Source organism: Alkalihalophilus marmarensis DSM 21297, assembly GCF_000474275.2.
GTDB classification, from domain to species: Bacteria; Bacillota; Bacilli; order Bacillales; family Bacillaceae_D; genus Alkalihalophilus; species Alkalihalophilus marmarensis.
In genome coordinates, this window is the sequence record NZ_ATAE01000003.1 from 55,745 (window position 1) to 113,415 (window position 57,671).

Sequence of the window (57,671 nt, forward strand, 5' to 3'; positions counted from 1 at the left end):
ATATATACATATCAGCATGTTCGTGAAGATCTTATTCGTTTATTTGGGTTTGAATCCAAATCTGAGCGTGCTCTGTTTGAAAAATTGTTGAACGTATCTGGAATTGGCCCAAAAGGTGCATTAGCAATCCTTGCATCAGGACAGCCAGAACATGTAGTAAGGGCTATTGAAGAGGAAGATGAAGCGTTTCTCGTTAAATTTCCTGGAGTGGGCAAAAAGACAGCAAGACAAATCATTCTTGATCTTAAAGGGAAGCTTGATGAATTTGCTCCTAATTTATTTAATGAATCAACCGGTCTTGTATCAGAGAAAATGACGAAGGTGAATAAAGAAAATACTGAGCTGGAAGAAGCCCTTGAAGCCTTGCGTGCACTTGGATATGTAGAAAAAGAACTTAAGAAAGTACGTCCTAAGCTTGAACAAGAGGATATGGCCACGGACGCTTATATTAAAAAAGCACTTCAGTTAATGTTGAAATTTTAATGCTGAAATTCTAGGGACTTACTCATTATGAAGGAGGTGGGGAAAATGGAAGAACGTATGGTTTCTGCTGAAGCGCAAGGATTAGAAGACTCCATTGATCAATCGATCAGGCCAATGGATTTAAATCAATACATTGGCCAAGAAAAAGTGAAGCAGAACTTGAAAATCTTTATAGAAGCTGCCAAAATGCGTGAAGAATGTCTTGATCATGTTCTTTTATATGGCCCTCCTGGACTTGGAAAAACGACTCTATCTGGTATTATTGCTTCTGAAATGGGAGTTGAGATGCGAACAACGTCTGGTCCGGCTATTGAAAGGCCAGGTGACTTAGCCGCCATTTTAACAGCACTTGAACCTGGTGATGTCTTGTTTATTGATGAAATTCATCGGCTTAATCGAATGGTAGAGGAAGTTCTTTATCCGGCAATGGAAGATTTTTGTTTAGATATCGTAATTGGAAAGGGGCCGACAGCACGTTCTGTGAGGCTCGATCTGCCTCCTTTTACATTGGTGGGCGCAACAACTAGAGCAGGCATGCTCTCTGCTCCCCTAAGAGATCGGTTCGGGGTAATGGCGCGTCTGGAATATTACACGGAAGCGGAATTAGCCTTTATCGTTAAACGAACGGCATCTATTTTTGAGACAGAGTTAGATGATGAAGCTGCTCTAGAAATCGCAAGACGATCACGCGGTACACCACGTATTGCCAATAGGCTGTTAAGACGAGTCCGGGATTTTGCTCAAGTCAAAGGTGATGGGACTATTTCTGTCGAACTTGCTGAAGATGCTCTTGAGAAATTACAAGTTGACCGTCTAGGACTTGATCATATTGACCATAAATTATTAATAGGAATGATCGAAAAATTCCGGGGTGGTCCGGTTGGTCTTGAAACAATCTCTGCCACTATTGGAGAAGAATCAGAAACAATCGAGGATGTGTATGAACCGTATTTATTGCAAATTGGTTTCCTGCAAAGAACACCTCGTGGAAGAATGGTTACACCGCTTTGTTATCAACATTTTAATCTGGAGGAGCCAAGTAGATGAGTACAGCGTCTAAAGTGTTAATTGCCATTGGAGTTCTCTGTATTATTATTGGTATTCTATGGCCGATTATTTCGAAAACACCGATTGGCCGGCTGCCTGGAGATATTTTAATTAAACGGGAGAATTCTACGTTTTACTTTCCAATTATGACTTCCATTGTGATTAGCATTGTTCTGTCATTAATTCTATTTCTTTTTGGGCGCTTTAGATAATTCTTGCTTAATAAATAAAGGTTCGGTATTCTAGAAAAGATGCTTTTTATTGCTGTTTTAAATTAATTAGTGAATTTTAGTACTAAAATACAATATTCAAATACAAAGTTTATTCGTATGAAAAAGGTGAACCAACATGGATGTACGTGATTTTGATTTTTACTTACCTGATGAATTGATCGCACAGACGCCGCTCCTAGACCGAACGGCGTCTCGTTTGCTTGTTTTAGATAAAGATAATGGGGCAATTAAAGACGATGTATTTTCTTCGATAACGAATTATTTAAAGTCTGGTGATTGCTTGGTTTTAAACGACACGAGAGTTCTTCCAGCTCGTTTATATGGTGTGAAGAAAGATACCGGTGCTAAAATTGAACTGCTTTTATTAAAACAATTAGAAGGCGATAAATGGGAGACGTTAGCAAAGCCCGCAAAACGTGTGAAAAAAGGAACAACCATCACGTTTGGTGAGGGGCTGTTAACAGCTACTTGTATTGAAGAAACTGACCAGGGCGGCCGTGTAGTGGAGTTGGCATATGAAGGGATTCTTCATGAGGTGCTTGATCAATTAGGCGAAATGCCGCTGCCTCCATACATTAAAGAACAGCTTGATGACCAAGAGCGTTATCAAACGGTATTTGCGAAAAACCGCGGTTCAGCAGCAGCACCTACAGCCGGTCTGCATTTTACAGAAGACCTTTTGCAAACTCTTCAAGATAAAGGAGTACACTTGGCATTCATTACGCTGCACGTTGGACTTGGGACCTTTAGGCCGGTAAGTGTAGAAGATGTGGAATCACATGAAATGCATGCTGAGTATTATCAGATGAGTGAAGGAACTGCACGGTTATTAAACGAGGTCAAAGAAAATGGCGGTAAGGTAGTAGCGGTCGGTACCACCTCTGCTAGAACGCTTGAAACCATCATGAATGAGAACGGCACATACTGCGAAGCATCTGGATGGACATCGATTTTTATTTATCCAGGTTATAAATTTAAAGGAATTGACGGATTACTGACGAATTTTCATTTACCAAAGTCTACACTTGTAATGCTTGTAAGTGCGCTTGCTGGTAGAGAACATATTCTACAGGCATATAACCATGCTGTTAAAGAGCGTTATCGTTTCTTCAGCTTTGGTGATGCTATGTTTATTCGTTAAGTTAAACCGATAAGGAGGATGGGACGCTATGGCAGCAGTCACTTATGAGTTAATTAAAACATGTAAACAATCAGGTGCAAGACTTGGGCGTGTGCATACACCACACGGTACATTTGAAACACCCATTTTTATGCCTGTAGGAACATTAGCTACAGTCAAAACGATGAGCCCTGAAGATTTGTATGATATGAATGCACAGATTATTTTAAGCAACACGTACCACCTTTGGCTGCGTCCGGGACATGATATTGTCAAAGAAGCAGGCGGTCTGCACAAGTTTATGAACTGGGATCGTCCGATTTTAACAGATTCTGGCGGATTTCAAGTATTTAGTTTAAGCGACTTGCGTAAGATTGAAGAAGAGGGTGTACACTTCCGCAATCACTTAAGCGGTGAAAAGCTTTTCTTAAGCCCTGAAGGAGCAATGGACATTCAAAATGCACTTGGCTCTGACATTATGATGGCATTCGATGAGTGTCCGCCATATCCTGCGGAATACAGCTATATGAAAGATTCAGTAGAACGTACGAGCCGCTGGGCAGAGCGGTGTATTGAAGCGCACAAGCGTCCAGAAGATCAAGGACTGTTTGGAATTGTTCAAGGCGGAGAGTATGAAGAGCTTAGAAAGCAAAGTGCAAAAGATCTAGTATCAATGGATTTCCCTGGTTATGCCATTGGGGGATTATCGGTAGGAGAACCAAAGGATGTTATGAATCGTGTCCTTGAGTTCACTACTCCTTGGCTTCCTGATAACAAACCTCGTTATTTAATGGGAGTTGGATCTCCAGACTCACTTATTGATGGGGCCATTCGTGGGATTGATATGTTTGACTGTGTGCTGCCTACTCGTATTGCACGAAATGGGACATGTATGACAAGCGAGGGACGTTTAGTTGTTCGTAATGCAAAGTTTGCACGAGACTTCCGCCCTCTTGATGAGAACTGTGATTGTCATGTGTGTCAAAATTATTCTAGAGCGTATATCAGACACCTTATTAAATGTGAAGAAACGTTCGGATTTAGGCTTACGACTTATCATAACCTTTATTTCCTGTTAAACTTAATGGAGCAGGTAAGACAGGCAATTCGCGATGATCGTCTGCTTGACTTTAGAGAAGAGTTTTTTGAACAATACGGTTTCAATAAACCGAACGCAAAGAACTTCTAATCATAAGCTTGTACAGTAAAGTATGGAAAGGGGGGAATTTTGAATGGAAATTATCGGTACATTATTACCATTAATCCTTATGTTTGCGATTTTTTATTTCTTGCTTATCCGTCCACAACAAAAGCGTCAGAAATCAATTCGTGACATGCATGCTAACCTTCAGCGTGGTGATAAGATCATCACAATTGGAGGGATGCACGGGGTAATCGATGCAATTGATGAGGATGTTATTATCATCCTTGTAAATGAGAACCGCAAGCTGACATTTGACCGCGCAGCAGTCCGCGAAGTAGTAAACCCAGATTGATAAAAGAAAGGCGAAGGCGACTGGACTGTCATGCGGTAAAATAAGGGGGAGCAATTCGAAGCCGCTTTTTGGCTTCAATTGATAACCCATTTTTACCCGCAGGACAAGGAGCCGCAGCTGGACAAAGAAAGGCGTAATGATTCGTTTAGATATGAGGGGGCTGGAGGTTTGACAAAAAGAAGCGTTTTTTGCTTCGTTTGGCAAAGTGAAGGCACAGAATATTTGAATCATGAAGCTGGACAACTAAAGACTGCACATACATAAGAAGCACAGCCATTAGGCTGTGCTTCTTTCTTTAGTAGTTAGATGAAGAATTGCTTGAAAGATTTACTCCGATAATGCCTCCGAGTGCAGCTAGGAGCAGATATCCTCCGTGAAATGCATATTGACTTGTGGTAAACAACTCATTGTAGCCTAAAAATTGAATTAAAAATGTGAGCATTGAAAACAGGAGGGCGGTAAGCGCACCTGCCATTAACCCTTTTGCCTTCGCTTTGGCACCAGACATAAAACCTCCGATAAACATAGAAAGAAATGCTACCCCCATAATCAACCAGCTGATCGAGTCCTCTGTATAGGAGGTAAAGGTTAAAAACAACGATGCGAGCAGGCTAAAGGATAAAGCTATGACTAATATTGCACATAATCCCCATAGGACAGCTGGGAAGAAACTTCTAGAAGCCACTTTTTACACACTCCCCTTCATTAAAGTTTAATCTCTTTCTACAGCTTATTCGGGCTTGTATAAAATAGACATAAAACATTCAGACAGAAGATTAAAGGACATGTTTAAATCAAGCTTGTCATAGGATGGTAGAAATGTGGACGAGAGGAGTACAAACATGGCGGTAACCTTTGCGTTAATCATTTTTATCATCAGCTATTTCTTTATTATGACTGAAAAACTAAACCGAGCAGTTATTGCGTGTCTTGGGGGCGTGTTAATGCTTGTGTTTGGTATTTATGAAATAGAAGCTGCTTTTTTGCAGCATATCGACTGGCACACAATCACATTGTTACTCGCAATGATGATTTTAGTCTCCATAACAAGCCAAAGTGGTTTCTTTGAATATGTAGCTGTTTCAATGGCAAAATGGGTAGAAGGGAGACCGATCCCCCTATTAATTGTCATTTCCACACTGACGGCTTTTGGGTCAGCTTTTTTAAATAATGTCACGACGGTTCTTTTAATTGTCCCGATTATTTTCACTTTAACCTCGCTTCTTAAGTTAAATGCAGTGCCGTTCTTATTATCGATTGTTATGGCTTCAAATATAGGAGGGACAGCAACATTAATAGGTGATCCTCCTAACTTAATGATTGGGCAGGCAGTAGGTCATTTAAATTTTAATGATTTTCTGATTCATCTAAGTCCGGTAGTTATTGTTATTTTTATCATCGTTATGGCGGGACTTGTGTTTTATTATCGAAAGCAGCTTTCAGTAAGGACAGAACATCAGATGAAGCTCAAAATGCTTAATCCGAGAGATTTTATTAAAGATAAAATTCTTCTATTTAAATCAGTAACGGTTCTTTTTGCCACCACATTTGCATTTATTATTCAACCAATGCTTCATATTGAGCTGACAAGTATTGCTATGGTTGGAGCCTTATTATTAATGTTAATCACTCAGGAAGAACTGGATGTAGAAGAGGTGTTTAAATCTGTTGAATGGGTAACGTTGTTCTTTTTTGTTGGTCTCTTTATGCTTGTTGGAGGATTAAAAGAAGTTGGATTAATTGATGAGTTTGCTAAAGCCATTATTTACTATACTGATGGTGATTTACCAAAAACGGCTATGTTTATCTTATGGGGCTCAGGCATACTATCAGGGTTTGTGGATAATATTCCATTTGTAGCCGCTATGATCCCAGTTATTTTAGAGTTTCAAGAATATGGTATGGCGAATCTTGATCCACTGTGGTGGGCGCTTGCATTAGGAGCTTGTTTAGGAGGAAATGCCACTATTATCGGAGCCACGGCGAATGTGATTGTGGCAGGAATGGCTCTAAAAGCAAAACAGCCGTTCAGTTATTGGGAGTTTTTAAAAGTTGGAGCGCCTATTGCGATTCTTTCGTTTGTGATATCAAGTATCTATATTTACTTACGCTATCTTATCCATTTTCAATAAACGTATTTGATTAAATAAAGCTAAATCAGACTTACCAAAAGCTTCAATTCATCACCATTTAAAGATTGCACATACTATTTGCAGAGACTTGTTTGGTGATGAAAGGAGCGTTGACGATGGATTTTGTGACAATCATTCTGCGGACATTTTTGGTGTATGTCATTATTCTCCTCGTCTTACGCTTGATGGGTAAGCGAGAGATTGGCCAATTATCCGTTCTTGATTTTGTTGTCTCTATCATGATTGCTGAACTAGCCGTTATTTCAATCGATAATTTTAGTTCACCAATGATTCATTCATTAATCCCTATCTTTGTCTTATCCATTATTCAAATCACCTTTGCAGTTATTTCTTTAAAAAGTGAGAAGCTGCGTGATTTCTTGGATGGGGAGCCTTCTGTCTTGATTAAAGAAGGAAAAATTGATGAACATGAAATGAGAAAACAGCGATATAACTTTGATGATTTACTGGTTCAGCTGAGGCAAAACAAAGTGGCAAAGCTTTCAGATGTGGAGTTTGCTATTCTAGAGCCATCCGGTAAGCTTTCTGTTATAGAAAAGTCAAAACAAAATGAGAATAGCGGTCCAAATATGCCATTACCGCTTATTTTAGATGGGAAAGTACAAGAAGAACATTTAGATAAGATTAATAAAACACCTCTATGGTTGAGGCAGGAAATGCGAAAGATCGGTTATCGTGATATTAAGAAAATTTCTTATTGTGCATTAAGGGATGATCAATCTTTTTTTGTAGATGTGAAGGACGAACAATAATCGTTTGTTGTATGTAGCAAATTTGCAGCAAAATGGTTAGAAGTGGAGACAGGCTTTTTTGTTTGTTCATATGATAGATATGAACGACAAAGGAGGTTTCTGTGTGTCTAATTATTATGAACTAGCCAAAGAACATCAAGGTCAAAGAGTGACGATTACAGATCGGTCTGGTGCCGTGTATACTGGTAGATTAATGAATGTTGATACTGAACATGTATACCTTGAGGTAGAGCAAGACGCAAAAGAAATGTATGAGCAGGATTCGTATGATCGGAGCGGAGGCTATGGCTATTATCAGCCGCTATATCCAGCACCTTACCCGCCGCCATGTCCAAAAAACGATGTCATTCCGATTGCTCTTGCGGCTATAGGCGGTTTTGCTTTAGCTAGTGCGTTCTTCTGGTGGTAAGAACCTCAATTTATTAAGCTAATCTTAATAATGGGATTAGCTTTTTATTATGGAATAATAACTTACTATTCTGAATATAACGTGAATACTTGTTTTATTGAAATAGATATGTAAAATAGCATTATACATTTGTTCTTCTACAGGAGACAATCTTTAGGAGACATAACGGGGGTAGAGAGATGAAACTTTTAGGGAAACTGCTCATTGGTATTATTTTAGGTATCATTATCGGTTTGGCAGCACCAGAATGGGTCGTTAGAGTCTTAGTCACTTTTAAAACGCTTTTCGGCAGCTTTATTACATTCATCGTGCCATTTATTATTTTATTCTTTATTGCAAGCGGCGTAGCAGGACTTGGAAAACGAAGCGGAAAGCTGGTTGGAAGTACAGTAGGTCTTGCGTATGTTTCAACTGTTCTTGCCGGCCTTTTAGCTTTCACAGTGGCCTCATTCATCATTCCAATGCTGACAACACCTAGTGAAGCGGTGGAGGAAGCAGGGGGACTTGAGCCGTTTTTAAGTTTTGAGATTGAACCATTAATGGGGATTGTAACAGCATTAGTCATGGCCTTTGTCTTTGGTATCGGGGTTTCTAAAACAGGAAGCGAAAAGATTAAAGCTTTCTTTGATGAAGGCCGTGATATTATTGAACTCGTTATTGCAGCAATCATTATCCCGCTATTACCATTCTATATCGCAGGGATCTTCTCAGAGCTTGCTTATGAAGGAACTGTGTTTGAAACATTGAGCTTATTTGCTGTTGTATTAATTTTAGCGATTTCTCTTCATTTAGTTTGGCTTGTTATCCAATATTCAACTGCAGGAGCTCTTCGTAAACAAAATCCATTTAAGCTTCTAGCAAATATGGCTCCGGCCTATGCAACGGCGATCGGAACAATGAGTAGTGCAGCAACGATTCCGGTAACATTACAATCAGTTAAAAAGAATAACGTAAAAGAAAATATTGCAAACTTCGGAGTGCCGCTCTGTGCGACGATTCATTTATCAGGTAGTGTCATCACCATTGTGACTTGTGCGATGGCCGTGATGATGATCACGCCAGAGTTAGCAGCACCGACTCTTGCAAATATGCTTCCGGTTATCTTTATGCTTGGGCTGATTATGGTTGCAGCACCTGGCGTACCAGGAGGAGCAATTATGGCTGCACTAGGAGTATTAACGTCTATGCTTGGATTCAGCGAAGCAGCTATTGGTTTAATGATTGCTCTTTACATGGCTCAAGACAGCTTTGGTACTGCTACAAACGTAACCGGAGACGGAGCGATTAATTTAATCATTGATAAGTTTTCTAAATCATAATTAGGAAGAGCTTCAGCAGATATGCTGAAGCTCTTTTTAGTTATCCTTTTGGTACTAATTTTGCTACATGGCGGCCGACTACAGGTATACGATTAAGTTCCTCTTTTTTAATAAGCCCGAGAAAAATCATTAAGATGCTGTAGAAAAGAGTGGTTATAGAGATGCTGAGTAATGTTTTTGTGACTAGTGACTGGTCAAGGAATGCATGATTTAAGCAAAGGAAGCCAATCCAGGTAGATGAGCCGATCAGCAATATAACTTTAACGACTAGTTTGATATCGATTGTGAAGCTTACTGTTTTGACAACCGTTGCAAAATGAAGCAGAGTGACTAATATGAAGCCAATGACAATCGCCAGGGCTGCACCCATAATGCCGAGTTCTGGTCTAGTGGCTAATGCAAAGATCGCACCTATTTTAACAACGGCTCCAAATAAACTGTTCATCATCGCAGCTTTGGCTAAATCTAATGCCTGAAGTGTTGCTTGAAGCGGACCTTGAAAGTATAAGAAGATACTAAACGGCGCCATTACTTTCACATATGTTGCAACGGACGGAGCATTATACATAAGCTCCATAATTGGTTCTGCGTAGACGTAAAGAACGACAACTGATACGCCGCCAGAGATAAGGGCGAGTCTTAGTGCCTGACCTAAGCGATGGTGGATCGTTTTGAATTGTTTTTTAGCGGCAGCTTCACTGATTGCCGGAACCAGTGAGACGGATAAAGAGTACGTAATAAAAGTAGGAAGCAAGATAAGCGGAATAACAAAACCAGCTAATTCACCATATTGTCTTGTCGCCATGACTGTCGCAACCCCTGCAAGCGCTAAACTTTGAGCGACAACAATCGGTTCAAAAAACAAGGATATTGAACCAATGAGACGGCTCCCAGTCGTAGGAAGCGCAATTCGCATGAGGTCATTGAATGTATGTCTTCCTTCCTTCACATAGCTAAAGAAGCCAGAGCGGATCTTAAATCGTTTGTTTGATTTGAACATATAAATCATATAAAGAAGGGATGCGAGCTCTCCGAATACCACTGAGATCATAGCTCCTGCTGCGGCATATTCTACACCCATTGGCAAAAAGGCACTTGTCATCACTGCAACTAATGTAATTCTTACGACCTGTTCAATAACTTGTGAGTAGGCAGTAGGCTTCATGTTTTGGCGCCCTTGGAAATATCCACGCATGACAGAAGAGAGAGCAACAATTGGGACAATCGGAGCAATTGCAATCAGTGGGTAATAAGCCCGTGCATCTGTAAGCATTGTCTTTGATATAATGGGAGCAAAGAGAATCATGGCTGCAGTAAAAATAATACTCAACGTACCGGTTATAGCTAACGATACGACTAAGATTTTCTTTATTCTGCTTCGGTCGCCTTTTGCTTCTGCTTCAGCAACAAGCTTTGAAATGGCGACAGGAAGGCCAAGCTGGGTGATGGTTATAACAAGAAGTAAGGTAGGAACAGCCATCATGTAAAGCCCGACGCCTTCAGCTCCCATAATACGTGCGACAACGATTTTATTAACAAAGCCTAGAAAGCGCGTGATGAGTCCTGCTATGATGAGGATCAACGTCCCTTTTATAAAGGTCTGTTTTGACATGTGCAGCCCTACTTTCATAAAAAAATATGGATATTTTCCGCTATTATTTATATGCTTAGTAGTGGGGCAAGCATGACAAGTTGTTTAAAAGTCGTTGGTATGGGATTAGAGAATAGAGAGGAAGAGTATTGAGTGAAACACACGATTGAGGAATTTTTAATTAACACATTTGGTTTTCTGCCGCCGGAATTATTAGTTATTGTTATTTCAGCTATGCCGATCTTAGAGCTTAGGGGAGGCATTCCACTTGCGCATCAGCTTGGATTTTCATTTGGAGAGGCACTGTTTTATGGCATCTTAGGGAATTTGCTGCCGATCATTCCGATCTTATTATTATTTCGTCCGGTAAGTAAGTGGATGCTGAGATTCTCTATGTACAAACGATTTTATGATTGGTTATATAACCGCACAATGAAAAAAAGCAATAATGTTGAAAAGTTCGGTGCACTGGGATTAATTTTATTTACGGCCGTGCCGCTTCCGACCACAGGAGCCTATTCAGCAAGTCTTGCAGCCATTTTATTCTTCATTCCGCTAAAATCGGCTTTTCTAGCGATTGCAACTGGTGTTGTTATTGCAGGAGTAGGAATTGCAGGCGTTATGTATATGGTTTTTTAAGGAAGCTTGCACAACAATTGAAGGGAGCATGATAGGATGGATAAACAACAGTTTGAGAGTTGGAGATATGACGTACAGCCTGCTTTATCTTCTAAAGTAGATGAGTTTCATTTTTTAGGGTATGAACGAGTAACAGAAGATCAAGTATGGGCTTGTTTAATGTATCGTCTGCGAAAACAAAAAGAGTTTATTCATCTTCATGCCTTTGTTCAGGCGATTTTATCGTTAAAGGTCCAAGATTACATGACTTGGGTTACAAAAGAAAGCTACCGTGAAAAGAACGATTGGTTTGCAAAAGAAACACTCGTATAGGTAGTTTTTACATAAACATGACTAAAGAATGAGAATATTCTAGATGAAATTGACAGGAATTTTCATTAAAAGCTATAATAAGACTATTGTGTAAATGCTTGTCTCCTAGTAGACAAGCATTAGTGCGTTAATAGGAGGAGGCATTAGAGCAACATGGTGAAAAAAGGCCGAATTATCGCTTTTTTTCTCATCGTACTCATCTTCGGAGGGCTGATCAGCCAGACGGTTTTGGGAATTACGAAGGAAATCAAGCTTGGACTAGACCTTCAAGGCGGATTTGAAATTTTATATCAAGTCAATCCTGCTAATGAAGGAGATGTGATTGATCAACAAGCACTTAGTGCAACGGTAGGTGCGTTGAACCAGCGTGTCAATGTACTCGGTGTATCAGAGCCGAACATTCAAATTGAAGGTGATGATCGTATTCGTGTTCAGTTAGCGGGTGTTGATGACCAGCAAACGGCACGTGATCTTTTATCTACAGAAGCAAATTTAACATTTCGTGATGTAAATGATGAAGTGCTTTTAGACGGAAGTGATTTGCAGCAAAACGGGGCAAGCTCTTCATTTAAAGACCAGACGAATGAGCCGATTGTCACGCTCACATTACGTGATGCGCGATTATTTGAAGACATAACAAGGGAGATTTCAAGCAGGCCTCCTGGTGAAAATTTATTAGTGATCTGGCTTGATTTTGAAGAAGGGGTAGACTCTTACGAAGCAGAAATGATGAGTGAGGATCCGAAATTCTTATCTGCTGCCTCTGTTCGTCAAGTCATTCCTTCAAGAGATGTTATGATCGAAGGGAATTTTACAGTTGAGGAAACTCGCTTTATTGCTGAAGTATTAAATGCAGGATCTCTTCCTGTTCAGCTAGAAGAGATGTATTCGAATTCAGTAGGGGCTTCTCTTGGGGAACAGGCAATGGAGAAGACGATCTATGCCGGATTTATTGGGATTGCGTTAATCTTCTTATACATGCTTTTCTATTATCGTTTTATGGGTGTGATCGCTGTGATTACCCTAAGCATGTACATTTATCTAGTACTTCTTGTGTTTAACTGGATGAATGCGATTTTAACACTTCCTGGGATTGCTGCGTTAATTTTAGGTGTTGGTATGGCTGTTGATGCAAATATCATCACTTACGAGCGTATTAAAGAAGAAATTCGCTCAGGTAAATCGATTATGTCGGCATTCAAAGCAGGCAGCCGTCGTTCGTTATCGACGATTCTCGATGCCAATATTACGACGATTCTTGCAGCAGGTGTTCTATTTGCATATGGGACAAGCTCGGTTCAAGGGTTTGCAGTAATGTTAATTGTAAGTATTTTAACAAGCTTTATTACAGCAGTATTCGGTTCGCGTTTATTGCTTGGATTATGGGTAAACAGTCGCGCGTTGAACAAGAAGCCGCGCATGTTCGGTGTGAAAGAAGGTGAAATCGATGAGCTTTAATTTTCAAAACCGCGAGATAGATTTTGTTCAGCATCGTAAAAAGTTCTTCACGTTCTCGCTTGCTGCTATGCTCATTGGTGTCATCCTTTTGCTGACGATGGGGTTGAATTTAGGAATCGACTTTGAAAGTGGATCTCAAGTGGAGATTCTTGCTGAAGAGCCGCTTACAGCAGAGCAGGTGGAAGCAGAATTTGCTCAAATTGGTTCAGGATATACGCCTGATGACATTACATTAGGCGGAGATCGTAATGAAATGGCTACAGCACGCTTTATCGGTGTGCTTGATGCAGGAGAGATAGCAGAAATTCAATCGTATTTTTCCGAGAATTTCGGGGCTGAGCCTAATATTGGCACAGTATCTCCTACAGTAGGGCAAGAGCTTGCTCGTAATGCGTTAATTTCTGTATTAATTGCTTCTGTCGGGATTATCATCTATGTAACGATTCGATTTGAATTTTTATATGGGGTTGCTGCGATTGTGGCACTGTTGCATGATGCATTCTTTATTATTGCGGTATTCAGTTTACTGCAGATTCAAGTAAATGTTCCCTTTATAGCAGCCGTATTAACGATTGTCGGTTATTCCATTAATGATACAATTGTTACCTTTGACCGGATTCGTGAGAACATGAAGCTAACAAAACGAGTGAAGGATTTTAATGATCTTGCAGCCGTTGTAAACAAAAGCCTCGTGCAGACACTTGCCCGTTCAATTAACACCGTATTAACAGTCGTATTTGCAGCTGCTGCCTTATTTATATTTGGCGGGGAAGCGATTCGATCATTTGCGCTTGCTTTATTAATCGGGCTTGTAGCTGGGACCTACTCATCTATGTTCCTCGCTTCACAGTTATGGTTGATCTGGAAGTCAAAACAGCTTAAAAAACAAAAGTTTAAGAGTAAACCTCAGCCAGAAGAAGAGCCGACTGTTTAGTAAATGAACAGGTGCAAAGCAAGAGACATAATATGAGATCATGGTGCATACCATGATCTTTTTTTTGGTACAATAACGTGGAGTGGTGGCAGGTTTTGGTATACTATCTATGTGAGGTGAGCATATGGAAGAAGCAGATATTCGGTACCGTAAAGTACGCTTTGCTGCTTGGGTAGGGATTATAGGGAATATTATACTTGCGATTATTAAAGCGGTTATTGGATTTATGGCTAACAGCCGAGCGCTCATTGCTGATGCTGCACATTCTGCATCCGATGTTGTGGGGTCTGTGGTCGTTTTAATTGGCGTCCGCGCAGCAAAACTACCGCCGGATGAAGATCATCCATATGGTCATGGGAAAGCGGAATCTGTAGCAGCCATTATAGTGGCGGTTCTTTTATTTATCGTGAGTTTTGAAATTGCGCTTAGTGCAATAAAGTCCTTCTTTGAGCCCGTTGTTGTACCGAAGATGATTGCGATCTATGCGGTGCTGTTTTCGATCGTTACAAAAGAAATTATGTTTCGATATAAGTATCAGCTGGGTAAAAAGTATAAGAGTGAAGCTTTAATGACAGATGCCTGGCATCACCGGTCAGATGTATTCTCATCGCTGGCTGCTCTTATCGGGATTGGTGCTGCCATTTTAGGTGGTATGCTCAATATTTCTTGGCTTGTATACGGGGATGCGATAGCGAGTGCGTTTGTGGCCATCTTAATTGGGAAAATGGCTTACAGCTTGGGGAAACAATCGATTCATAATGCATTAGACCATGTTCTTCACGAAGAAGATACGATCGAAATGAAAAAAGCAGCAGCCGAAGTTCCAGGTGTATTAAATATTGATGAGTTTTATGCTCGTGAACACGGTCATTATGTCATTATCGATATAAAAATTGGTGTTAACCCGAACATAACTGTTGAAGAAGGCCATACGATAGGGAAAAATGTGAAGTTAAGATTATTAGAAGAGAAGCATGTGCAAGATGTTCTCGTTCATATTAATCCATATAGAGAAAAAGAATAAGTAGAAAAATACCATGAGGAGGGTTATGGGATGAGGGGACAATGGAATATTATCTTAGGTTTGTTAGTTGCTATTATTATCGCAATCTTTGCAGTCATTAATGTAGAAGGCGTAAGGGTGAATTATCTATTTGGTACAGCAGAATGGCCGTTAATTCTCGTTATTTTAGGTTCTGTATTTATGGGGGCCATTGTAGCAGGTGCACTTGGAATGGTTAAAATCTACCGTCTTCAAGCTGAGCTTAAAAAACTGAAGACGTTAAAGGGCCATCAAGAGTCCGCTGTTAAAACGGAATCTTCTATTGACAAAGTGGAAGAAGACGAGAATACCGTCATTAAAGACACAACCTTAGATCAAGATCCCAAATAAAGTAAACAATATAGACGCATTCAATTATTGTCACCCCTTGGCACCTCCTGTATAATAGGATGGTCAAGGGGTGAACTTATGTTAAGACCTAAGGCAAGATGGAAAATTCAAGAACAAGATGAACATAAAGCAGGCAGGCTTGTAAGCGAGCTGGGCGTTGATGAACTTGTTGCCCAATTATTAGTTAATCGCGGCATAGAGACACCAGAAGCCGCAAGAACTTTTTTATATACAAAGGAAATGACGTACCATGATCCCTATTTGTTAAAGGGTATGGACAAGGCTGTGGCACGAATTAAAGAAGCCATTGCAAACCAAGAGAAGATCTTAATATTTGGTGACTATGATGCGGACGGTGTAAGCAGCACCTCTGTTATGATTTACACATTAAATGAACTTGGTGCTGTGTTTGATTATTATATTCCTAATCGGTTCACAGAAGGCTACGGGCCTAATGAGCCGGCTTTGAGGCGTGCGAAAGAAGAAGGGTATTCCTTAGTCGTAACAGTAGATACAGGGATTTCTGCTGTTCACGAGGCGAATGTCGCAAAAGAAATTGATCTTGATTTTATTGTGACTGACCATCATGAGGCCCCTCCAGTTTTGCCAGAGGCATATGCTATCGTAAACCCGAAGCAGCCAGATTGTACGTATCCTTTTAAAGGATTAGCTGGTGTAGGTGTTGCGTTCAAAGTATCACAAGCACTCCTCGGCAGAATTCCTAAAGAGCTGCTTGATATTGTTGTTATCGGAACGATTGCTGATTTAGTACCGCTGATTGATGAGAATCGTTTAATGGCTAAAGAAGGACTGAAGGCTCTAGAGTCAACATCGAAGCCAGGGTTGCGTGCTTTGATGAAAGTGTGTGGAATCGGTCAGGATACTTTAACAGGCGATCATGTCGGCTTTGGAATGGGACCGCGGATCAATGCTGCAGGAAGACTTGATTCAGCTGATCCGGCAGTAGAGTTGATGATTACGAATGATTCAAGTGAAGCGGAACACCTAGCTGCTGAGATTGATTCTTTAAATAAACAACGTCAATCGATTGTTAATACGATTACTGAAGAAGCAGTCGAGATCGTAGAATCTAAGTATCCTCCAGATGAGAATGATGTGTTGATCATTGCAGGAGTCGGCTGGAATGCAGGTGTTATTGGAATTGTTGCCTCACGCCTTGTTGAGCGTTTCTATCGTCCGACAATCGTATTAAGCATTGACGAAGAAAAAGGGTTAGCCAAAGGTTCAGCAAGGAGTATTGAAGGCTTTGATATGTTTAAAGAATTATCGAAAAGCCGAGATATCCTGCCTCATTTTGGAGGACATCCAATGGCGGCTGGACTGACAATGAAAGAATCAGATCTTAATTTACTGCGTGAACGTTTAAATAATCAGGCGCAGGAAGTTCTAACTGAGGAAGACTTCAAGCCGCTTACGAAGATCGATTTATCCACAACGGTAGACCGCATCTCCTTAACGGTGATTAAGCAGTTAGAAGCTTTAGCTCCTTTTGGAGTGAATAATCCAACACCAAAAGTGATGCTTGAAGGAGTTCATATCGATCAGATGCGCCGTATTGGCAGTGAGTCTAATCATCTAAAAATGTCTTTTGTTCAAAACGGAGCGAGTCTAGATGGGATTGGCTTTCATTTAGGGCATTTACATGATGAAATCAGCCAGACGGCAAAGCTCTCTGCGATTGGAACTCTTTCTATCAATGAATGGAATGGACATGTAAAACCGCAGATGATGCTTGAAGATCTTGCAGTTAAGGAATGGCAGCTTTTTGACTGGCGCAGTATTAAACAAAAGAGGTTAGAAGATCGATTGATGGAAATTCCGATTGATGACCGTGTACTTATTTTCTTCAAAGAATCCACGAAAGAAGAGCTCGGACTCCAGCTGGATGACTTGAGAAAAGCGAGTGATCTGACGGAGATGAGCGGAGCCTTTGAAGGGAAGTATGTGGTATTATTAGATGTGCCTAATACTCGAGAAGAGCTTTCTCTTTTATTTAAAGAACAAGGAACACCTAGCAGGATTTATACTATTTTTCATCAACAGGACGATTCGTTTTTTACGACAAATCCAAATCGTGATCAATTTAAATGGTTCTATGCTTTTCTATTAAAGCGTAAAACATTCGATGTGAAAAAACATGGAACAGACCTTGCTAAGCATAAAGGCTGGTCTAGTCATACGATCGATTTTATGTCCCAGGTGTTTTTAGAGCTCGGTTTTGTTACAATAGACAATGGCGTTCTTTCTCTAAGTGATGCACCGGAGAAAAAAGCACTTGATGCGTCAATTACGTATCAACGAAAACAAGAGCAAGCACATATAGAAAATCAATTCGTTTATTCTTCTTATGAGGAATTAAAGCAATGGTTTAATCGCGTGATTCCCCGAAATGAAATAGATGAACGACAAATCAAGGAGACGGTGTAAAAATGGATTTTAAACAGTATATTACAATTGTAGAAAACTACCCTAAAGAAGGTATTCGCTTTAAAGATATTACGACTCTAATGCAAGATGGTGCAGCATACAAAGCGGCTATTGATGAAATGGCGGAATTTGCAAAAGATAAAGAAGTCGATCTTGTTGTTGGGCCTGAAGCTCGTGGCTTTGTTGTTGGTTGTCCAATTGCCTACTCTCTAGGAACTGGATTTGTTCCTGTACGTAAAGCAGGAAAGCTTCCGCGTGAAGTGATCTCAGTTGATTATGGTTTAGAGTATGGTAAAGACAGCTTGACGATCCACCGTGATTCTATTAAAAAAGGGCAGCGCGTACTGATTGCTGATGACTTGCTTGCTACAGGTGGTACCATTGAAGCGACAATTAAAATGGTTGAAGAACTAGGCGGGATTGTTGTTGGAATTGCGTTCATGATTGAACTTGATTACCTAGATGGCCGTCAGAAACTTGAAGGCCATGACATTTTCTCATTAATGACGTATAAATAAACAACTAGAAGATCAGAGTGCTCATAAGTGATGAGTGCTCTTTTCTGTTATCTAAATACAGAAAAGGGCAAAGTAGTAGTGATTACATACAAGCGGGTACAGGGGTGGAAATATTTTTCTATACTACCTCGACATTTTTCGCCTTTTTCCCTTTACATCCATTGAAAACTTAACGATAATAAGAAGAAATCGAATCGTGAATAGGTGATTCCATGACCATAGATCAAGTGTTAGAAAAAGCAAGTCAATATCTTAGTGAAGATGACATTGCTTTTTTACGTAAAGCATACGAGTATGCTGAGAAGTCTCATAGCGGGCAGTACAGGAAATCTGGCGAGCCCTACATTTTACACCCAATCCAAGTTGCAGGAATTATAGTGGAACTTGAATTAGACCCTAATACAGTAGCTGCTGCTTTCTTACATGATGTTGTAGAAGATACTGAGGTAACTGTAGAAGAGATTTCTGCAGAATTTAACGAGCAAGTTGCTATGCTTGTTGATGGGGTAACCAAGCTTAAAAAATTTAAGTATAAATCAAAAGAAGAACAGCAGGCGGAAAATCACCGTAAAATGCTTGTCGCTATGGCAAAAGACATTAGAGTGATTTTGATAAAACTTGCTGATCGTCTTCATAATATGCGAACTCTAAAATACATGCCGCCTGAAAAACAGCGAGTCACGTCAAATGAAACACTCGAAATCTTTGCGCCGCTGGCTCATAGACTAGGTATCTCAACAATTAAGTGGGAGCTTGAGGATACAGCCTTGCGTTACTTAGATCCGCAGCAGTATTACCGCATCGTTAACTTGATGAAGCGCAAGCGAGCTGAGCGTGAACAGTATTTATCACAAGTAATGGACACAATTAATGAACATTTAACTGATGTCAAAGTGAATGCGGAGTTATCCGGCCGACCGAAGCATATTTACAGCATTTATCGTAAAATGGTGCTGCAAAACAAGCAGTTTAATGAAATTTATGATCTCTTAGCTGTTCGTATCATCGTAAAGAATATTAAAGATTGCTATGCTGTGCTCGGTGTCATTCATACGTGCTGGAAACCGATGCCTGGGAGATTTAAAGATTATATCGCGATGCCTAAAGCCAATATGTATCAATCTTTGCATACAACCGTTGTTGGACCATTCGGTGATCCTCTTGAGGTTCAAATACGTACAGAAGAAATGCACCGCGTTGCTGAATTCGGGGTAGCGGCTCATTGGGCATATAAAGAAGGAAAATCTTCAGCTTCGTCTAAAGACTCTTTTGAGGACAAGCTTACTTGGTTCCGTGACATTATTGAATCGCAAAACGAAACAAACGATGCACAAGAATTTATGGAATGCCTAAAAATGGACTTATTTAGTGACATGGTCTTCGTGTTTACTCCAAAGGGAGATGTCCTTGACCTCCCGCGTGGGTCCGTGCCGCTTGATTTTGCGTATCGAATTCATAGTGAGATCGGAAACCGTTGTATTGGGGCCAAAGTAAATGGCAAAATGGTGCCGCTTGATCATGAATTGAAAACAGGAGATATCGTCGAAGTGATGACTTCTAAGCATTCATATGGCCCTAGCCAGGATTGGATAAAGATCACTCAATCTTCTCACGCGAAAAATAAAATTAAGCAATGGTTTAAAAAAGAACGCCGTGAAGAGAATATCGAAAAGGGACGCGAAATCGTTGAAAAGGAAATTCGTGCTCTCGATTTTGAACCAAAAGAGGTATTGACGGAAGAAAATATTCAACTTGTTGCCAATAAGTTCAGCTTTGCAGGCGAAGAAGACATGTTTGCAGCAGCTGGGTATGGCGGGATCAGTGCTAAACAAATTGTTAATCGAATGACCGAGAAATTACGTAAGCAGCTAGACCAAGAGCAAGAAGAGCAGTCTCTGCAAGAAGCTATATCAGAGATCCCATCTTTTACACCTAAGAAGAAAGCAAGCTCAGGCGTACGTGTAAAAGGTGTGGATAACCTGCTTATTCGTCTATCTCGCTGTTGTACACCTGTACCTGGTGATGACATCATCGGCTATATTACCAAAGGCCGGGGAGTCTCTATCCACCGAGCTGATTGTGCGAATGTGAACACAGAAGAAGCGAAAACTCGTCTTTTGCCTGTTGAGTGGGAAGGCGATCATCAGCAGTCCAAATCATACAATGTAGACATTGAAATTACTGGTTTTGACCGCAATGGTTTATTAAATGAGGTATTACAAGCTGTTACGGAATCAAGAACGATGATTAACGCGGTGTCAGGAAAGAGTGATCACCGCAATAAAGTGGCGACCATTAATATGACGATCTTAATTCAAAATATTGATCATCTCCATAAAGTAGTGGAAAAAATTAAACATTTACAAGATATCTATTCTGTACGCCGAATTATGCATTAATCTTTATCATTTGAGGTGTTAGTCGTGCGAGTCGTATTACAACGATCGAAGGAAGCTTCAGTTACAGTAGCGGATGAAGTAGTGGGTAAAATTAATTCTGGCTTAGTGTTGCTAGTCGGAATCACACATGAGGATACGAATGAAGATGTAGAATATGTAGCGGACAAAGTCGTTAACCTCCGGATTTTTGAGGATGAGAATGGGAAAATGAATCATTCTCTTAAAGACAAAGAAGGAGAGATTTTATCGATCTCTCAATTTACTCTTTACGGCGACTGTAAAAAAGGCCGTCGTCCAAACTTTATGGATGCGGCAAAGCCTGATATAGCAAAAGAGCGCTACGATTATTTCAACCAAGTTCTTCGTGATAAAGGGATCCATGTAGAAACAGGAACATTCGGAGCAATGATGGATGTTTCTCTAACCAATGATGGACCTGTCACTTTAATTGTGGAAAGTAAATAATCTTTTTAAGTAAATAATTATTTAAAGTAAATTATTTACGTTTGGCTGTAAGTTTTTTATTAATTGTGGTCATGCTAGAGGTATATTAATGGATGTATCAGAAAGGAAGATCCACTATATGCGCTCTAGTATGCGGCAGCAATCTATGCATCAAAGCACAGATCAAATGTTTCATGTAGACTTTCACAGCTTTGTGGAAAAAGAAAATACGAATACAAACTTGGAGCTTGCTTCAGAGTTTGGCTTATCCCTTAGAGATGTGAGGGCTCTAAAGCATAAGCTCGGACGAAATTAGCCTATTGACAGCTTGGGGTTTCATTCGTATAGTAGTAAACAAACCAATTACAAATTTGCATTATTCCGGCGAAGAGGCAGAGTAATTAAGGTAGCAGGTTGTAAAGAGAGGAGAGGCCGCGGCTGAGAGCCCTCCCAATTTGTCTTGATGAATGAACACCTCTGAGGATTTTCTCTGAACGTGTAGATCAGTAGGAGATGACGTTAACAGGCGTTAACTGTTTAAAAGTGGAAGCAAGTTCAGTTTGCTTCAATTAGGGTGGCACCACGGGTATACAACTCTCGTCCCTGATGTAGATACATCAGAGGCGGGAGTTTTTTGTGTTTTAAAAAAAGACTTTTTATACGTGCAGGAGGAACAAAAATGAGTATGCAAATCCCACGCGGTACGCAAGATATATTACCAGGTGAAATTGAAATTTGGCAATATATCGAGCAAAAATCAAAAGAAATATGCAGCCGCTATAATTACAAAGAAATTCGAACTCCAATCTTTGAACATACTGAAGTGTTCGCGCGTGGAGTAGGGGAAACAACGGATATTGTTCAAAAGGAAATGTACACATTCACTGACCGCGGCGAGCGCAGTTTAACTCTTCGTCCTGAAGGAACAGCTGGAGTTGTGCGCTCCTTTGTAGGGAACAAACTGTACGGAGAAGCGAGTCAGCCGACGAAACTATTTTATACCGGTCCTATGTTCCGTTATGAAAGACCGCAAGCAGGCCGCATGCGCCAGTTCGTACAATTTGGAGTAGAAGCATTAGGTAGTGCAGATCCGGCCATCGATGCAGAAGTGCTAGCATTAGTGATGAGCATCTATTATGAGCTTGGCTTAACAGATATCAAACTTGTGTTAAACAGTTTAGGAGATAAAGAAAGCCGTGAAGCTCACAGAGACGCACTGATCAATCACTTTAAGCCTAGCATCGGTGAATTTTGTTCAGATTGCCAAAACCGCTTAGAGAAGAATCCATTACGTATTCTTGATTGTAAAAAAGACCGTGAGCACCCATTAATGCAAACAGCTCCTTCTATTCATGACTACTATACAGAAGAATCTGCTGCTTATTTCAAAGAAGTGAAGCAGCATCTTGATCAAATGAATCTGCCTTACGTAGTAGATCCAACATTAGTGCGCGGTTTGGATTACTATAATCATACTGCTTTTGAAGTAATGGCTGAAGGAGAAGGATTTGGAGCCATTACAACATTATGCGGCGGCGGAAGATACAATGGCCTGGTACAAGAGTTTAGCGGCCCAGAAACACCAGGAATCGGCTTTGCCTTCAGTATTGAGCGATTGATCATGGCGTTAAAGGCACAAGGGAAGGTGCCTGATTTTGGTAATCAGCTTGATTGTTTCCTTGTGACTCTTGGTGATGAGGCCAAAGCGAAGTCAGTTGAGCTTTTGTATCAGTTACGACAAGCGGGGATTCGCTGTGACAAAGATTACTTAGATAAAAAAATGAAGGCACAGTTTAAAGCTGCAGATCGCCTAAACGTACGCTATACAGCGATTCTTGGTGATAATGAGCTTAATGAAAATCGAATTAATGTGAAAAATATGGAAACAGGCGAACAGGTCGAGGTTGCACTCGATACTTTTATCACATACATGAAAGAGCAAGTTGAGGGAGGCAAATAAGATGATTGGTAGAACGCATCATTGTGGAGAGTTAAGAAGTGAACATGTAGGGGAGACCGTACAATTAAAAGGGTGGGTGCAAAAGCGCCGTGATTTAGGAAATGTTATTTTCCTTGATTTGCGAGACCGCTCAGGCATTGTTCAAGTTGTTTTTAGTCCAGAGGTTAATAAAGAAGCACTTGAGACAGCAGAACGTGTTCGTAATGAATACGTGCTTGAAGTAGAAGGTACAGTCGTTGCGCGTGACGCGCGTACAGTAAATGACAAGATTGAGACAGGGACGATCGAAATTCATGTAACAAAAGTAGAAGTACTCAATGCTTCAAAATCACTTCCATTCCAAATCGAAGCTGATACAGATGCATCAGAGGATGTGCGTCTGCGTTACCGTTACTTAGATTTACGCCGTCCTGATATGCAGGAAACATTTAAACTACGCCACAAAACAACAAAGTTAATTCGTAATTTCTTAGACGAAGAAGCATTTCTTGAAATTGAAACACCAATGCTGACAAAGAGTACACCTGAAGGAGCTCGTGACTATCTTGTTCCAAGCCGCGTGCACCATGGTGAATTTTATGCACTTCCGCAGTCGCCGCAAATCTTCAAGCAGCTTTTAATGGTGTCTGGTTTTGAACGTTACTACCAAGTGGTTCGCTGTTTCCGTGATGAAGACTTACGTGCAGACCGTCAGCCAGAATTCACCCAAATTGATATTGAGACTTCTTTTATGGATAAAGAAGACCTTCTTTCAATGACAGAGAAAATGATGGCAAAAGTTTTAAAGGAAACAAAAGGTGTAGAAGTTTCCCTTCCAATGCCTCGTCTGACGTATGATGAAGCAATGAACCGTTATGGCTCTGATAAGCCGGATACACGTTTTGAAATGGAGTTAATTGAGCTCTCAGATGTAGTCCGTGACTCAAGCTTTAAAGTATTTACAAGTGCGCTTAACGGCGGCGGTATTGTGAAAGGCTTAAATCTTAAAGGCGGGGCAAGTAAAATGTCTCGTAAGGAAATTGACGCATTGACTGAATTTGTTAAGCCGTATGGTGCAAAAGGTCTTGCTTGGCTGAAGGTTGAAGCAGATGGCTTAAAAGGTCCGATTGCTAAATTCTTTGAAGGGGAACATGCAGAGAACCTTCTAAGTGCGATGAATGGGGAAGAAGGCGATTTATTATTCTTTGCAGCAGACAAAGCCCAAGTGGTCTTTGACAGCCTTGGTGCACTTCGTCTGAAGTTTGGTAAAGAGTTCGACTTAATTGATAAAGATGCATTTAACTTCTTATGGGTTGTTGACTTCCCGCTCGTTGAATATGATGAGGATGCAAAGCGTTATGTCGCTCTTCACCACCCGTTCACAAGTCCTAAGCAAGCAGATCGTGACCTGCTTGCTACAGATCCTGCATCTGTTCGTGCCGAGGCATATGACCTTGTATTAAACGGTTATGAACTTGGCGGCGGTTCACAGCGTATTTATGAGCGTGAAATTCAAGAGCATATGTTTAGAGCGCTAGGGTTCTCAGAAGAAGAAGCAAAAGAACAATTCGGCTTCTTACTTGAAGCATTTGAATATGGTACACCACCGCACGGGGGAATCGCTCTTGGACTTGACCGTCTAATCATGCTTCTAGCAGGACGTACAAACTTACGTGATACGATTGCGTTCCCTAAAACAGCAAGTGCAAGCTGCTTATTAACGAATGCACCAAGCGAAGTAAGTCTTGATCAGTTAATTGACCTTAATTTATCCATAATTGGTAATAAGACGGATAAGGTCGAAGTATAAAGCATTCTAGAGATTGCCTGGATCATTGGGCAGTCTCTTTTTTTAGTCTATTTACAACGTGAAGAACGAGAGCAGCATTTAAAATAATACAGCGAGAAAAAATAAGTGAAAAAATGATTGACTGTTTCATTTGAGGTGCGTATAATCAGACTCAATAGAAAATTCGAAACAGTATGAGATGGAGATCTCATCCTTATCAAGAGTGGTGGAGGGACTGACCCGATGAAACCCGGCAACCGGTTTGTATGCCTATACAAACAAAGGTGCTACGTTCAGCAGAATGAATTCATTCTGAAAGATAAGGGAAGGCAGTGAAAACCTTTCCTTTTGGAAAGGTTTTTTTGCATTCATGATTAAACAAGTTTAGATGAGACGAGGAGAGAGGCATATGCTTAAAATAGGAATACTTGGTTTTGGAACAGTTGGGAAGGGAGTGTATGACCGCTTTCATAGAACGAGAGAAACGATTGAACGTCAATTAGGAGAGTCATTTAAAATTGAAGCGATTTTAGTTAAAGATCGTCAAAAAGATCGGGCTTCTTTAGAAGAAGGTTTTGTGACTACTGATTGGGAAGAATTTAAAAATCATCACTCCTATGATATTGTCTTTGAAGCGATCGGAGGTATTGAACCAGCATATTCATATACGAACCATTTTCTTACTCAAGGGACTCCGGTTATTTCAGCGAACAAGAAATTGATCGCATCAAGAGGGGAAGAACTTGATGCTTGTGCACAAGCTGGAGGCACCTTTTATGGGTATGAGGCGGCTGTTGCGGGTGCTATTCCTATTATAAATGCGCTCCGTGCCACACTTAGCACAACTTCGATTGATCGAGTTCGAGGCATTTTAAATGGCACAACAAACTATATGTTAACGGAAATGATTCAAAAAGAGAGAAGCTTTGCTGACGTGCTGCTTGAGGCTCAGCAGCTAGGCTATGCAGAAAGTGATCCAACTGATGACATTGAAAGCTATGATGCATGGTATAAGTTGATCATCTTAAGCAGACTCTGTTTTGGTAAATGGGCTGACACGGAACAGATTACTCGTTACGGGGTAAGTGAGATTGAAAATTGGCATGTAGAGGTAGCAAACGAACTTGGCTGTCAGGTGAAACTAATTGGTGATGCAAAGCTAGAAGATGGAGAAGTGAGAGGTATTGTGTCCCCTGCCTTTGTTGCTGGTGATGAACTTCTAGCATCCATCAACGGGGTCGTAAATGCTGTTGTCCTTTACGGGGAAGATATTGATCAACTATCGTTTGCCGGCCCAGGAGCTGGAGGGGCTGCTACAGCGAATAGTATGGTAGAAGATTTTATTCTCCATAGTCGTTATGATGGGGATCGTGTTGTTGCAGAAGAGCAACATGAAGCAAAAGAAGAGAGCAGCTATTCGATGGTATTTGTCAATCAAGCAAGTTATGGGGAATGTCTGCACTGGGCCGAAGCATATGGCGTTGAAATCGTTGAATCCATCCCGCATTCAGAAGGTGAGGCATGGATTGTTAAAAATGCTGCTGTGGATGAGTTAAGCCAGCCGGTTTATCAGCTTTATGGAAATATTCAAAGGATCACAAGTGCGAACGAAGTGAAGGTAAGTTAACAAATTGGTATAACGTAAGATGGGGGAACTTATGGTTGAATTAACTGACGGTACGCATTAATCAACGCAATGGGTTCCTCTTTAATATAATACGTTCGAACTCCGCGGTTTGTATGGAGATACAAAAAGCCCATGGCATCTTTTTCTGGCTTTTTACGGTAAGAAATATCAAAAATAGATTGGATCGGGTAATGATCATCTTTCACGGTTAGTTTATCTTCAAACAGGAACATATCATATGATGTTTCAACAATGCGCTTTTCTGTCCAGCCGATTTCCTGACTGATTTCAATACAGCGCTGAGTGGCGAGTGCTTTTTTCATGGATAGATGGAGCCTCCTAAATAGGTTTATTCATACCGTACCATACCTCATAAAAAAGAACAAAAAAATAAATAACAGAAAATTTAGATAAAATACTTGCATGTCGTTTTCTGTCATGGTATATTATAGTCAACAAGATAAGAGTCCTACATTGTTCGTAAAAACTGATTGTTTTGAGCCAACACTTTTGAAAAGGGAGCAATAAGTTGTTTGTTGGATTACATGCCTTCTACGTCAAGGACGTAAGAGAATGAACACTAGGCACCCACCTGTGAGAGCAGGTTCAAAACGTAAGTCAAATACGGCATAGCTGGGATTCTTATCCTACATAACTCGGAAAAAAGCTGATTTGTTCATAAGAGCAATTCAGCTTTTTTCGCTGTGAAAACGTCTTAGACTTTTTTTGCAGGCTGTGATATATTCAAATCCGATAATAGATAGCTTTTTAGTATGGTACTAAAAGGGTATACTATATAATACATAAACCTTACTCTTGGAAGGAGAAACAATCCATGTTACATCAGTTTTCACGAAATGAATTAGCCATTGGTCATGATGGTCTTGATCAATTAAAAAATAGTACAGTAGCTGTTCTAGGAATTGGAGGAGTGGGGTCATTTTCAGCTGAGGCGCTTGCTCGCTCTGGAGTCGGACGTTTAGTTCTTGTAGATAAAGATGATGTGGATATTACGAACGTGAACCGCCAAATTCATGCCCTTCTCTCCACTGTTGGCCGTGAGAAAGTAGAGCTTATGAAAGAGAGAATTGCAGATATTAACCCTGATTGTGAAGTCATTGCTCTTAAAATGTTCTATACAGAAGAGACATATGAACAGTTTTTTAGTTATGGTCTTGATTATGTTATTGATGCAAGTGATACTATTTCTTATAAGATTCATTTAATGAAACAATGTTTAGAGCGTAAAATACCGATTATTTCTAGTATGGGTGCTGCTAATAAGATGGACCCGACCCGCCTGCGGATCGCTGATATTTCAAAGACAAGCTATGACCCTATTGCAAAGGTCATTCGGACGAAACTTCGTAAAGACGGAATTCATAAAGGAATTGAAGTCGTATTTTCTGATGAACAGCCGATCAAAATTCGTGAAGATATCAGAAAAGAAATTGTTCCACAAAAAGCTGAGGAAGGCCCAATTCGAAAAGCAAAAATGCCTCCATCCTCAAATGCTTTTGTTCCATCTGTAGCTGGATTGATAATGGCAGGTCATGTAATTACGAAATTACTTGATGGAATAGAAATTAATCGTTAATAAAAAATGGCTTCCACTCTTGTGGAGGCCATTTTTTGTATTAATTATTTAGCTAATTTCTCTAAATTTCCGTTTTTGTCCATTTTAAATGAAGTGTTGGATAAAGTCTCTTCATCCTCTAAAATCGCCATTCTTCTTGCACGGTTCATAATTTGAATAAGAGATTGGTAATCTTCTTCAATGATTGAACTGTCTTGTTTAAGCTTTTGGATTTCGATTTCTAATTCACGATTACGGTTGATCAGCTCAAGATTGGTTTTAATAAGAGCCTGGTTTTCTTCCTCCACCTCTTTGGAGTTTGTTTGGTCGGATAATGTCTGTAAGTATTGAATAACCGCATCGAGTGACAGCGAAGAACTAGATGCAGGCTCTGGATTATATGAAGATACTGCATTCATTGAAGGTTGTGCGGCTGGTGGTGCCCATAAAGGCTTGCGCTGAGTGTAATAGGAGAAAGACATTGCGCGTTTTCTCTGCTTTCTTTCTTTTTTTGCCTCAGCAATTTGCTTAATAAATCGCTGCCTTACAACAGCATTCCACCTAAAACCACATGCTGCAGAGGTGCGATTTAATTCATCTCCTACCTCTTCGAAGGCTTGCAGCTGCGTGCTGCCTTCACGAATATGTTTTAATACGGTTTCAGCAAGTAATACATCATCTTCGTGGGACCAAGCATCCTGTCTAACTTTCATTCTTTTCAACTCCTAATCCATAGATAGTTTTTGTTACTAGCTACTATGGTCAGAAAGAAGATAGTTTATACAAGGGTCATAGAAAATTTAATCGATTTCCCTCTTTTCATTGAAATTGTAAGCCTAATCATTATGAAAAAGTATGAAAGAACCTTTTTTTATATGGTGTAAACGTGTAAGATATAGAAGAAAAATTTATTCTTACATTTCGACATTATTCGAGGAGTATTCCATGTTAAAAACATTACGAGCAAAATTATTGTTCTTTTTCCTATTTGCGACGTTGCTTCCCCTTTTATTTGTAGGGTATATCACTTTTCAATCGCAAAAAATAGAAACCAATCAACAGCTTCAACAAACAATGTATACAATGGCAGATAATTTAGCTATTTCTATAGAAGAGATTGTCAATGAACGAATGGCAGATGTAACGATTCTAGCAAACAATACAATCCTGCGAGATTCGACTGCTACAAGAGAAGAGATTAGAGAAGAGCTGCGGATCTTTGTGAATGCTCATTCAATTTATTATGGAGCCTTATTTGTAAATCCAGAAGGTGTAGTCAGTGTTGATTTAGATAATACGATTGTGGGCACAGATGTAACTGACAGATTATGGTATCAAAAGGCGATAAGTCAAAACGGTATTTATTTTTCTGATATTTTTTATTCTGATGTTCTTCACCAACCAGCCATCGTTTTAGCGAGTGTAGTGAAGGATGAAGACGGTGAAGCTTTGGGAGTCGTTTCAGCCATCTTTGATGTGAATTTTTTATGGGAGCGTTTGGCTCATTACAGCAAGCAGCAAAAAAGTCACGGCCTTGAAGGATATGCTTTTTTGGTGAATGGACGAGGTGACATTATTGCTCATCCAAATGAAAATCTAATTCTCTCATACAATTATTTGGAGCAAAATAATTTAACAAGTGAAGCATTTGATGGATTGGTTCAAAACCGAAACTTATTTCATAGCAAAAGCAATGATATGATTCAAACGTTTTCTAGAATCGCAAAAGCACCTGGTTTTGAGAATGAGTGGTATCTTAGTATTTCTGTTCCAAATGAACGAATGAATTCGCCTATTGAAGAACTCATTTTAAAGTATCTCGTATTGTTTGGGTGTGTGGTGCTTATTACATCAATAGGTGTCATAAAGTTATCATCTTATATCGTGAAACCATTGCAAAAACTTGTCTTTGCGACTAGTGATTTTGCGTTTGGTAAAAATGTGTATCCGTTAGCACCTGATGCTTATCATGAAGTGGATACGCTCACACGTACTTTTAATATGATGACAAGACGATTAGTTGAGCGTGAGAAAAGCCATCGTAAATCCACTCTAATTTTAGAAACAACCGATAATGGGGTCTTAGCATTTCAACAAAGCAGTCAACGGGTGACCACATTTAACCGTCAGTGTGAGCAATTGTTCGGTCTAGCTAAAGAACAAGCCTTGGGTGCAACACTCGATCAAGTTATTGAGCAGAACGGAGCGTTTAAAACGTTTATTGATTGTTCAAAGCTTTCCGATGTGCTCAGGAATCAAGACTTTAATAAAAAGTATGAATTTGAATGTTATTTAGGCGGGCAGAAGCGAATCTTTTTTGCCGGTGTATCAACTCTGCCTAAGTTAAATAATGAAGAAGAACTTGAAGACGTGTTATTGATTTTTATTGATATTACAGACAAACGCAAGATAGAGCAGGAATTAATTCGCTCTGAAAAGCTTCAGTTAGTCGGTCAGCTGGCTGCAGGATTTGCACATGAAATTCGCAATCCGCTAACGACAATTAGAGGCTTTATGCAAATTTTCCATCAATCGGATGCGACGAAAGATGAACATAAAGTTCATTATGATGTCATAATCAAAGAGATTGATCGAGTGAATTCCATTATTGGGGAATTGCTACAAATGGCTAACCCTAAATCTGTTACATCAAAAACAGAAACAAATATTGGTGAGTTGTTAACCGATATTCATACTTTGTATGAACCAGAAGCAAACGAGCAAGGAATAAAAATGAGACTGCAAATAGAGCCGCTTCCAACCGTTTATTTAGATCGCAGTAAATTGCATCAAGTCGTGATGAATTTAGTGAAAAATGGATTAGAAGCAATCGATGGAAGCGGGTCACTAGCTCTTTTTGCTTATGAGAATACAGAACGTGAGATAATCGAAATAAAAGTCGAGGACACGGGCATCGGAATGAACCCTCAAACGATTGAAAAGCTTGGTACACCGTTCTTTACTACAAAGGAAACAGGTACCGGACTCGGGCTGATGACCTCATTTAGAATTGTGGAAGAGATCGGCGGCAAGCTTCTTGTGACAAGCAAGGAAGGTGTGGGAACCACGTTTATCATTCAACTTCCTTTATATGAATTGAAAATGTACCGCTAAAAAACTGGCTGCCAAGGGCGCCAGTTTTTAGCGTTGATCTAATTTATCATAAATATCTGCAAGAGCTTGTTCAAATTTCCCCGTGCGTTTAGGTTCATAATAGCGGGCCTTTTTTAGTTTGTCCGGCAGGTATTGCTGCTTAACCCATCCGTGATCAAAGTCATGAGGATACTGATATTCTACCCCGCGCCCAAGTGCTTTTGCTCCTTTATAATGAGCATCCTTCAAATGTTTAGGTACATCCCCAGAGGCGCCTCCTCTAATATCTGCAATAGCTGCATCTATAGCTTTATATGCAGAATTAGATTTTGGAGAAAGGCAAAGCTCGACCACAGCGTTTGATAGAGGGATGCGTGCTTCTGGCATTCCTAGCCGTTCGGCTGCCTCTATCGCAGCTAATGTTCTCGCTCCAGCTTGTGGGTTTGCTAGCCCAATATCTTCATAGGAAATCACAAGAAGCCTTCTTGCTATACTTGTTAAATCACCTGCTTCAAGCAGACGGGCTAAGTAATGAAGCCCAGCATTTACATCACTTCCACGAATTGATTTCTGGAAGGCAGATAATACGTCATAATGAGCATCGCCATCTTTATCATGATGGAAACTTTTCTTTTGAATGCATGATTCGGCGGTTTCAAGTGAGATATGTTTGATTCCGGCCTCCGTTGCAAACGTTGATTTAACAGCAAGCTCTAGGGCGTTTAAAGCTGAGCGAACATCCCCTCCGCACATATGAGCCAGATGACTAAGGGCATCATCTTCAATCTCAATCTGCTCTTTGCCAAACCCCGACTCTGGATTTTGAATCGCACGAATTAGAGCAGTCTTTATATCATCAGGAGTAAGGGATTCAAGTTCAAATATTTGACAACGGCTGCGAATTGCTGGGTTAATAGAGTGATAAGGATTAGCCGTAGTAGCTCCAATTAAAATAATAAGTCCTTTTTCTAAATGAGGCAGCAAGAAATCTTGCTTTGCTTTATCTAACCGATGTACTTCATCGAGAATAACGATGAGCTGCCCATGCATTTTTGCTTCGGCAACAGCAATTTCCATGTCTTTCTTATTGTGGACCACAGCGTTTAACAATTTGAAAGGAGTGTCGGTACTTCCTGCGATGGCTGTTGCTATAGAAGTTTTACCTACACCAGGAGGACCATATAAGATCATCGATGAAAGTTGACCGACATCGACCATCCGGCGCAGGAGCTTGCCTTCGCCTACTAAGTGGCTCTGGCCAATAATGTCTTCAATTTTCTTTGGACGCATACGATATGCGAGTGGTTCCTTTTTCATCCGATCATCTCCAATAAACAAGCATTCACCTATAGTGTAGCCCAATAGAGGGGAAAAGCCAATGATCCAGCATACTTAGAATACACCAAGGGAGTGAATGGGTACGACAGTGATTTAGACGCCAAAATAAATGGAATTCATGCTATAATGACAAAGAATTAGCAGGAGAGAAGGGGTAACCTTTGAGCGGAGTTGAGAATAGAAGAAAACCGAGCAAGTTATTTGTTCGCTGGGCAGTGTTTATGGTTGGCCTCGTCATCATGTCGTTTGGTATATCTATGATGATTAAGGCAGACTTAGGGAGTGCGCCGTGGGATGTATTGCATATCGGTCTCACCCTGCAGCTAGGACTTACAGTAGGCTCATGGTCTATTATCATGGGTTTTCTTATTATTGGTGCAACAAGCTTTTTAACAAAAGAATGGCCGCAGCTTGGTGCATTTATCAATATGGTATTAGTCGGGGTATTCATTGATATCTTTCTGTGGATCTTGCCAGCCCCTGAAGGTTTTGTCTTGAAATTGGCTATGCTATTACTAGGAATTTTAATCATTGGATACGGAATTGGCTTATATATTGCGCCAAAGCTTGGAGCAGGACCACGGGACAGCTTAATGCTTGCTCTGACACTGCGCACAGGATGGAAAGTTCAATGGGTGCGTAGTTCGATGGAGGTCATTGTATTGACTGCAGGGTGGCTTCTAGGAGGTCCGGTCTTTATAGGAACGTTATTATTTTGTTTTGGGATTGGTTCGGTCGTAGGCTTTACGATGCCCCAATGTCAGCGAATGGTCGATATTTTGATAGAAAGAGGGTCGAAAAATGAAAATTTCAACCAAGGGACGTTACGGACTCACCATCATGATGGCGTTAGCTAAAAAGTCAGGTGAAGGTCCAGTTTCATTAAAATCAATCGCAAAAGAATATAAACTATCTGAACATTATTTAGAGCAGCTGATTGCACCTCTTAGAAATGCGATGCTTGTAAAGAGTGTACGCGGTGCTTATGGCGGTTATATGCTTGCAAAGGATGCAAATGAGATTACAGCGGGAGATATTATCCGTGTCCTTGAAGGACCGATCAGTCCAGTGGAAGTAATGGATGATGAAGAGCCTGCAAAGCGTGACTTATGGATTAAAATTCGTGATGCGGTAAAAGATGTACTAGATAATACAACATTAGATGATTTAGCGAAATTTGAAGATAAAGGCAAACAAGAATATTATATGTTCTACATTTAATAAATAAAGAAGGTGATCAATGATGGATTCCATCTATCTTGACCATGCTGCAACATCGCCAATGGACCCGAGGGTCGTTGATGCGATGTTGCCGTATTTTTATGAGCAGTTTGGCAACCCGTCTAGCATCCATCATATCGGACGCGCAGCTCGTCAGGCAGTTGATGAGGCAAGAGCAAAACTTGCAGAATGCCTGCATACGTCTCCTAATCAATTAATTATTACTAGCGGGGGTACTGAAGCAGATAATTTAGCGGTCATAGGTTACGCATTAGAAAATGAGTCAAAAGGCAAGCATATAATTACCACGCAAATTGAGCATCATGCAGTAGGACATGCTTGCGCCGAACTAGAGCAGAGAGGCTTTGAGGTTACCTATTTACCGGTGGATGAAATCGGAAGAGTCAGTATTGAAGACGTTCGTCAAGCGCTTCGCGATGATACGATCCTTATAACAATTATGTATGGGAATAATGAAGTAGGAACGATTCAGCCTATTAAAGAGATTGGCGAGATAGTGAGGGAGCATCAAGCAGCCTTTCATACAGATGCCGTTCAAGCTTTGGGTACAGTGGATTTAAACCTAGCAGAGCTGCCTGTAGATATGCTTTCATTGTCCGCTCACAAAATTAACGGCCCTAAAGGAATCGGCCTTTTATATATGAAAAAAGGTATCTCAGCAAGACCCCTGTTATTTGGGGGAGAGCAGGAGCGTAAGCGAAGAGCGGGTACGGAAAATGTAGCAGCTATTGTTGGGTTCAGTAAAGCAATGGAAATTGCTGTTGAAACTGCCAATGAAAAACGTGAGCGTTATCTTGGCTATTCCCGGATCTTTTTTGATACATTTACTAAGAAGGACATTAATTTTGGATTAAATGGGGATCCTGTCGAGCGCCTTCCTCATGTATTAAATATAAGTTTTCCGGGTGTTCAAGTCGAAGCGCTCCTTGTCGCACTTGATATGGCTAATATCGCAGCTTCAAGCGGTTCAGCATGTACGGCAGGTTCACTTGAGCCTTCACATGTTCTAGAAGCGATGTACGGTAATGAGGGGAAAGAGCGCATCTTTTCGGCTGTTAGATTCAGTTTTGGTATAACCAATACTGAAAAAGAAATTGAACATGCGGCAAAAGAGATTGCAAAAATTGTTAAAAGACTCCAAGAACAACAGCAGTTTATCAGCTAGGAGTATTAGGTGGTGGAAATGATGAAAAAAAGACCTGAAGATACAAAGGTCGTAGTAGGGATGTCAGGTGGTGTAGATTCATCTGTAACAGCCCTCGTCTTAAAAGAACAAGGCTATGATGTCATCGGGATATTTATGAAAAACTGGGATGATACTGATGAAAGCGGCTTTTGTACAGCTACTGAGGACTATGAAGATGTGATTCGTGTATGTAATCAAATCGGCATTCCTTATTATGCAGTTAATTTTGAAAAACAATATTGGGACAAGGTATTTACGTATTTCCTCGAGGAATATAAAGCGGGGCGTACGCCTAACCCAGATGTCATGTGTAATAAAGAAATCAAGTTCAAAGCGTTTTTAAACCATGCGATGGCACTTGGTGCTGATTATGTGGCAACCGGTCATTATGCACGTGTGGAAGAAGTGGACGGAGAGTTTAAATTGCTGCGTGGTGTCGACAGCAATAAAGATCAAACCTATTTCTTAAATGCCCTGTCACAGCAGCAGTTATCAAAAACGATGTTCCCAATTGGTCACATTCCTAAAAAGGAAGTGCGAGAGAAGGCGTTAGCTGCGGATCTTGCTACGGCTAAGAAAAAAGACAGCACAGGAATTTGCTTTATAGGAGAGCGTAATTTCAAAGAATTTCTAAGTGAATTCTTACCTGCTCAGCCTGGTGAAATGCAAACTGTTGATGGCGAAGTAAAGGGTAAGCATGACGGATTAATGTACTATACTTTAGGGCAGCGTCAAGGTCTTGGGATAGGTGGTGCTGGCGAGCCATGGTTTGTGATTGATAAAGACTTAGAACGCAACGTATTGATTGTTGGACAAGGGTTCCATAACCAAGGTTTATATTCAGAGGGACTAGAAGCCGTTCATTTGAATTGGATCTCACCGACAAAACCAACAAATGAATTCCGTTGTACAGCTAAATTCCGCTATCGCCAAGATGATCAAGGCGTGACGGTTATACCGCAGGAAGACGGAAGTGCGCTGGTGAAATTTGATGAGCCAGAGCGTGCGATTACACCCGGACAAGCTGTCGTTTTCTATGAAGGCGATGTGTGTTTAGGTGGAGGTACGATCGATCGAGTGATTAAAAAGTGGGAAAATGCCTAAATGGTATTTTCCCTTTTTCTCTGTGTTCCGGCGTGAGATAATAAATAAAGGTTAGAAGCAGTGAGAGGATGAAAATAATGAGCAATAATGAATTAAGTAGTAATAAAACGAATTGGAATGAAAAAGGAATTTCGTATATGAATGAACAAAATTACGAGGAAGCGGCTAAAGCGTTTAATGCTGCAATCGAAGAAAAACCAAAGGATGCAACAGCCTTTATTAACTTTGGAAATCTGCTTGGAGCCGTAAATGACTATGAACGTGCACTTATTTTCTTTGATAAAGCGATTGAACTAGATGAACATGCTGCCACTGCTTATTACGGTGCGGGAACGATTTATTTTAAACAAGATCAGTTTGAAGAAGCAGCAAAAATGTTTAAACAAGCGTTAGTAGAAAAGCTTGAAGAGGCAGATGTCTTTTTTATGCTTGGAATGAGTTATTATCAGCTTGGGGCTCTGCCGCATGCACTTGCAAACTTTAAGCGTGCCGTTGAGCTCAATAAGTCAGATGTAGATGCGCGCTTCCAGTACGGTCTAACGTTAGCTCAGCTAGAACAGGTAGAGGATGCGGTAGTTGAGCTTGAAGAAGTGGTTAAGCTGGCACCTGAACATGCGGATGCTCATTTTAACCTTGGTGTTGCTTATGCGTATCAGGAAAACTTGACGAAAGCTCTTCAAGCATTTGAAGAAGCTCTTCGTATCCAGCCGGATCATGCACTAGCTGCTAATGGACGAAAGACCGTATCAGAAGCCTTGCAATAAGGGTGATTATGAATGGATGAACAACAATCCTTAGAACAAGATAACGGAATAGAGCGTGGTTATATAAAAGGCGAGGTTCTCCATCTCGTCTTTAGAAATGATGAAAATGCCTACACTGTAGCTCTGATTCGGGTCAGTGAAACAAATGAAGAGCTAAAGGATAAGAAAATAACGGTAGTGGGAATCCTTCCACAGCTGGATGTAGCTGAAACCTTTTTGTTTTTTGGAACCATCACTGACCATCCACGTTTTGGACAGCAGTACCAAGTAGAGCAATTTAGACGAGATCTGCCTCAAACAAAGAGCGGCATCATTCAATATCTTTCAAGTGATCGCTTCCCCGGGATCGGCAAGAGGACAGCAGAAACGATTGTTGAGGTATTAGGGGAAAGGGCCATTACTCGGATTGTTGAAGACCGAGCTGTACTAAAAGCTGTACCAAAGCTCTCTAAAGAAAAAGCAGACCAATTATATCAGCAGCTCATAGACCAACAAGGAGTTGAACAGGTCCTAATGACGCTGTCAAAGCACGGATTTGGTCTTGAACTTTCAATGAAGGTATATCAAAAGTATGGGTTTCAAGCACTTGATATTATTCAAACAAATCCTTATCAGCTGATTGCAGACGTAGAAGGGATCGGATTTAGGAAAGCTGATTTACTTGGAGCTGCGATTGGTTTAACAGGGAATCACCCAGACAGGATCCGAGCGGGGCTTTTGTTTGTTGTACAAGAATTATGCTTACAAGATGGACATGTCTATATCGAAAAAGAAGAATTGATCCCTCATGTAAAACAACTGTTATCTTCACCAGATGCGTCAATAAGTGCCGAAGAAGTCGAGCATGAGCTTTTAACGATGGAAGAGGAGGATGCCCTTGTACTTGAGGAAACACGCGTTTATATAAAATCTCTGTATTTTGCTGAAAAAGGAATTGTCTCAAGTGTAAGGAGACTCATGGCTACAGAGGTTAAGGATGAATTCCCGGAATCGGAGTTCTTAAAAACGCTAGGCGAGCTTGAGGAAGAGTTGAAAATTGAATACGCACCGCAGCAGAAAGAAGCGATTCAAACAGCGTTAGCTAATCCTTTTATGCTCCTTACCGGAGGGCCGGGAACGGGAAAGACAACCGTTATTAAAGGAATTGTCGAAACGTATGCAAGACTTAACGGTTTATCACTTGACCCTAAAGCGTACACTAAATCCAATCCATTTCCGATCTTACTTGTCGCACCAACTGGAAGAGCGGCAAAGCGGATGAGCGAGGCAACAGAACTGCCTGCTGTTACCATTCATAGGCTGCTTGGCTGGAAAGGCGGAAATGGTGGATTTGAAAAAGGAGAACATGAGCAGCTGGAAGGAGAATTGATTATTGTCGATGAGGTATCAATGGTTGACATCTGGCTTGCTAATCAATTGTTAAAGGCGATCCCTAAAGGCATGCAGGTCGTTTTTGTAGGAGATCAAGATCAATTGCCTTCAGTTGGACCTGGCCAAGTACTTAAAGACTTCTTAGATGCAGAGGTAGTTCCAACAGTTCCGTTAACAGCGATCTATAGACAAAAGGAAGGCTCCTCGATCATCGAACTCGCCCACGAGATGAAACAAGGGAAATTGCCTAGCGACCTGCCTGAAGCGAAGCCTGATCGAAGGTTCTTTCCGTGTACAACCGATCACGTCCAGCATGTTGTGACACAGATTTGTGAAAATGCCATAAAAAAAGGGTACCTTGCCAGAGACATACAAGTGCTGGCTCCGATGTATAAAGGGCAGGCGGGGATTACAGAACTCAATCGCATTCTCCAAGAGCTTTTTAACCCTAAGACAGAGCAAAAACGAGAGCTTTTATACGGGGAACTTTCTTACCGGACAGGAGATGTTGTGCTTCAGCTCGTAAATAATCCTGATGAAAATGTGTACAACGGAGACCGCGGAGAAATTGTCGCGATTTTCTATGCAAAAGAAAATACAGAAAAACAAGATCAGGTTGTGATTAGTTTTGATGGAACAGAAGTTGTCTACAATAAGAAAGATTTAAATCAAATTACACATGCTTATTGCTGTTCGATCCATAAATCGCAAGGAAGCGAATTTCCAATCGTTGTCATGCCTGTAGTACGTAATTATTCTCGGATGCTTAGGAGAAACTTAATTTATACAGGGATTACTCGGGCAAAAAAATTCCTGCTTCTATGCGGCGAACTAAAATCCTTTCATACCGCAGTTACACGAGAAGATGAGTTAATCAGGTATTCGATGTTAAAAGACAAGCTTGTCGCCCTAAAACAATCTCAACAGGAATATGAGAATGGAAATGGTCAACTAACATAACGAAGGGACATAACATGCATACTAAGGTTGTTCGGAAAGGTGGGGAGTACTTTGCGAACTTTTTCAACCGTAGAAGGTCTGCCAGTCATCGAACAAGCTTCAGGAATAGAATGCGGGCATGTGCTTGATGTGTTAGTTGATCGAGGCGAGCGTATCTCAGGGTTTGTTATTGATAAGAAAGGGTGGCTTAATCACCATCTTTTTCTGCCGATAGGCGCAGTTGCAAGTTTTGGATATGACGGGGTAATGGTGGAAAATTTCAAGGATGTATATAGATATGATCGAAAAAACCATCATGCCCATCCATTAAAGCTAGGCAAAAGACGTCTTCAGGGAATTTCCTTGTTGACGACTGAAGGCGAAAAAGTCGGGCTTGTCGAAGATGTATATTTTGATGAAGAAGTGGGGACAATCGTAGGGTATGAAGTGACCGATGGGTTAGTAGCTGACTTAGTAGACGGCAGGAAGGTAGTTAAGACCAAGGGCCCTCTTGTAGTTGGCAAGGATCGCGCCATCGTGTCGATTTAAGGAGGCCCTGCGTATGCAATGTCCAAACTGTAAATCAAAAGATATCGGAAAAATCGGTACAAATCAGTACTATTGCTGGAATTGCTTTGTGGAAATGAGCTTGCAAAAAGGAATGCTAAGTTTACATCAGGTCGAAGAAGATGGTTCGCTTAGTTCCTTAGATGATTTGTTTGATGATGAGGATCTGCATGTTGGAATGTAATCCAATATAAAGGTGGTGTCATCCGATGAGAAAAGCTTTTACGTCCTTACTTGCTGTTGGAGTGGGAGCTGCTGCTTATTCGATGAGTAGTCGCCAGAAAAAGCGTAAATTTGACCAGTTTATCCAGCCTATTACGCGGTTATATATGGATAAATATCTGAATAAACGAACGTGGAATAAAACGATGAAACGCTTAACCAAACGTTTTTCGTAAATGCAGCGACAAGCTTGTCTACACATGTAGGCAGGCTTTTTTTGTGAAAAGATAAGGAGAGTGATAATGTAAATTAATTTGTACACACTAACGATAACAAGAACAGGAAAAATGAAAAGGAGGTGTTGGGAATGTGGAAAACACTTGAGAATAAGTGGATCACAAGACTTATTCTTATTTTATTACTCATGCTGATTGTATTTATGGCAATGCAATTATTCCCATTAGTAACGCCGGTACTAAGCATAATAAAAGCATTGCTGCTTCCTCTCTCCCTATCCTTCTTATTTACATATTTGCTGCATCCGCTAGTAGAGGGGCTTCATGAGCATGGGCTGCCGCGTTCGCTAAGTGTATTACTCGTATTTCTCTCTTTATTAGTTACCCTAGGCCTTGTTCTCATGTTTGGTGTTCCGTTATTAATTGAACAAGTTCAGCACGCAATGACAGTCTTACCACAGCAAATTACTGAAATAGAGAAAATGATTATACAAATTCAAACGCAAGCCAGAGCTCTTCCATCCCCTATCCAAGTTCATATTAATGAATGGTCGACTCAGGCGGGGGTGCTTGGAGCAAAAGCGCTCGATCAGATAGAAGTTCTTGCGCTATGGTTGATTCAATCTATTTTTAGTTTAATGGTCGTCCCCTTTCTTGTTTTTTATTTTTTAAAGGACTTTGACCTAATAGAAAAAGTTTCCTGGTATCTTACTCCTAGAAAATGGAGGCCGGGTTTAAAGCGCTATGCAAAAGATGTGGACCATTCATTTGGGAGCTATATAAGAGGACAACTATTAGTTGCACTTGCCGTAACAATTATTTCGAGTTTGGGTTTTTGGTTGATCGGTGTTCCCTACCCAATTCTTTTAGGAGTATTTATGGGGGCGACAGAGATGATACCATACTTTGGAGCATACATTGGTGCCGTCCCTGCTATTATCATTGCATTGTTTGAGTCTTGGCAGCTAGCTTTGATAACAGCTGGATTTATATTAATCTTACAACAGATTGAAGGAAATATTTTATCTCCAGTGATTGTTGGTAAGACATTACATTTGCACCCTATATTAATTATCCTCGCTTTGGTAATAGGGATTGAAGCAGGGGGCGTGATCGGGCTGCTATTGGCCGTACCTGCCCTTGCTATTTTAAAGGTGACTCTTCTACATTTAAGACTATATTTCATCAGTCATTGACAAGTGTATAAACGCTTTTCTATAATAGGAATCAAATGGTTTAACTCGATGGTTAGAAGAGTAGATCAACGAACGAATCGTATACAAAACACGTCGACGGAATAAGTACGAATCAGACCGCACAAAGAGAGGCAGCTCCTTAGGCTGAAAGAGCTGCTGTGTGAAGGGATTTGGAAAGCTGCTCCTGAGTGCAGGGAAAAACCTGCCGTCAGCCTCGTTACGGCTTTGAGTGATGAATTACAATAGGTAATTCATAATTAGGGTGGCACCGCGTGATTACAACTCTCGTCCCTTCTTTTTGGGATGAGGGTTTTTTTGTATGCAAATGTTCGATCAAAATAAAAAGGAGATGACAAAATGAATTCATTAACATCAGCACAAGTACGTCAAATGTATCTTGATTTCTTTAAAGAAAAAGGTCACGACATTGAACCAAGTGCATCACTTGTTCCACATGAGGACCCATCTCTTTTATGGATCAACAGCGGGGTGGCAACTCTTAAGAAGTATTTTGACGGACGAGTCATTCCGGAAAATCCACGTATTACCAATGCGCAAAAGTCAATCCGTACAAATGATATTGAAAATGTCGGTAAAACGGCACGACACCATACCTTCTTTGAAATGCTAGGAAACTTCTCTATTGGTGACTACTTTAAAGAGGAAGCGATTGAGTGGGCGTGGGAGTTCTTAACGAGCGAAAAATGGATCGGTTTTGACTCAGAAAAATTATCAGTTACGGTTCATCCAGAGGACAATGAAGCGTATGATTATTGGGCAAAGAATATTGGGGTGCCAGAAGAGCGCATTATTCGCTTAGAGGGGAATTTCTGGGATATCGGAGAAGGTCCAAGTGGTCCTAATACTGAGATTTTCTATGATCGCGGCCCTTCATATGGTGACGATGCAAATGATCCAGAACTATACCCTGGAGGAGAGAACGAACGTTACTTAGAAGTATGGAACTTGGTTTTCTCTCAGTTCAACCATAATCCAGACGGTACATACACACCTCTTCCTAAGAAAAATATTGATACAGGAATGGGTCTTGAGCGTATGGTATCTGTTATTCAAGATACGAAAACAAACTTTGAAACAGATTTATTCATGCCAATCATTCAAGCAACAGAGCAGTTAACATCTGTGAAATATGGTGCTGATACAGAAACTGATGTTGCGTTTAAAGTCATTGCAGACCATGTTCGTACCGTAACGTTTGCAGTAGGTGATGGTGCGCTTCCATCAAATGAAGGCCGCGGGTATGTCCTTCGCCGCTTGCTTCGTCGTGCAGTACGTTATGCTAAACTGATCGGTATCGATCGTCCGTTTATGTATGAACTCGTGCCGGTTGTTGGGGAGATTATGGTAGACTTCTATCCTGAAGTTAAAGAGAAAACGGAATTTATCCAAAAAGTGATGAAAACAGAAGAAGAGCGTTTCCATGAAACATTAAATGAAGGCCTCGGCATTCTTGATAAAATTCTGGCTGAAGCGAAGGCTAAGAATGAAGAAGTGATTTCTGGTTCTGATGTGTTCCGCCTTTACGATACGTACGGCTTCCCGGTAGATCTTACGGAAGAATATGTAGAAGAAAAAGGGTTAACGATTGATCGTGATGGCTTTGAGGTAGAAATGGAACAGCAGAGAAGCCGTGCACGAGCAGCACGTCAAGAATCTGGCTCTATGCAGGTACAAGATGAACTTCTAGGTGAGATTAACGCAGAAAGTACCTTTGTAGGATATAACCAATTATCAGCAGAAGGTACTGTAAGTGTGTTAATTGCAGGTAAAGAACGCATGTCAAGTGTACCAGCTGGGGAAACTGCACAAGTGATCTTAAGTACGACGCCTTTCTATGCAGAAAGCGGCGGACAAGTAGCTGATACGGGTACGATTATTGGCGAGGGAGTTATCGCACGTGTAGCAGAAGTAACAAAAGCTCCAAACGGCCAACACCTTCACACCATAGTTGTTGAAGAAGGAGAGCTGAAGGAAGGCGTTACAGTGACAAGTACGGTAGAGGAAACCTCTCGTATCGGCATTGTTAAAAACCATACAGCGACTCACTTGCTTCACCAAGCGTTAAAAGATGTTCTAGGAGTTCATGTGAACCAAGCAGGTTCCCTTGTATCAGAAGATCGTCTTCGTTTTGATTTCTCTCATTTCGGTCAAGTAACGAAAGAAGAGTTAACAAAAATTGAAGAAATCGTGAATGAAAAAGTTTGGAATGCCATTTCTGTAGATATCAGCGAAAAGAAACTTGCTGAAGCGAAAGAAATGGGTGCAATGGCGCTTTTCGGTGAGAAATACGGAGACACTGTACGCGTCGTGCAAGTTGGCGATTACTCATTAGAGCTGTGCGGTGGTTGTCATGTTGGCAACACAGCAGAGATTGGATTATTTAAAGTTGTATCTGAATCTGGGATTGGTGCAGGCGTCAGACGTATTGAAGCGGTCACTGGGCAAGGTGCATATGAATTCATGAATGATCAGCTACGTTTATTGACGACAGCATCTGAACTAGTTAAAGCGAAAAATGTAAAAGATGTTCCTGCAAGAATTGAAGCGATGCAGCAGCAAATTCGAGATCTGCAGCGTGAAAACGAATCATTATCATCAAAATTGGGCAACATGGAAGCTGGGAACCTTATTGATGAAGCAGTAGAAGTAAATGGTGTTAAAGTTCTATCTAAAGAAGTCAATGCAAGTGATATGGAAGGACTTCGTGCGATCGTGGATAAGCTGAAGCAAGACCTTGATTCAGGCGTAATTGTTCTAGGTGCCGTTTCTGGTGAAAAAGTAAATCTTGTTGCTGGTGTAACAAAAGATTTAATTAGTCAGGGCCACCATGCAGGAAAACTTGTAAAAGAAGTAGCATCACGCTGCGGCGGCGGCGGCGGCGGCCGTCCTGATATGGCGCAAGCAGGCGGTAAAAAGCCAGAACAGTTAGCTGAAGCACTGGCTTATGTTCCTGAATTCGTTAAAACAATTTCCTAATTTGGCCAACTTCGTGTACAATAGAATAAGACAACCTTTTATGTACGAGAATTTGATACTAGAATTCAATAAAGGTAAAGAAAGAAAGAGGTGTTTGTGATGAGCTCTATGGACAAGACAATGCAATTTAACTTTCCTGATGATTCCGTTGATGTTGACGTCCAAGAGGTATTACTTTCGGTATATGAGGCACTTGAGGAAAAAGGGTACAACCCGATCAATCAAATTGTAGGTTATTTACTTTCTGGTGATCCAGCGTATATCCCTCGCCACAAGGACGCTCGTGCACTTATCAGAAAGCTTGAGCGTGATGAGCTGATTGAGCAATTGGTAAAGTCTTATTTGTCACAGCACCGTAAGGAGAATGAATGAGAGCTTTAGGACTTGATGTAGGCACCAAGACAGTAGGGATTGCCCTCAGCGATGAATTAGGGTGGACGGCACAAGGCATTGAAACCCTTCGCAGAAATGAAGAAGATCCAGAGAGTGACTTCTTAAAAATTGCCGAGCTAGCAAGACAAAATGATGTTGGAACCATTGTCATTGGACTGCCCAAAAACATGAATGGCACCATTGGCCCAAGCGGGGAGCGTTGCATGGAATTTGCAGACTCTCTTAAAGAGCATTTAGACTGTGAATTTGTGATGTGGGATGAACGCCTTACAACGGTAGCTGCTGAACGAATGCTTGTAAGTGCTGATGTGAGTCGTAAGAAACGTAAAAAAGTAATTGATAAAATGGCTGCAGTTATGATCCTTCAAGGATATCTTGATCGAAAAGGAATGTAGCTTAAATAGAAGAGGTGTAGACATTATGTCACAAGAAGAAAAAGAACGCATTGTTATTCCTGACGAGAACGGTGATGAGCATCTATTTGATGAACTATTTAAATTCACTGTAGATGAAACAGGAAAGAGTTATATTTTAGTTACTCCAGTTGGAGATAATGAAGATGATTCAGAGGAAGAAGTAGAAGTATTTGCTTTCCGTTACGAAGATCGTGAAGGCGAAGATAACGACATTGCTTTATTCGCAGTGGAAACAGATCAAGAATGGGAAATGGTTGAGGAAATGCTTAACACGTTCTCAGCAGAAGAGGAAGAGTAAGAATTAGTTTGCTCTAAATCAGAATAAGAAAAAGCCCTTTTGCCAAAGCTTAGCAAAAGGGCTTTTTCATGTGTTCCGACATTCTTTGTTTTGTCACAATATAGAGGTTTTTCGGCTATCAAACAATTTGTTTACTGACATATTGCAGAATTATAGTATAATGATACGGTGGAAGGGGGAGAACGATGTCTGATTCCAACGAAAAACCACGAAATGATTTATATGAAGAACGGGTATCAGAGGCGAAAGTAGTTCGCAAAATCGTCTTTTATAGTGTCATTGGACTTGCTGCAATGGCGTTAATAGCCATAATTAGTGGATATTTTTATTTTAGTAATGCATTAGGTCCGGTAGATTCAGGAGAAGGGGAAACGGTTGAAGTCACGATCCCGATTGGGTCATCGTCTACGCAAATCGGACAAATCCTTGAAGAAGAAGGCCTTATTAATAACGGAACGATTTTCAGATATTACGTACGTTACAAAAATGAATCTGGATTTCAAGCAGGTACGTATGCCTTGTCTACTTCAATGACCATGGATGAAATGATTCAAGAGTTAAAAGAAGGACGTGTCATTGAAGAGCCTGAGTTAATCTTCACCATTCCTGAAGGCAGATGGTTAGAAGATGTAGCTGTTATGATTGCGAATGAAACGGGTCATGATGCAGAAGAAGTCATGTCTGTACTGAATGACGAAGAGTACTTAGAAGAATTAATTAATCGTTTTAGTATGCTGACAGAGGATATCTTGCAAGAAGATATCCGCTATCCTCTTGAAGGGTATTTATTCCCGGCACGTTATGACTTTATGGAAGCTGAACCTAGCATTCAATCGGTAATTGAAGCGATGCTTAGCCGTACACAGGAAATTATTGATCAGAACCTGGCTGCGATAGAAGAAAGCGACTATTCAGTACACGAGGTCTTAGCGCTTGCTTCCATTATTGAAAGAGAAGCACAAACGTCTGAGGACCGTTATAAAATTGCAGGGGTTCTTCACAATCGACTTGATGATGGAATGAGACTTGAGGTTGACCCAACAGTCGCATATGCGATTGGGGAGCACAGATATATGACTACCTTTGCTGACCTTGAAGTTCAGTCTCCATATAATACGTATCGTAATACAGGGATCCCAATCGGGCCGATTGCAAACCCTGGGGAAGATGCGATTAAAGCGGCAATCAACCCAGAAGATACAAATTATTTATTCTTCTATGCGCGTTATAACGGAGAAGTTATTTACAATGAAACATATGAAGCACATAACCGGACTCATCAGCAGTACCGCCAAGAATGGGTAGAGGCTGCACAAGACGAGGGTGAAACAGAAACTGAGACAGAGTAGGACAAGCAGAGGGGGATGTGGCAGTGGCACTCCCTCTCTTTCTACGTCCAAATAAGAGGTAGAAAGAAGTGGAAGACGTGATTAATAACCAAGTTGAAAATTATCTGAAATCACTTGTCCCTAAAAGAACCCAATTAGTTATGGAGATGGAAGCGTACGCCAAAGAATATCAAGTGCCGATTATGGATTTAGTCGGGATGGAGAGCCTGCTTTGGCAGCTTAAACTGATTAAGCCAGAACGTATCCTTGAAGTTGGGGCAGCAATTGGCTACTCAGCGATCCGTATGGCTCAAGAGCTGCCTAATGCAACCATTGTTACGATTGAGAGAGATGAAGTACGCTATAAGGAAGCTTTGGCAAATATTGATAAAAATGAGTTGTCTGACCGAATTGAGGTACGATTTGGAGATGCACTTGATTTAGCTCAAATACTTGAATCAGAGCCCCTTTTTGATGTATTATTTATTGATGCCGCAAAAGGGCAATATCAACGTTTTCTTGATTTATATGGGAAAATGGTCAAGCCAAATGGTGTTGTTTTTTCTGATAATGTTTTATTTAGAGGCCTAGTTGCCGAAGATGAAATAGAAGAAAAGCGATTACGCTCAATTGCTAGGAAATTAAGAACATATAACGAGTGGTTAATGCAGCATCCTGACTATGATACGAGAATTTTACCGGTCGGAGATGGGCTTGCGATAAGTATTAAGAAATAGAAGTACAGGAGGGTGAGAGTGACATGAGTAAAAAGCCAGAATTACTATGCACGCCGGCAGATTTAACAGCAGCAGAACGCTTATTTAAAGCAGGCGCTGATGCGGTCATCATCGGGGAAGAACGTTACGGGCTTCGTCTAGCAGGGGAATTTACAAGAGACGATATCAAAGCTTGTGTGAAGCTTGCGCATGATGCAGGCAAAAAAGTGTATGTGGCAATGAATGCACTTTTTCATAATGACAAAGTAGGAGAACTAGCAGATTACATTGCATTCTTAAAAGAGGCGAATGTAGATGCGATTGTGTTTGGGGACCCTGCTGTTTTAATGACAGCAAGAGAAGTGGCTCCTGATATGAAGCTGCACTGGAATACAGAAACAACGGCAACGAACTGGTTTACAGCAAATTACTGGGGACGTAAGGGAGCAAAACGTGCTGTGTTGGCACGTGAGCTTAATATGGATGCCATCGTTGAAATTAAAGAAGAAGCGGATGTTGAGGTTGAGGTTCAAGTACATGGCATGACATGTATGTTCCAATCAAAACGTACCCTAATCGGCAATTATATGAAGTTCCAAGGAAAGAATCTAGCTGTAGAACGTACGGATCAATCTCGTAATATGGTGTTATTTGATGAAGAACGTGATGCAAAATATCCTATTTTTGAAGATGAAAATGGGACGCATATTATGAGCCCTAATGATATTTCTATTATTGATGAGCTAGAAGAGATGATTGATGCTGGAGTGGACAGCTTTAAGATTGAAGGAATCTTAAAATCAACGGAGTATATGGAAGAAGTAGTAGCGGCATATCGTGCGGCGATCGATTTATGTGTTCTAGACCGTGATGCTTATGAAGAGAAGAAAGATGAGTTTGTTGAACAAATCGAAGCAATCCAGCCAGCTAACCGTAAGTTAGATACAGGATTCTTCTTTAAAGAAACGGTTTACTAAGGAGGGAAATATGATGCAGACGATTGCTGAAACAACAAAAGAAGGCAAGCGTATTATCGTGAAAAAGCCTGAGCTTCTTGCTCCGGCAGGAAGTTTAGATAAGCTGAAAGTCGCTGTACATTATGGTGCAGATGCGGTGTATATCGGAGGCCGAGAGTTTGGCTTGCGTTCTAATGCAGACAACTTCTCAATCGACCAAATGCGTGAAGGTGTACAGTTTGCAAATAAATACGGGGCAAAAGTATATGTCACAACGAATATCTATGCTCATAATGAAAATATGGACGGGCTTGAAGAATACTTGCGTGACTTGCAGGATGTTGGTGTAACAGGGATAATCGTTGCTGATCCATTGATTATTGAAACCTGTAAGCGAGTGGCACCTAAAGTAGAGGTGCACCTTAGCACACAGCAATCTCTTTCTAACTGGCTCGCTGTGAAGTATTGGAAAGAAGAAGGCTTACACCGTGTCGTTTTAGCTCGTGAGGTCAGTTTAGAAGAAATGCTTGAGATGAAGAAAAATGTGGATATTGAAATTGAAACATTTGTACACGGAGCAATGTGTATTTCATACTCAGGACGTTGTGTATTAAGTAATCATATGACTGCACGTGATTCAAACCGGGGAGGTTGCTGCCAATCATGCCGTTGGGAATATGATCTTTACGAAACGAATGAAGACGGGGAAAAAGCGTTATTTAACCCAGATGATGCAGCGTATACGATGAGCCCGAAAGATTTGAACCTTGTTCAAGCCATTCCTAAGCTGATTGAAGCAGGAATTGACAGTTTAAAAGTAGAAGGCCGTATGAAATCTATCCATTACGTAGCAACTGTAACAAGTGTGTACCGTAAAGTGATTGATGCCTATTGTGCGGATCCTGAGAACTTTGTTATTGATAAGTCTTGGTTAGATGAACTAGAGAAATGTGCTAACCGTGACTTTGCCCCTCAATTCTTTGAAGGCAAGCCGACGTTTGAAGAGCAAATGTATGGAACGCATCCAAAGCGTACGAAATATGATTTTGCTGGTCTTGTGCTTGATTATGATGCGGAGACAAGCATGGTAACATTACAGCAGCGCAACCACTTCAAACCTGGTGATGAGATTGAGTTCTTTGGTCCAGAAATTGAAAACTTTGTTCAAACAGTAGGAACGATTTGGAATGAAGACGGTGATGAACTTGATGCAGCAAGACATCCGCTTGAGATCGTTCGTTTCAAGGTAGACCGTCCTGTATATCCTCAGAATATGATGCGTAAAGAGGTACGATAAATGGTGAAGAAACCGATAGTGATTGGTGTGGCAGGCGGAACAGGTTCTGGTAAGACCACTGTCGCAAAAGAAATTTTTCAACAGTTTAATGAGCAGTCTATTGTGTTAATCGAACAAGATGCGTATTATAAGGATCAAAGCCATTTTGCATTTGAGGAACGTCTTCAAACAAACTATGATCATCCCTTTGCTTTTGATAATGATTTATTACTTGAGCACTTGCAGCAGCTTGCTCGCGGTGAGGGGATAGAGAAGCCAGTTTATGATTACAAAGCACATACACGTTCTGATGATGTGATTGTGATCGACCCAAAAGACGTAATTATTGTCGAGGGGATTTTGATTTTAGAAGACGAACGCCTTCGTGATATGATGGATATTAAATTATTCGTCGATACTGATGCGGACATTCGTATTATCCGTCGTCTTGTTCGAGATATTAAAGAACGCGGCCGCTCGATTGAATCAGTAATTGACCAATATACAACGGTTGTAAGACCTATGCATCTTCAATTTATTGAGCCGACAAAGCGTTATGCGGACGTAGTCATTCCAGAGGGTGGCCAAAACCGTGTCGCAATTGATCTAATGGTGACAAAAATTCGCACAATTATTGAAGAAAAAGCCATTTTGTAATAGCATAAAGAAAGCGAGGTTCCATAGACCTTGCTTCTTTTTCTACATATGTATAGAATTTCTTATTTTAGATGGGAATACTATATACAACTGATATTGGATATATGACGAGGAGTGAAAGTCAATGGCAGAAGAAAAAAAGCATTATATGACTGAAGATGGAAAGCGTAAATTAGAAGAAGAATTAGAATTTCTTAAAACAGAGCGACGTAAAGAAGTCGTTGAGCGTATAAAAATTGCCCGCAGCTTCGGTGATCTATCTGAGAACTCTGAGTACGACTCAGCTAAAGAAGAGCAAGCTTTCGTTGAAGGACGTATTGCTCAGCTTGAAAAAATGATTCGTAACGCGGTTATGATTGAAGAAGAAGCAGGTTCATCTCATGCTGTATCATTAGGTAAGCGTGTTAAATTTATTGAACTTCCTGATGGAGATGAAGAAGAGTATACAATCGTAGGTAGTGCAGAAAGTGATCCTGCAGAAGGTAAAATCTCAAACGATTCACCAATGGCACAAAGCTTACTAGGACGCTCTGTAGGAGATAAAGTAACAGTTAACACTCCTGCTGGTGAAATGAAAATTGAAATCTTAGAAATTAACTAAGCAATGAACTAAGCAATGAACTAAGTAATGAAGAAAACCGCCTCTACGGGCGGTTTTTTGTTTTTAATATGTTTTATTGTTCCAATACTTGTTTTGCTAGCTGAATGATCGTCATATCATCCATTGGCGGATTATGCAGACCAAACCGGACATCTCGGTAGTAACGTTGCAGAGGATTATCATAAAAGAGACCGCTTGCTCCGGCCACCCGCATTGCTTGGTCTACAACGTCGTTGGCCGAATTAACTACCATCATTTTAACGGCAGCAAGCTCCGGCTTCATGAATGATCTTTCTTCTTGTGAGGAATTATCCCATTTTTTAGCTACCGAGTAGAGAAAATGTCTGCTTTGCATCAGCTTCGCTTCATTTTCTCCAATGCGCTGCTGTACATTTGGCAGCTCACTTATTGTGCCTGAAATACTATTTGGCGAATACGTTTTTGCGAAGTTGATCGATTCTCTCTGTGCAGCTTCAGCAATGCCTAAGTAGCATGCAGGGATATGCAAAAGCCAGCCCATCGCCGGTTTTTCTTTTTTTGATAGTCTCTCTACTAAGAAACGGTTAGGTACTCGTACATTTTTTAAGAGGAGGTCGTGACTGCCTGTAGCACGCATTCCAACGGTGTTCCAGGTTTCGTCAATTATTATGCCCGGACTCTCACGTGGGATTAAGAAATTTGCTGTACCCTTTTCATGTTCTAAAGAGGCTGTGACAATGAAATAATCAAGTACAGGAGCCATTGTCGTGAATGTTTTCTTTCCTGAAATCACCCACTCTGTGCCGTCTTGCACAGCAGTCGTTTGCGGTTTGCCCCCTCGTGTAGGACTTCCTGTATCAGGCTCAGTTGCCGCAGCATTAATTAATTTGCCGTGCTGGATTACTTCTTCACAAATCTCTTTATAAATGTTTTCGTTCCACTTATCTTGTTCTCCTAAATTCTTAATGATTCCCATATGCCAGCCAATGGATAAAGCTGTAGCCCCGTCACCCTGTGCTAAGAGTTGCTGTAAGCGCACAAGTTCGTATAGTGTTATCTCAGCTCCCCCATATTTCTTTGGCACGGTCAAACTTGTATAACCTATCTGTTTTAGTTCTTCTATATTTTCTTTTGGGAAGCTCGCATCTAGATCATGAGCTGCAGCTCGTTTACGGAATCGTTCTACAAAAGGTTGTAATTCTTTTAAACGCTCATCTGTTTGGTGTAAGTTACTACCCACAATTTGACCTCCTTGTTCATATAAACTTATAAACAGAATACGCAAAGCTTTCCTAAAACGCAAAAAAACAACCTTGCCTGTTCGGAAAAATGTGTTCTTTTCAAATAGGTCGCATGGTCGTAAAAAAATATGTAGAATATCGGAAGTTCCACATTACTTTGCTTACATTTGATAGGATAGAAAAAGTGGAAGGTGTGTACCATCACGAAAAAGATGAAAATACTTCCTTAGACATAGTCGCCTTTTAGGGAGAGATTTTGTATAATACTATTCATAGATAATCCATTTAGTGTAGTTGATAGTTTAAGAGAGAGGAAGTGGAAACTGTGCAAGGAACACGTTTTGAACATCGAAAAAAGAAGCGTATGAATACAATTTTAAATGTAGCGATTGGACTCGTAGTGGTTTTAATTATTGTGTTTGCAGCGCAAATATTCCTCGGCTCTTCTAATACAGAAGAAGCAGCACTTGAAATAGATGACGAATCTGAAGAAAATGTAGAAGTTGAAACAGAACCTGAAGCAACGGTTGACCCGGAAGAAGTAGCTGATTCACCTGAGGAAGCACCTGATGAGGAAGCATTAGAAGAAGGTGAAGACGAAGAAGGTACTGAAGAGGATGACCTAGAGCCGGTTGAAGACGGCGATTGGGAACCGGTTGGTACAAACCAATCAGGAGAATTCTCACATGACTTTACGAAGGGCGGACAAAACTGGAATGAAATGGAACGAGCTCTTCGTTATGCAACAGGTCTTGGTGGTGACATGATCGTATGGCGGATCGAAAATGGCGGACCTACTTCTGTTGTCGGGACAGTAAGTGGACCAACTGAGCAAACGACCCCATATCAAGTCCAGCTTGATTGGGTAGATGGCCAAGGCTGGATGCCTGTTTCAAAAGAACAATTATCACACAATCCTTATCGCAGAGGGTGACGTGGAAGCGGCTGTCCAATTTTGGGACAGCCGCTTGTTTTATATACGGTTAATTAATCGGTTTGACACACTCCGCTTCATCATTTCTTGGATTATTAACGATGGTTGAAACTTGGTCAGCCATCATGGGATCGGATGGATAAGGGGAGAGTAATGTTTTTACTTGTACTAAATCTGACTCAGGACTAAGCCAAGTCGAGTAGTCTTGCTGCTTCAATATGACGGGCATTCTGTCGTGCAAGCCAGCCATGATCTTATTAGGTTTTGTAGTTAAGATCGTACAGCTGTATATAGCGTTATTCTTCTCATCTACGTATTTTTCCCAAAGGCCGGCCAGCCCAAATAGCTGCCGATTTTTTAGAGAAATGAAATAAGGAACTTTATTGTTACCATCTCGTTTCCATTCATAAAATCCAGAACAAGGTATCAGACAACGTTTCTGTTTGAATGGTTGCATGAAGGATGGCTTTTCATCAACGGTTTCCCCTCTAGCGTTAATCATTTTGTACCCAATCTTTTCATCTTTTGCCCATCTCGGAATAAGGCCCCAGCGTAAATAACCTATTCTCCTATCACCATTTTCTCCCTGAATAATGGAAAGTATTTGACTTTGAGGGGCTATATTATAGCGAGCAGAATAATCACTAGGAACGTCATTCATAAATTTAAATTCTTCTTGCAGCTGCTTTCTACCGCTAAATAAAGAGAAACGTCCACACATAATATCCCTCCAATATCCTTTTATTATTAACAAGTATAACCAAGTATCCCTGCATGTATCTTAATTAGAATCGTGCACTATGTAAAAATGAGTAGTCAAAGACCCCTCGATTGAATATGATAGTGATAACTCCTTAATTATAATTATTATAAATAATAATCTTTATCAATTAAGATCATGACTAAATTATGGAAAACATTCTTCAATCACTGATTACGGGAGGGGTTTAATTGGACGCAGTTAAGGCGGGAGGCTGCTCAAGTTGTGCTCATATGGAAAAGTGTTACGGAACAGAAAGCTGTCAACTTAAAAAGAACAAAATGAAATTCGTAGAAGTACATTTAGAGTTAACATTAGCGCTTATAAGCGGCAGTATCATCATTATGGCTTGGTTACTGCAAAGATATGAATATCCAGCGCTCTCGGTCGCCCTATTTTTAAGTGCCTATGTCATAGGGGGCTATTTCAAAGCGAAAGAAGGCATAGAAGACGCACTATCTAATAAAACATTGAATGTAGAGCTATTAATGATTTTCGCTGCAATCGGTTCAGCTTTCATTGGTTATTGGGTGGAAGGCGCAATTTTGATCTTTATTTTTTCTTTAAGCGGGGCTCTTGAAACCTACACGATGAATAAAAGCCACCGAGAAATTTCATCCCTTATGGACTTACGACCTGAAACAGCGACTGTTTTGGTCAATGGTAACGAACGTAAAGTAGGGGTAAACCATTTAGTGATTGGTAATTTCGTACTCATAAAACCAGGGGAACGTATACCAGCCGATGGGAAGATTGTTAAGGGTACATCGATGATTGATGAAGCAGCGTTAAGCGGTGAAGCGCTTCCTCTTCTTAAAACAGTAAATGATGAAGTATTTACAGGTACAGTAAATAAAAATGGCTTAATTACCATTGAAGTAACGAAAAAGAGCGAGGAGACATTGTTCCAAAAAATCATAGAGCTTGTACAACAAGCGAAAGATGAAAAAACACCTTCCCAGCTATTTATTGAGAAATTTGAAGGTCCTTATGTGAAAATTGTTCTACTCATTGTAGGATTAATGTTATTTTTACCACATTATTTTCTTGGATGGAGTTGGAGTGAAACATGGTATAGAGCCATGGTGATGCTTGTTGTAGCTTCACCCTGTGCTCTAGTGGCTTCAATTATGCCGGCAACATTATCAGCGATATCGAATGGGGCGCGTAAAGGGATTCTATTCAAAGGCGGAGTCCATCTTGAAAACTTAGCAGCACTTAAGGCCATTGCTTTTGATAAAACAGGTACATTAACAAAGGGAAAGCCTTCTGTAACGGATCTTTTTATCCGCCCAGGTTTAGATAAGGAAGTATTTCTACAAAGTGTGTATATGATTGAAAAGCAATCGACCCATCCATTAGCGGAGGCTGTTGTTCATTATGTGAAGGATCATTATGTGAAAAATAGTGGCACTCATTCAGCACTCTCTGTTGATTCTATGCATGAAATCCCAGGGTGTGGTGTAGAAGCTGAGATAAACGATATTCCGTGGAAAGTGGGGAAGCGTAGTTTTATTGGGGATTCTTTGGCCGACTCCTTTTACGGAAACGAAGCAAATAGACTTCAAGAGGAAGGGAAAACTCTTGTGTATGTGGCAGATGATAAGGGGGTAGCTGGACTGTTCGCTGTACAAGATACGTTGCGTGAAACGACAAGAGAGGCCGTGAAATCATTCAAAGACCAAGGGCTTTATACGATTATGCTCACTGGAGATCAGGCCGCAACAGCCGCCGCTGTGAAAGAAATGACTCAGATTGATACAGTGGTGGCAGGCTGTTTACCTGAAGGGAAAGTAATGGAAATCAAAAAGCTTAAAGAGAAGTATCATACCATTGCGATGGTTGGGGATGGAATTAATGATGCTCCTGCCTTGGCTGCGGCAAATATCGGAGTCGCAATGGGAGGCGGTACTGATGCTGCGATTGAAACGTCTGATATCGTTTTAATGAAAAACGATTTATCAAAAATCGCTGAAGCTGTTCGTTTATCGAAGAGAATGAATCGAATTATCAAACAAAATATTGTTTTTTCTATTGCTGTAATAGCATTGCTCATTATCTCCAATTTTTTGGGGCATGTTTCGCTTCCTCTAGGTGTGATTGGACATGAAGGCAGTACGATTCTTGTGATCTTGAATGGTTTGAGATTATTACGAGGATAACCTTTCTAAGCCTGAGTCTTATCTTGTGTATCTTATCTTGTGTATCAAAATGTACAACAATGTCCCACATTAAACCAGTTTATCTTTTGGATATTGAGGGAACATATCACTAAGCACACAGATAAGAGAGGATGATAAAAATGCTTAGAACAATTTTAATGATTATTGGTGCAATTGTAGTTATTTCTTTAATTATGTCATTACTGTAAGAATGATTTAGTAAGTCTCCTTCTTAATACAGAAGGGGACTTTTTTCATGTTGTGGACATCTCATCAAAAAGTTGAGAAAAAACCTTTTAATTTTCAGAATAATGTGTATATAATGATTACATACTGAATGGTTAGTATAAAACAGAATAAAATGAAAGCGTTTACTTACAGTGTAGAGGGGGAGAGGTATGTTAGAAGCTAAACAGAAGCAGATGCAATCAGTAAGGCAATTGGATAAGCCAGGACATAAAGAAATGCTCAATTATGGATTAGGTTTCTTTGGTATTATCCTTGTTTGGACGTTAGTTGGTTCTTTTCTTACTTTCTATTATACAGATGTGGCAGGGATATCTGCTGGAGTAGTAGGCACACTCATGTTAGTTGCCAGACTGTTTGATGGCATCACAGATATTGGGATGGGCACCCTTGTAGACCGGACAAAGTCCCGTCACGGTAAAGCACGTCCCTGGATTATCTGGATGACGGTTCCTCTTGCAGTAACAACCGTCATGCTCTTTACGGTTCCTAACTTAGGAATGACAGGAAAGATCATCTATGCTTATATCACGTATATATTATTGATTTTAGTCTATACGGCCATTTCTATCCCATATAAAACCCTACTGGGCCTTATGACGCAAGACCAGCAAGGACGCTCAACGACCAATGTCTATACGGGTATTTTTACGATGACTAGTACTTTGCTTGTGATGATGGCAGCCCAGCCTGTTGCCAGTGCGATTGGAGGGCAGCTCGGGTGGACGGTTGTAGCTTTAGCAGCCGGGTTGATTATTGTGACCACAAGCTTAATTGCTTTTAAAGCTACAAAAGAAAGAGTGGGAAAAGGTACGAGCGTACAAGTGAAAGATGATGTCCCGCTTAACATGGGGTTAAAGGCGTTACTGACAAATAAATATTGGCTCGTAATTACAGGTTATTGTGTGGTGACGTATACAGTAAATGCTCTTCTGACAGGTGCGGGTATTTTTTATGCAACGTATGTGTTAGGAAGCGGCGGCTATTTTTCACTTATAAGTTTAGCGTTATTTATTCCAAGTATTATCTGTTTCTTTTTTATCGCCAATTTAATTAAGCGATTTGGAAAACGAAATATTGCTCTTGTTGTTACTGTTATTGCGATCTTCGGTCCAATTATAAAAATGATAGACCCTACAAATGCTTCGTTGTTCTTAGCTGGGACAGTCATTCAAGGGTTCAGTTTAATACCAGTTCTTACTCTTTTATATGCAATGATTAATGATACAAATGAATTCGGCGAATGGAAGCATGGATTTAGAACGGAAGGACTTATAAACAGTGCTGCGAGCTTTGGGATGAAGGTTGGAACAGGAATCGGGAGTGCTTTAATAGGATGGATGTTGGCATATGGAGGCTATGTTGGTGCAGCAGCAGAGCAGACAGCCATGGCTACAACCATGATTATAGCACTTAATATTTATTTACCTTTAG

Annotated in this window: 56 protein-coding genes, 1 other RNA gene, 1 riboswitch and 2 other annotated features (2 of these 60 running past the window's edge); of the genes, 50 read left to right on the top strand and 7 right to left on the bottom strand. The window is 40.6% G+C overall.

Annotation, left to right across the window (positions count from 1 at the left end; all coding sequences use genetic code 11):
- The 6 genes from ruvA to yajC form a co-directional block, all read left to right on the top strand.
- On the top strand, positions 1-483 hold the 3' portion of the coding sequence (ruvA, locus tag A33I_RS00385; RefSeq protein WP_022626502.1) for a Holliday junction branch migration protein RuvA. It extends 135 nt beyond the left edge of the window; only the last 483 of its 618 coding nucleotides appear in the window; its start codon lies beyond the left edge, outside the window; it ends in the stop codon at positions 481-483.
- 45 nt (positions 484-528) lie between these two features.
- Positions 529-1,530, top strand: coding sequence for a Holliday junction branch migration DNA helicase RuvB (gene ruvB, locus A33I_RS00390; RefSeq protein WP_022626503.1), 1,002 nt, complete (start codon positions 529-531; stop codon positions 1,528-1,530).
- On the top strand, positions 1,527-1,742 hold the full coding sequence (locus A33I_RS00395) for a DUF2905 domain-containing protein (RefSeq protein WP_022626504.1): 216 nt from the start codon (positions 1,527-1,529) through the stop codon (positions 1,740-1,742). The genes ruvB and A33I_RS00395 overlap by 4 nt, the downstream gene beginning before the upstream one ends.
- A gap of 136 nt (positions 1,743-1,878) precedes the next feature.
- Positions 1,879-2,904 (top strand): tRNA preQ1(34) S-adenosylmethionine ribosyltransferase-isomerase QueA, encoded by a 1,026-nt coding sequence (queA, locus tag A33I_RS00400; protein WP_022626505.1) that lies wholly within the window; start codon positions 1,879-1,881, stop codon positions 2,902-2,904.
- A gap of 28 nt (positions 2,905-2,932) precedes the next feature.
- Positions 2,933-4,072 carry a tRNA guanosine(34) transglycosylase Tgt gene (tgt, locus tag A33I_RS00405; RefSeq protein ID WP_012957755.1) on the top strand — a complete coding sequence of 380 codons (1,140 nt, stop codon included), beginning with the start codon at positions 2,933-2,935 and terminating at the stop codon, positions 4,070-4,072.
- Positions 4,073-4,115: 43 nt separating this feature from the next.
- Positions 4,116-4,379: a preprotein translocase subunit YajC gene (yajC, locus tag A33I_RS00410; RefSeq protein ID WP_012957756.1), complete on the top strand. Its 264-nt coding sequence runs from the start codon at positions 4,116-4,118 to the stop codon at positions 4,377-4,379.
- A gap of 295 nt (positions 4,380-4,674) precedes the next feature.
- Here the strand turns inward: yajC and A33I_RS00420 are convergent, their stop codons facing one another.
- On the bottom strand, positions 4,675-5,064 hold the full coding sequence (locus A33I_RS00420; protein WP_022626507.1) for a TIGR04086 family membrane protein: 390 nt from the start codon (positions 5,062-5,064) through the stop codon (positions 4,675-4,677).
- A 157-nt stretch (positions 5,065-5,221) separates the two neighbouring features.
- Between A33I_RS00420 and A33I_RS00425 the strand changes: the two genes are divergently transcribed.
- The 4 genes from A33I_RS00425 to A33I_RS00440 all read left to right on the top strand — a co-directional run bounded on the left by A33I_RS00425 (position 5,222) and on the right by A33I_RS00440 (position 9,012).
- On the top strand, positions 5,222-6,511 hold the full coding sequence (locus A33I_RS00425; protein ID WP_012957758.1) for an ArsB/NhaD family transporter: 1,290 nt from the start codon (positions 5,222-5,224) through the stop codon (positions 6,509-6,511).
- 116 nt (positions 6,512-6,627) lie between these two features.
- Positions 6,628-7,284: a DUF421 domain-containing protein gene (locus A33I_RS00430; protein ID WP_012957759.1), complete on the top strand. Its 657-nt coding sequence runs from the start codon at positions 6,628-6,630 to the stop codon at positions 7,282-7,284.
- A 103-nt stretch (positions 7,285-7,387) separates the two neighbouring features.
- The gene (locus A33I_RS00435) at positions 7,388-7,693 is read left to right on the top strand and encodes a hypothetical protein (RefSeq protein WP_022626508.1); all 306 of its coding nucleotides are present in this window, start codon (positions 7,388-7,390) and stop codon (positions 7,691-7,693) included.
- A gap of 179 nt (positions 7,694-7,872) precedes the next feature.
- Positions 7,873-9,012 (top strand): dicarboxylate/amino acid:cation symporter, encoded by a 1,140-nt coding sequence (locus A33I_RS00440; protein WP_022626509.1) that lies wholly within the window; start codon positions 7,873-7,875, stop codon positions 9,010-9,012.
- 40 nt (positions 9,013-9,052) lie between these two features.
- On the opposite strand, the gene spoVB is transcribed toward A33I_RS00440, so the two are convergent.
- Positions 9,053-10,624, bottom strand: coding sequence for a stage V sporulation protein B (gene spoVB / locus A33I_RS00445; RefSeq protein WP_022626510.1), 1,572 nt, complete (start codon positions 10,622-10,624; stop codon positions 9,053-9,055).
- Positions 10,625-10,756: 132 nt separating this feature from the next.
- Between spoVB and A33I_RS00450 the strand changes: the two genes are divergently transcribed.
- The 14 genes from A33I_RS00450 (at position 10,757) to A33I_RS00510 (ending at position 26,503) form a co-directional block, all read left to right on the top strand.
- Positions 10,757-11,242 carry a COG2426 family protein gene (locus A33I_RS00450; protein ID WP_022626511.1) on the top strand — a complete coding sequence of 162 codons (486 nt, stop codon included), beginning with the start codon at positions 10,757-10,759 and terminating at the stop codon, positions 11,240-11,242.
- Positions 11,243-11,278: 36 nt separating this feature from the next.
- Complete coding sequence (locus tag A33I_RS00455; protein WP_022626512.1) at positions 11,279-11,554, top strand: post-transcriptional regulator; 276 nt, start codon at positions 11,279-11,281, stop codon at positions 11,552-11,554.
- A gap of 153 nt (positions 11,555-11,707) precedes the next feature.
- Positions 11,708-13,012: a protein translocase subunit SecD gene (gene secD / locus A33I_RS21005; protein ID WP_022626513.1), complete on the top strand. Its 1,305-nt coding sequence runs from the start codon at positions 11,708-11,710 to the stop codon at positions 13,010-13,012.
- Entirely contained in the window at positions 13,002-13,946 is a 945-nt protein-coding gene (gene secF, locus A33I_RS21010; protein ID WP_022626514.1) for a protein translocase subunit SecF, read from the top strand. The genes secD and secF overlap by 11 nt, the downstream gene beginning before the upstream one ends.
- Before the next feature lie 124 nt (positions 13,947-14,070).
- Entirely contained in the window at positions 14,071-14,970 is a 900-nt protein-coding gene (locus A33I_RS00465) for a cation diffusion facilitator family transporter (protein ID WP_012957767.1), read from the top strand.
- Positions 14,971-15,000: 30 nt separating this feature from the next.
- Positions 15,001-15,339 carry a LapA family protein gene (locus tag A33I_RS00470; protein ID WP_012957768.1) on the top strand — a complete coding sequence of 113 codons (339 nt, stop codon included), beginning with the start codon at positions 15,001-15,003 and terminating at the stop codon, positions 15,337-15,339.
- A 78-nt stretch (positions 15,340-15,417) separates the two neighbouring features.
- A complete protein-coding gene (recJ, locus tag A33I_RS00475) occupies positions 15,418-17,787 on the top strand; it encodes a single-stranded-DNA-specific exonuclease RecJ (protein WP_022626515.1) in 2,370 nt (789 codons plus the stop codon).
- Between the two features lie 2 nt (positions 17,788-17,789).
- Positions 17,790-18,305 (top strand): adenine phosphoribosyltransferase, encoded by a 516-nt coding sequence (locus A33I_RS00480; protein WP_022626516.1) that lies wholly within the window; start codon positions 17,790-17,792, stop codon positions 18,303-18,305.
- Between the two features lie 212 nt (positions 18,306-18,517).
- Positions 18,518-20,704, top strand: coding sequence for a RelA/SpoT family protein (locus tag A33I_RS00485; protein ID WP_022626517.1), 2,187 nt, complete (start codon positions 18,518-18,520; stop codon positions 20,702-20,704).
- Between the two features lie 24 nt (positions 20,705-20,728).
- Positions 20,729-21,169, top strand: a complete 441-nt coding sequence (gene dtd, locus A33I_RS00490; protein ID WP_012957772.1) for a D-aminoacyl-tRNA deacylase — start codon at positions 20,729-20,731, stop codon at positions 21,167-21,169.
- Positions 21,170-21,257: 88 nt separating this feature from the next.
- Positions 21,258-21,464, top strand: coding sequence for a hypothetical protein (locus A33I_RS21015; protein WP_022626518.1), 207 nt, complete (start codon positions 21,258-21,260; stop codon positions 21,462-21,464).
- A gap of 59 nt (positions 21,465-21,523) precedes the next feature.
- Positions 21,524-21,756, top strand: a binding site (T-box leader).
- A gap of 71 nt (positions 21,757-21,827) precedes the next feature.
- Positions 21,828-23,108 (top strand): histidine--tRNA ligase, encoded by a 1,281-nt coding sequence (hisS, locus tag A33I_RS00500; protein WP_022626519.1) that lies wholly within the window; start codon positions 21,828-21,830, stop codon positions 23,106-23,108.
- Position 23,109: 1 nt separating this feature from the next.
- A complete protein-coding gene (gene aspS, locus A33I_RS00505) occupies positions 23,110-24,897 on the top strand; it encodes an aspartate--tRNA ligase (protein ID WP_022626520.1) in 1,788 nt (595 codons plus the stop codon).
- Between the two features lie 190 nt (positions 24,898-25,087).
- A riboswitch (SAM riboswitch) is annotated at positions 25,088-25,202 on the top strand.
- Between the two features lie 83 nt (positions 25,203-25,285).
- Entirely contained in the window at positions 25,286-26,503 is a 1,218-nt protein-coding gene (locus tag A33I_RS00510) for a homoserine dehydrogenase (protein WP_022626521.1), read from the top strand.
- A 29-nt stretch (positions 26,504-26,532) separates the two neighbouring features.
- Here the strand turns inward: A33I_RS00510 and A33I_RS00515 are convergent, their stop codons facing one another.
- Entirely contained in the window at positions 26,533-26,826 is a 294-nt protein-coding gene (locus A33I_RS00515) for a hypothetical protein (protein ID WP_012957777.1), read from the bottom strand.
- 140 nt (positions 26,827-26,966) lie between these two features.
- Here A33I_RS00515 and ssrS point away from each other — a divergent pair.
- Together ssrS and A33I_RS00520 are read left to right on the top strand one after the other, a co-directional pair.
- A non-coding RNA gene (gene ssrS, locus A33I_RS20085) (6S RNA) lies at positions 26,967-27,147 on the top strand.
- A 191-nt stretch (positions 27,148-27,338) separates the two neighbouring features.
- Complete coding sequence (locus tag A33I_RS00520; protein WP_012957778.1) at positions 27,339-28,100, top strand: tRNA threonylcarbamoyladenosine dehydratase; 762 nt, start codon at positions 27,339-27,341, stop codon at positions 28,098-28,100.
- A 44-nt stretch (positions 28,101-28,144) separates the two neighbouring features.
- Here the strand turns inward: A33I_RS00520 and A33I_RS00525 are convergent, their stop codons facing one another.
- Entirely contained in the window at positions 28,145-28,792 is a 648-nt protein-coding gene (locus A33I_RS00525) for an RsfA family transcriptional regulator (protein WP_022626522.1), read from the bottom strand.
- Between the two features lie 232 nt (positions 28,793-29,024).
- Between A33I_RS00525 and A33I_RS00530 the strand changes: the two genes are divergently transcribed.
- Entirely contained in the window at positions 29,025-31,193 is a 2,169-nt protein-coding gene (locus A33I_RS00530; RefSeq protein WP_022626523.1) for a sensor histidine kinase, read from the top strand.
- A gap of 27 nt (positions 31,194-31,220) precedes the next feature.
- Here A33I_RS00530 and A33I_RS00535 read toward each other — a convergent pair whose 3' ends face one another.
- Complete coding sequence (locus A33I_RS00535) at positions 31,221-32,489, bottom strand: replication-associated recombination protein A (RefSeq protein WP_022626524.1); 1,269 nt, start codon at positions 32,487-32,489, stop codon at positions 31,221-31,223.
- Between the two features lie 182 nt (positions 32,490-32,671).
- Here A33I_RS00535 and A33I_RS00540 point away from each other — a divergent pair, with 182 nt between their 5' ends.
- The 20 genes from A33I_RS00540 (at position 32,672) to greA (ending at position 50,915) form a co-directional block, all read left to right on the top strand.
- The gene (locus A33I_RS00540) at positions 32,672-33,367 is read left to right on the top strand and encodes a YczE/YyaS/YitT family protein (protein WP_022626525.1); all 696 of its coding nucleotides are present in this window, start codon (positions 32,672-32,674) and stop codon (positions 33,365-33,367) included.
- The gene (gene cymR, locus A33I_RS00545) at positions 33,312-33,731 is read left to right on the top strand and encodes a cysteine metabolism transcriptional regulator CymR (protein WP_012957783.1); all 420 of its coding nucleotides are present in this window, start codon (positions 33,312-33,314) and stop codon (positions 33,729-33,731) included. Before A33I_RS00540 ends, cymR begins: the two co-directional genes overlap by 56 nt.
- Before the next feature lie 22 nt (positions 33,732-33,753).
- Positions 33,754-34,917 (top strand): cysteine desulfurase family protein, encoded by a 1,164-nt coding sequence (locus tag A33I_RS00550; RefSeq protein WP_022626527.1) that lies wholly within the window; start codon positions 33,754-33,756, stop codon positions 34,915-34,917.
- 21 nt (positions 34,918-34,938) lie between these two features.
- Complete coding sequence (gene mnmA / locus A33I_RS00555; protein ID WP_022626528.1) at positions 34,939-36,042, top strand: tRNA 2-thiouridine(34) synthase MnmA; 1,104 nt, start codon at positions 34,939-34,941, stop codon at positions 36,040-36,042.
- Between the two features lie 77 nt (positions 36,043-36,119).
- On the top strand, positions 36,120-36,806 hold the full coding sequence (locus tag A33I_RS00560; protein ID WP_022626529.1) for a tetratricopeptide repeat protein: 687 nt from the start codon (positions 36,120-36,122) through the stop codon (positions 36,804-36,806).
- A 12-nt stretch (positions 36,807-36,818) separates the two neighbouring features.
- Entirely contained in the window at positions 36,819-39,137 is a 2,319-nt protein-coding gene (gene recD2, locus A33I_RS00565; RefSeq protein WP_022626530.1) for an SF1B family DNA helicase RecD2, read from the top strand.
- Positions 39,138-39,188: 51 nt separating this feature from the next.
- Positions 39,189-39,665, top strand: a complete 477-nt coding sequence (locus A33I_RS00570) for a PRC-barrel domain-containing protein (protein WP_022626531.1) — start codon at positions 39,189-39,191, stop codon at positions 39,663-39,665.
- 13 nt (positions 39,666-39,678) lie between these two features.
- The gene (locus tag A33I_RS00575; protein WP_012957789.1) at positions 39,679-39,867 is read left to right on the top strand and encodes a hypothetical protein; all 189 of its coding nucleotides are present in this window, start codon (positions 39,679-39,681) and stop codon (positions 39,865-39,867) included.
- A gap of 25 nt (positions 39,868-39,892) precedes the next feature.
- A complete protein-coding gene (locus tag A33I_RS00580; protein ID WP_022626532.1) occupies positions 39,893-40,081 on the top strand; it encodes a DUF3918 family protein in 189 nt (62 codons plus the stop codon).
- 131 nt (positions 40,082-40,212) lie between these two features.
- Complete coding sequence (locus A33I_RS00585) at positions 40,213-41,277, top strand: AI-2E family transporter (RefSeq protein WP_022626533.1); 1,065 nt, start codon at positions 40,213-40,215, stop codon at positions 41,275-41,277.
- Positions 41,278-41,361: 84 nt separating this feature from the next.
- Positions 41,362-41,573: a binding site (T-box leader), on the top strand.
- Positions 41,574-41,634: 61 nt separating this feature from the next.
- Positions 41,635-44,274: an alanine--tRNA ligase gene (alaS, locus tag A33I_RS00590; protein WP_022626534.1), complete on the top strand. Its 2,640-nt coding sequence runs from the start codon at positions 41,635-41,637 to the stop codon at positions 44,272-44,274.
- Between the two features lie 99 nt (positions 44,275-44,373).
- Positions 44,374-44,646 (top strand): IreB family regulatory phosphoprotein, encoded by a 273-nt coding sequence (locus A33I_RS00595; RefSeq protein ID WP_012957793.1) that lies wholly within the window; start codon positions 44,374-44,376, stop codon positions 44,644-44,646.
- Entirely contained in the window at positions 44,643-45,062 is a 420-nt protein-coding gene (ruvX, locus tag A33I_RS00600) for a Holliday junction resolvase RuvX (protein WP_022626535.1), read from the top strand. Before A33I_RS00595 ends, ruvX begins: the two co-directional genes overlap by 4 nt.
- A 25-nt stretch (positions 45,063-45,087) precedes the next feature.
- A complete protein-coding gene (locus tag A33I_RS00605; protein ID WP_022626536.1) occupies positions 45,088-45,381 on the top strand; it encodes a DUF1292 domain-containing protein in 294 nt (97 codons plus the stop codon).
- Positions 45,382-45,566: 185 nt separating this feature from the next.
- A complete protein-coding gene (gene mltG / locus A33I_RS00610; protein WP_022626537.1) occupies positions 45,567-46,730 on the top strand; it encodes an endolytic transglycosylase MltG in 1,164 nt (387 codons plus the stop codon).
- A 77-nt stretch (positions 46,731-46,807) separates the two neighbouring features.
- Positions 46,808-47,446 carry an O-methyltransferase gene (locus A33I_RS00615; protein ID WP_031311279.1) on the top strand — a complete coding sequence of 213 codons (639 nt, stop codon included), beginning with the start codon at positions 46,808-46,810 and terminating at the stop codon, positions 47,444-47,446.
- A 23-nt stretch (positions 47,447-47,469) separates the two neighbouring features.
- Positions 47,470-48,402, top strand: a complete 933-nt coding sequence (locus tag A33I_RS00620; protein ID WP_022626539.1) for a peptidase U32 family protein — start codon at positions 47,470-47,472, stop codon at positions 48,400-48,402.
- Between the two features lie 13 nt (positions 48,403-48,415).
- The gene (locus A33I_RS00625) at positions 48,416-49,678 is read left to right on the top strand and encodes a peptidase U32 family protein (RefSeq protein ID WP_022626540.1); all 1,263 of its coding nucleotides are present in this window, start codon (positions 48,416-48,418) and stop codon (positions 49,676-49,678) included.
- Positions 49,679-50,314, top strand: coding sequence for a uridine kinase (gene udk / locus A33I_RS00630; protein WP_022626541.1), 636 nt, complete (start codon positions 49,679-49,681; stop codon positions 50,312-50,314).
- Between the two features lie 124 nt (positions 50,315-50,438).
- The gene (gene greA, locus A33I_RS00635; RefSeq protein WP_022626542.1) at positions 50,439-50,915 is read left to right on the top strand and encodes a transcription elongation factor GreA; all 477 of its coding nucleotides are present in this window, start codon (positions 50,439-50,441) and stop codon (positions 50,913-50,915) included.
- 73 nt (positions 50,916-50,988) lie between these two features.
- On the opposite strand, the gene A33I_RS00640 is transcribed toward greA, so the two are convergent.
- Positions 50,989-52,134: an acyl-CoA dehydrogenase family protein gene (locus A33I_RS00640; protein ID WP_022626543.1), complete on the bottom strand. Its 1,146-nt coding sequence runs from the start codon at positions 52,132-52,134 to the stop codon at positions 50,989-50,991.
- Between the two features lie 317 nt (positions 52,135-52,451).
- Here A33I_RS00640 and A33I_RS00645 point away from each other — a divergent pair, with 317 nt between their 5' ends.
- Positions 52,452-53,069, top strand: a complete 618-nt coding sequence (locus tag A33I_RS00645; RefSeq protein WP_235806152.1) for a YrrS family protein — start codon at positions 52,452-52,454, stop codon at positions 53,067-53,069.
- Between the two features lie 49 nt (positions 53,070-53,118).
- Here A33I_RS00645 and A33I_RS00650 read toward each other — a convergent pair whose 3' ends face one another.
- Complete coding sequence (locus A33I_RS00650) at positions 53,119-53,790, bottom strand: SOS response-associated peptidase (RefSeq protein ID WP_022626545.1); 672 nt, start codon at positions 53,788-53,790, stop codon at positions 53,119-53,121.
- 272 nt (positions 53,791-54,062) lie between these two features.
- Here A33I_RS00650 and A33I_RS00655 point away from each other — a divergent pair, with 272 nt between their 5' ends.
- Together A33I_RS00655 and A33I_RS00660 are read left to right on the top strand one after the other, a co-directional pair.
- On the top strand, positions 54,063-55,991 hold the full coding sequence (locus tag A33I_RS00655; RefSeq protein ID WP_031311282.1) for a heavy metal translocating P-type ATPase: 1,929 nt from the start codon (positions 54,063-54,065) through the stop codon (positions 55,989-55,991).
- Positions 55,992-56,389: 398 nt separating this feature from the next.
- Positions 56,390-57,671, top strand: partial view of an MFS transporter gene (locus tag A33I_RS00660; RefSeq protein WP_022626547.1) — the 5' portion only. 95 nt of this gene lie beyond the right edge of the window; the window shows 1,282 of its 1,377 coding nt (coding positions 1-1,282); it begins with the start codon at positions 56,390-56,392; its stop codon lies beyond the right edge, outside the window.

Excerpts from the sequence above, each read along its gene's own strand:
- ruvB (WP_022626503.1), top strand. The coding sequence starts at position 529 with ATGGAAGAACGTATGGTTTCTGCTGAAGCGCAAGGATTAGAAGACTCC.
- A33I_RS00395 (WP_022626504.1), top strand. The coding sequence starts at position 1,527 with ATGAGTACAGCGTCTAAAGTGTTAATTGCCATTGGAGTTCTCTGTATT.
- queA (WP_022626505.1), top strand. The coding sequence starts at position 1,879 with ATGGATGTACGTGATTTTGATTTTTACTTACCTGATGAATTGATCGCA.
- tgt (WP_012957755.1), top strand. The coding sequence starts at position 2,933 with ATGGCAGCAGTCACTTATGAGTTAATTAAAACATGTAAACAATCAGGT.
- yajC (WP_012957756.1), top strand. The coding sequence starts at position 4,116 with ATGGAAATTATCGGTACATTATTACCATTAATCCTTATGTTTGCGATT.
- A33I_RS00425 (WP_012957758.1), top strand. The coding sequence starts at position 5,222 with ATGGCGGTAACCTTTGCGTTAATCATTTTTATCATCAGCTATTTCTTT.
- A33I_RS00430 (WP_012957759.1), top strand. The coding sequence starts at position 6,628 with ATGGATTTTGTGACAATCATTCTGCGGACATTTTTGGTGTATGTCATT.
- A33I_RS00440 (WP_022626509.1), top strand. The coding sequence starts at position 7,873 with ATGAAACTTTTAGGGAAACTGCTCATTGGTATTATTTTAGGTATCATT.
- spoVB (WP_022626510.1), bottom strand. The coding sequence starts at position 10,624 with ATGTCAAAACAGACCTTTATAAAAGGGACGTTGATCCTCATCATAGCA.
- A33I_RS00455 (WP_022626512.1), top strand. The coding sequence starts at position 11,279 with ATGGATAAACAACAGTTTGAGAGTTGGAGATATGACGTACAGCCTGCT.
- secD (WP_022626513.1), top strand. The coding sequence starts at position 11,708 with ATGGTGAAAAAAGGCCGAATTATCGCTTTTTTTCTCATCGTACTCATC.
- secF (WP_022626514.1), top strand. The coding sequence starts at position 13,002 with ATGAGCTTTAATTTTCAAAACCGCGAGATAGATTTTGTTCAGCATCGT.
- A33I_RS00465 (WP_012957767.1), top strand. The coding sequence starts at position 14,071 with ATGGAAGAAGCAGATATTCGGTACCGTAAAGTACGCTTTGCTGCTTGG.
- A33I_RS00470 (WP_012957768.1), top strand. The coding sequence starts at position 15,001 with ATGAGGGGACAATGGAATATTATCTTAGGTTTGTTAGTTGCTATTATT.
- recJ (WP_022626515.1), top strand. The coding sequence starts at position 15,418 with ATGTTAAGACCTAAGGCAAGATGGAAAATTCAAGAACAAGATGAACAT.
- A33I_RS00480 (WP_022626516.1), top strand. The coding sequence starts at position 17,790 with ATGGATTTTAAACAGTATATTACAATTGTAGAAAACTACCCTAAAGAA.
- A33I_RS00485 (WP_022626517.1), top strand. The coding sequence starts at position 18,518 with ATGACCATAGATCAAGTGTTAGAAAAAGCAAGTCAATATCTTAGTGAA.
- A33I_RS21015 (WP_022626518.1), top strand. The coding sequence starts at position 21,258 with ATGGATGTATCAGAAAGGAAGATCCACTATATGCGCTCTAGTATGCGG.
- hisS (WP_022626519.1), top strand. The coding sequence starts at position 21,828 with ATGAGTATGCAAATCCCACGCGGTACGCAAGATATATTACCAGGTGAA.
- aspS (WP_022626520.1), top strand. The coding sequence starts at position 23,110 with ATGATTGGTAGAACGCATCATTGTGGAGAGTTAAGAAGTGAACATGTA.
- A33I_RS00510 (WP_022626521.1), top strand. The coding sequence starts at position 25,286 with ATGCTTAAAATAGGAATACTTGGTTTTGGAACAGTTGGGAAGGGAGTG.
- A33I_RS00515 (WP_012957777.1), bottom strand. The coding sequence starts at position 26,826 with ATGAAAAAAGCACTCGCCACTCAGCGCTGTATTGAAATCAGTCAGGAA.
- A33I_RS00520 (WP_012957778.1), top strand. The coding sequence starts at position 27,339 with ATGTTACATCAGTTTTCACGAAATGAATTAGCCATTGGTCATGATGGT.
- A33I_RS00525 (WP_022626522.1), bottom strand. The coding sequence starts at position 28,792 with ATGAAAGTTAGACAGGATGCTTGGTCCCACGAAGATGATGTATTACTT.
- A33I_RS00530 (WP_022626523.1), top strand. The coding sequence starts at position 29,025 with ATGTTAAAAACATTACGAGCAAAATTATTGTTCTTTTTCCTATTTGCG.
- A33I_RS00535 (WP_022626524.1), bottom strand. The coding sequence starts at position 32,489 with ATGAAAAAGGAACCACTCGCATATCGTATGCGTCCAAAGAAAATTGAA.
- cymR (WP_012957783.1), top strand. The coding sequence starts at position 33,312 with ATGAAAATTTCAACCAAGGGACGTTACGGACTCACCATCATGATGGCG.
- A33I_RS00550 (WP_022626527.1), top strand. The coding sequence starts at position 33,754 with ATGGATTCCATCTATCTTGACCATGCTGCAACATCGCCAATGGACCCG.
- mnmA (WP_022626528.1), top strand. The coding sequence starts at position 34,939 with ATGAAAAAAAGACCTGAAGATACAAAGGTCGTAGTAGGGATGTCAGGT.
- A33I_RS00560 (WP_022626529.1), top strand. The coding sequence starts at position 36,120 with ATGAGCAATAATGAATTAAGTAGTAATAAAACGAATTGGAATGAAAAA.
- recD2 (WP_022626530.1), top strand. The coding sequence starts at position 36,819 with ATGGATGAACAACAATCCTTAGAACAAGATAACGGAATAGAGCGTGGT.
- A33I_RS00575 (WP_012957789.1), top strand. The coding sequence starts at position 39,679 with ATGCAATGTCCAAACTGTAAATCAAAAGATATCGGAAAAATCGGTACA.
- A33I_RS00580 (WP_022626532.1), top strand. The coding sequence starts at position 39,893 with ATGAGAAAAGCTTTTACGTCCTTACTTGCTGTTGGAGTGGGAGCTGCT.
- A33I_RS00585 (WP_022626533.1), top strand. The coding sequence starts at position 40,213 with ATGTGGAAAACACTTGAGAATAAGTGGATCACAAGACTTATTCTTATT.
- alaS (WP_022626534.1), top strand. The coding sequence starts at position 41,635 with ATGAATTCATTAACATCAGCACAAGTACGTCAAATGTATCTTGATTTC.
- A33I_RS00595 (WP_012957793.1), top strand. The coding sequence starts at position 44,374 with ATGAGCTCTATGGACAAGACAATGCAATTTAACTTTCCTGATGATTCC.
- ruvX (WP_022626535.1), top strand. The coding sequence starts at position 44,643 with ATGAGAGCTTTAGGACTTGATGTAGGCACCAAGACAGTAGGGATTGCC.
- A33I_RS00605 (WP_022626536.1), top strand. The coding sequence starts at position 45,088 with ATGTCACAAGAAGAAAAAGAACGCATTGTTATTCCTGACGAGAACGGT.
- mltG (WP_022626537.1), top strand. The coding sequence starts at position 45,567 with ATGTCTGATTCCAACGAAAAACCACGAAATGATTTATATGAAGAACGG.
- A33I_RS00620 (WP_022626539.1), top strand. The coding sequence starts at position 47,470 with ATGAGTAAAAAGCCAGAATTACTATGCACGCCGGCAGATTTAACAGCA.
- A33I_RS00625 (WP_022626540.1), top strand. The coding sequence starts at position 48,416 with ATGCAGACGATTGCTGAAACAACAAAAGAAGGCAAGCGTATTATCGTG.
- udk (WP_022626541.1), top strand. The coding sequence starts at position 49,679 with ATGGTGAAGAAACCGATAGTGATTGGTGTGGCAGGCGGAACAGGTTCT.
- greA (WP_022626542.1), top strand. The coding sequence starts at position 50,439 with ATGGCAGAAGAAAAAAAGCATTATATGACTGAAGATGGAAAGCGTAAA.
- A33I_RS00650 (WP_022626545.1), bottom strand. The coding sequence starts at position 53,790 with ATGTGTGGACGTTTCTCTTTATTTAGCGGTAGAAAGCAGCTGCAAGAA.
- A33I_RS00655 (WP_031311282.1), top strand. The coding sequence starts at position 54,063 with ATGGAAAAGTGTTACGGAACAGAAAGCTGTCAACTTAAAAAGAACAAA.